At 40.7% G+C, this 57,671-nt stretch carries 55 protein-coding genes and 1 pseudogene (1 of these 56 running past the window's edge); 33 read left to right on the top strand and 23 right to left on the bottom strand.

Annotated features, from left to right (window positions below):
• A pseudogene (locus tag DDV96_RS16235) lies at positions 1-120 on the top strand (IS30 family transposase); the annotation flags it as partial.
• Between the two features lie 53 nt (positions 121-173).
• On the opposite strand, the gene DDV96_RS14035 reads toward DDV96_RS16235, so the two are convergent.
• The 6 genes from DDV96_RS14035 to DDV96_RS14060 all read right to left on the bottom strand — a co-directional run bounded on the left by DDV96_RS14035 (position 174) and on the right by DDV96_RS14060 (position 9,132).
• Positions 174-887, bottom strand: coding sequence for a LamG domain-containing protein (locus DDV96_RS14035; RefSeq protein WP_116695417.1), 714 nt, complete (start codon positions 885-887; stop codon positions 174-176).
• Positions 888-1,127: 240 nt separating this feature from the next.
• Complete coding sequence (locus DDV96_RS14040) at positions 1,128-1,745, bottom strand: superoxide dismutase family protein (protein ID WP_116695418.1); 618 nt, start codon at positions 1,743-1,745, stop codon at positions 1,128-1,130.
• Between the two features lie 326 nt (positions 1,746-2,071).
• On the bottom strand, positions 2,072-2,566 hold the full coding sequence (locus DDV96_RS14045; RefSeq protein WP_116695419.1) for a YdeI/OmpD-associated family protein: 495 nt from the start codon (positions 2,564-2,566) through the stop codon (positions 2,072-2,074).
• A 1-nt stretch (position 2,567) separates the two neighbouring features.
• Positions 2,568-3,782: a bifunctional alpha/beta hydrolase/OsmC family protein gene (locus tag DDV96_RS14050; RefSeq protein WP_116695420.1), complete on the bottom strand. Its 1,215-nt coding sequence runs from the start codon at positions 3,780-3,782 to the stop codon at positions 2,568-2,570.
• Between the two features lie 57 nt (positions 3,783-3,839).
• Positions 3,840-5,792 (bottom strand): S9 family peptidase, encoded by a 1,953-nt coding sequence (locus DDV96_RS14055; RefSeq protein WP_116695421.1) that lies wholly within the window; start codon positions 5,790-5,792, stop codon positions 3,840-3,842.
• A 106-nt stretch (positions 5,793-5,898) separates the two neighbouring features.
• Positions 5,899-9,132, bottom strand: coding sequence for a WD40/YVTN/BNR-like repeat-containing protein (locus DDV96_RS14060; RefSeq protein ID WP_116695422.1), 3,234 nt, complete (start codon positions 9,130-9,132; stop codon positions 5,899-5,901).
• A 119-nt stretch (positions 9,133-9,251) separates the two neighbouring features.
• On the opposite strand from DDV96_RS14060, the gene DDV96_RS14065 reads away from it, so the two are divergent.
• The 6 genes from DDV96_RS14065 (at position 9,252) to DDV96_RS14090 (ending at position 14,824) form a co-directional block, all read left to right on the top strand.
• Entirely contained in the window at positions 9,252-10,391 is a 1,140-nt protein-coding gene (locus DDV96_RS14065; protein ID WP_116695423.1) for a vWA domain-containing protein, read from the top strand.
• Positions 10,392-10,638: 247 nt separating this feature from the next.
• Positions 10,639-10,965, top strand: coding sequence for a four helix bundle protein (locus DDV96_RS14070; RefSeq protein WP_317045970.1), 327 nt, complete (start codon positions 10,639-10,641; stop codon positions 10,963-10,965).
• A 110-nt stretch (positions 10,966-11,075) separates the two neighbouring features.
• Positions 11,076-12,539, top strand: coding sequence for a sigma 54-interacting transcriptional regulator (locus tag DDV96_RS14075; protein WP_116695425.1), 1,464 nt, complete (start codon positions 11,076-11,078; stop codon positions 12,537-12,539).
• A gap of 221 nt (positions 12,540-12,760) precedes the next feature.
• Positions 12,761-13,243, top strand: coding sequence for an Hsp20/alpha crystallin family protein (locus DDV96_RS14080; protein WP_116695426.1), 483 nt, complete (start codon positions 12,761-12,763; stop codon positions 13,241-13,243).
• A gap of 255 nt (positions 13,244-13,498) precedes the next feature.
• Positions 13,499-14,233, top strand: coding sequence for a hypothetical protein (locus DDV96_RS14085; RefSeq protein WP_116695427.1), 735 nt, complete (start codon positions 13,499-13,501; stop codon positions 14,231-14,233).
• Between the two features lie 36 nt (positions 14,234-14,269).
• Positions 14,270-14,824, top strand: coding sequence for a hypothetical protein (locus DDV96_RS14090; protein ID WP_133240860.1), 555 nt, complete (start codon positions 14,270-14,272; stop codon positions 14,822-14,824).
• 21 nt (positions 14,825-14,845) lie between these two features.
• Here the strand turns inward: DDV96_RS14090 and DDV96_RS14095 are convergent, their stop codons facing one another.
• Positions 14,846-15,607, bottom strand: coding sequence for a sulfite exporter TauE/SafE family protein (locus tag DDV96_RS14095; RefSeq protein ID WP_116695429.1), 762 nt, complete (start codon positions 15,605-15,607; stop codon positions 14,846-14,848).
• Positions 15,608-15,703: 96 nt separating this feature from the next.
• On the bottom strand, positions 15,704-16,081 hold the full coding sequence (locus DDV96_RS14100; RefSeq protein ID WP_116695430.1) for a LysM peptidoglycan-binding domain-containing protein: 378 nt from the start codon (positions 16,079-16,081) through the stop codon (positions 15,704-15,706).
• 197 nt (positions 16,082-16,278) lie between these two features.
• Here DDV96_RS14100 and DDV96_RS14105 point away from each other — a divergent pair, with 197 nt between their 5' ends.
• Complete coding sequence (locus DDV96_RS14105; RefSeq protein WP_240607738.1) at positions 16,279-16,899, top strand: fasciclin domain-containing protein; 621 nt, start codon at positions 16,279-16,281, stop codon at positions 16,897-16,899.
• Positions 16,900-16,946: 47 nt separating this feature from the next.
• On the opposite strand, the gene DDV96_RS14110 is transcribed toward DDV96_RS14105, so the two are convergent.
• The 3 genes from DDV96_RS14110 to DDV96_RS14120 form a co-directional block, all read right to left on the bottom strand.
• Positions 16,947-17,615, bottom strand: a complete 669-nt coding sequence (locus DDV96_RS14110; protein WP_116695432.1) for an ATP-binding cassette domain-containing protein — start codon at positions 17,613-17,615, stop codon at positions 16,947-16,949.
• Complete coding sequence (locus tag DDV96_RS14115; protein WP_116695433.1) at positions 17,593-17,904, bottom strand: hypothetical protein; 312 nt, start codon at positions 17,902-17,904, stop codon at positions 17,593-17,595. Before DDV96_RS14115 ends, DDV96_RS14110 begins: the two co-directional genes overlap by 23 nt.
• A 313-nt stretch (positions 17,905-18,217) precedes the next feature.
• On the bottom strand, positions 18,218-19,108 hold the full coding sequence (locus tag DDV96_RS14120; protein ID WP_116695434.1) for a diacylglycerol/lipid kinase family protein: 891 nt from the start codon (positions 19,106-19,108) through the stop codon (positions 18,218-18,220).
• A 66-nt stretch (positions 19,109-19,174) separates the two neighbouring features.
• Here DDV96_RS14120 and DDV96_RS14125 point away from each other — a divergent pair, with 66 nt between their 5' ends.
• Both DDV96_RS14125 and DDV96_RS14130 read left to right on the top strand, forming a co-directional pair.
• Positions 19,175-20,143: an App1 family protein gene (locus DDV96_RS14125; RefSeq protein WP_116695435.1), complete on the top strand. Its 969-nt coding sequence runs from the start codon at positions 19,175-19,177 to the stop codon at positions 20,141-20,143.
• Between the two features lie 84 nt (positions 20,144-20,227).
• Entirely contained in the window at positions 20,228-21,160 is a 933-nt protein-coding gene (locus tag DDV96_RS14130) for a peptidylprolyl isomerase (RefSeq protein ID WP_116695436.1), read from the top strand.
• 136 nt (positions 21,161-21,296) lie between these two features.
• On the opposite strand, the gene DDV96_RS14135 is transcribed toward DDV96_RS14130, so the two are convergent.
• Entirely contained in the window at positions 21,297-21,854 is a 558-nt protein-coding gene (locus tag DDV96_RS14135; RefSeq protein ID WP_116695437.1) for a thioredoxin family protein, read from the bottom strand.
• 118 nt (positions 21,855-21,972) lie between these two features.
• Here DDV96_RS14135 and DDV96_RS14140 point away from each other — a divergent pair, with 118 nt between their 5' ends.
• Positions 21,973-22,284 carry a phosphoribosylpyrophosphate synthetase gene (locus DDV96_RS14140; RefSeq protein WP_116695481.1) on the top strand — a complete coding sequence of 104 codons (312 nt, stop codon included), beginning with the start codon at positions 21,973-21,975 and terminating at the stop codon, positions 22,282-22,284.
• Positions 22,274-22,612, top strand: a complete 339-nt coding sequence (locus tag DDV96_RS14145) for a tRNA-binding protein (RefSeq protein ID WP_116695438.1) — start codon at positions 22,274-22,276, stop codon at positions 22,610-22,612. Before DDV96_RS14140 ends, DDV96_RS14145 begins: the two co-directional genes overlap by 11 nt.
• 57 nt (positions 22,613-22,669) lie before the next feature.
• On the opposite strand, the gene DDV96_RS14150 is transcribed toward DDV96_RS14145, so the two are convergent.
• The gene (locus tag DDV96_RS14150; RefSeq protein ID WP_116695439.1) at positions 22,670-24,286 is read right to left on the bottom strand and encodes a SulP family inorganic anion transporter; all 1,617 of its coding nucleotides are present in this window, start codon (positions 24,284-24,286) and stop codon (positions 22,670-22,672) included.
• Between the two features lie 71 nt (positions 24,287-24,357).
• Positions 24,358-26,463 carry an ATP-dependent DNA helicase RecG gene (recG, locus tag DDV96_RS14155; RefSeq protein WP_116695440.1) on the bottom strand — a complete coding sequence of 702 codons (2,106 nt, stop codon included), beginning with the start codon at positions 26,461-26,463 and terminating at the stop codon, positions 24,358-24,360.
• A 94-nt stretch (positions 26,464-26,557) separates the two neighbouring features.
• Here recG and DDV96_RS14160 point away from each other — a divergent pair, with 94 nt between their 5' ends.
• The 6 genes from DDV96_RS14160 (at position 26,558) to DDV96_RS14185 (ending at position 32,580) form a co-directional block, all read left to right on the top strand.
• A complete protein-coding gene (locus tag DDV96_RS14160; protein WP_116695441.1) occupies positions 26,558-28,636 on the top strand; it encodes a M1 family metallopeptidase in 2,079 nt (692 codons plus the stop codon).
• A 34-nt stretch (positions 28,637-28,670) separates the two neighbouring features.
• Positions 28,671-29,582: a patatin-like phospholipase family protein gene (locus DDV96_RS14165; RefSeq protein ID WP_116695442.1), complete on the top strand. Its 912-nt coding sequence runs from the start codon at positions 28,671-28,673 to the stop codon at positions 29,580-29,582.
• 209 nt (positions 29,583-29,791) lie between these two features.
• Entirely contained in the window at positions 29,792-30,493 is a 702-nt protein-coding gene (locus DDV96_RS14170; RefSeq protein ID WP_116695443.1) for a hypothetical protein, read from the top strand.
• A gap of 12 nt (positions 30,494-30,505) precedes the next feature.
• Positions 30,506-31,153: a hypothetical protein gene (locus DDV96_RS14175; RefSeq protein WP_116695444.1), complete on the top strand. Its 648-nt coding sequence runs from the start codon at positions 30,506-30,508 to the stop codon at positions 31,151-31,153.
• Complete coding sequence (locus tag DDV96_RS14180; RefSeq protein ID WP_116695445.1) at positions 31,135-31,908, top strand: sensor histidine kinase; 774 nt, start codon at positions 31,135-31,137, stop codon at positions 31,906-31,908. The genes DDV96_RS14175 and DDV96_RS14180 overlap by 19 nt, the downstream gene beginning before the upstream one ends.
• Positions 31,909-31,944: 36 nt before the next feature.
• Positions 31,945-32,580 (top strand): response regulator transcription factor, encoded by a 636-nt coding sequence (locus tag DDV96_RS14185; RefSeq protein WP_116695446.1) that lies wholly within the window; start codon positions 31,945-31,947, stop codon positions 32,578-32,580.
• Between the two features lie 10 nt (positions 32,581-32,590).
• Here the strand turns inward: DDV96_RS14185 and DDV96_RS14190 are convergent, their stop codons facing one another.
• Together DDV96_RS14190 and DDV96_RS14195 are read right to left on the bottom strand one after the other, a co-directional pair.
• On the bottom strand, positions 32,591-33,112 hold the full coding sequence (locus DDV96_RS14190) for a DUF7935 family protein (protein WP_116695447.1): 522 nt from the start codon (positions 33,110-33,112) through the stop codon (positions 32,591-32,593).
• A gap of 30 nt (positions 33,113-33,142) precedes the next feature.
• On the bottom strand, positions 33,143-34,756 hold the full coding sequence (locus tag DDV96_RS14195) for an FMN-binding glutamate synthase family protein (RefSeq protein ID WP_116695482.1): 1,614 nt from the start codon (positions 34,754-34,756) through the stop codon (positions 33,143-33,145).
• Between the two features lie 197 nt (positions 34,757-34,953).
• Here DDV96_RS14195 and DDV96_RS14200 point away from each other — a divergent pair, with 197 nt between their 5' ends.
• Entirely contained in the window at positions 34,954-37,281 is a 2,328-nt protein-coding gene (locus DDV96_RS14200; RefSeq protein WP_116695483.1) for an ATP-dependent helicase, read from the top strand.
• Between the two features lie 69 nt (positions 37,282-37,350).
• On the opposite strand, the gene DDV96_RS14205 is transcribed toward DDV96_RS14200, so the two are convergent.
• Positions 37,351-38,232 carry an alpha/beta hydrolase gene (locus DDV96_RS14205; RefSeq protein WP_116695448.1) on the bottom strand — a complete coding sequence of 294 codons (882 nt, stop codon included), beginning with the start codon at positions 38,230-38,232 and terminating at the stop codon, positions 37,351-37,353.
• 154 nt (positions 38,233-38,386) lie between these two features.
• On the opposite strand from DDV96_RS14205, the gene DDV96_RS14210 reads away from it, so the two are divergent.
• Complete coding sequence (locus tag DDV96_RS14210) at positions 38,387-39,004, top strand: L-threonylcarbamoyladenylate synthase (protein WP_116695449.1); 618 nt, start codon at positions 38,387-38,389, stop codon at positions 39,002-39,004.
• On the opposite strand, the gene DDV96_RS14215 is transcribed toward DDV96_RS14210, so the two are convergent.
• The 5 genes from DDV96_RS14215 to DDV96_RS14235 all read right to left on the bottom strand — a co-directional run bounded on the left by DDV96_RS14215 (position 39,001) and on the right by DDV96_RS14235 (position 44,125).
• Positions 39,001-39,828, bottom strand: a complete 828-nt coding sequence (locus DDV96_RS14215; RefSeq protein ID WP_116695450.1) for a nuclear transport factor 2 family protein — start codon at positions 39,826-39,828, stop codon at positions 39,001-39,003. The genes DDV96_RS14210 and DDV96_RS14215 overlap by 4 nt on opposite strands.
• A 72-nt stretch (positions 39,829-39,900) precedes the next feature.
• Positions 39,901-40,761, bottom strand: coding sequence for an OmpA family protein (locus tag DDV96_RS14220; protein ID WP_116695451.1), 861 nt, complete (start codon positions 40,759-40,761; stop codon positions 39,901-39,903).
• An 81-nt stretch (positions 40,762-40,842) separates the two neighbouring features.
• Positions 40,843-41,838: a glycosyltransferase family 2 protein gene (locus DDV96_RS14225; protein WP_116695452.1), complete on the bottom strand. Its 996-nt coding sequence runs from the start codon at positions 41,836-41,838 to the stop codon at positions 40,843-40,845.
• Between the two features lie 93 nt (positions 41,839-41,931).
• The gene (locus tag DDV96_RS14230; RefSeq protein WP_116695453.1) at positions 41,932-42,306 is read right to left on the bottom strand and encodes a PUR family DNA/RNA-binding protein; all 375 of its coding nucleotides are present in this window, start codon (positions 42,304-42,306) and stop codon (positions 41,932-41,934) included.
• Positions 42,307-42,370: 64 nt separating this feature from the next.
• Complete coding sequence (locus DDV96_RS14235; RefSeq protein WP_116695454.1) at positions 42,371-44,125, bottom strand: ABC transporter ATP-binding protein; 1,755 nt, start codon at positions 44,123-44,125, stop codon at positions 42,371-42,373.
• 115 nt (positions 44,126-44,240) lie between these two features.
• On the opposite strand from DDV96_RS14235, the gene DDV96_RS14240 reads away from it, so the two are divergent.
• The 4 genes from DDV96_RS14240 to yajC all read left to right on the top strand — a co-directional run bounded on the left by DDV96_RS14240 (position 44,241) and on the right by yajC (position 47,239).
• Positions 44,241-45,344, top strand: a complete 1,104-nt coding sequence (locus tag DDV96_RS14240; protein ID WP_116695455.1) for a Glu/Leu/Phe/Val family dehydrogenase — start codon at positions 44,241-44,243, stop codon at positions 45,342-45,344.
• Between the two features lie 78 nt (positions 45,345-45,422).
• Complete coding sequence (gene nusB, locus DDV96_RS14245) at positions 45,423-46,367, top strand: transcription antitermination factor NusB (protein WP_116695456.1); 945 nt, start codon at positions 45,423-45,425, stop codon at positions 46,365-46,367.
• Between the two features lie 50 nt (positions 46,368-46,417).
• Complete coding sequence (locus DDV96_RS14250) at positions 46,418-46,900, top strand: DUF1573 domain-containing protein (protein WP_116695457.1); 483 nt, start codon at positions 46,418-46,420, stop codon at positions 46,898-46,900.
• Positions 46,901-46,927: 27 nt separating this feature from the next.
• On the top strand, positions 46,928-47,239 hold the full coding sequence (yajC, locus tag DDV96_RS14255) for a preprotein translocase subunit YajC (protein WP_116695458.1): 312 nt from the start codon (positions 46,928-46,930) through the stop codon (positions 47,237-47,239).
• A gap of 83 nt (positions 47,240-47,322) precedes the next feature.
• On the opposite strand, the gene pepT is transcribed toward yajC, so the two are convergent.
• A complete protein-coding gene (gene pepT / locus DDV96_RS14260; protein ID WP_116695459.1) occupies positions 47,323-48,564 on the bottom strand; it encodes a peptidase T in 1,242 nt (413 codons plus the stop codon).
• Positions 48,565-48,656: 92 nt separating this feature from the next.
• On the opposite strand from pepT, the gene DDV96_RS14265 reads away from it, so the two are divergent.
• The 9 genes from DDV96_RS14265 to DDV96_RS14305 form a co-directional block, all read left to right on the top strand.
• The gene (locus DDV96_RS14265) at positions 48,657-49,685 is read left to right on the top strand and encodes a quinone-dependent dihydroorotate dehydrogenase (RefSeq protein ID WP_116695460.1); all 1,029 of its coding nucleotides are present in this window, start codon (positions 48,657-48,659) and stop codon (positions 49,683-49,685) included.
• Positions 49,686-49,691: 6 nt separating this feature from the next.
• Positions 49,692-50,327, top strand: coding sequence for a LysE family translocator (locus DDV96_RS14270; protein WP_116695461.1), 636 nt, complete (start codon positions 49,692-49,694; stop codon positions 50,325-50,327).
• A 52-nt stretch (positions 50,328-50,379) separates the two neighbouring features.
• Positions 50,380-51,243, top strand: a complete 864-nt coding sequence (locus tag DDV96_RS14275) for a hydroxymethylglutaryl-CoA lyase (RefSeq protein ID WP_116695462.1) — start codon at positions 50,380-50,382, stop codon at positions 51,241-51,243.
• A 1-nt stretch (position 51,244) separates the two neighbouring features.
• Positions 51,245-52,786 (top strand): bifunctional metallophosphatase/5'-nucleotidase, encoded by a 1,542-nt coding sequence (locus DDV96_RS14280; protein WP_116695484.1) that lies wholly within the window; start codon positions 51,245-51,247, stop codon positions 52,784-52,786.
• Between the two features lie 87 nt (positions 52,787-52,873).
• Positions 52,874-53,347, top strand: a complete 474-nt coding sequence (locus tag DDV96_RS14285; protein WP_116695463.1) for a heme-binding domain-containing protein — start codon at positions 52,874-52,876, stop codon at positions 53,345-53,347.
• Between the two features lie 135 nt (positions 53,348-53,482).
• Entirely contained in the window at positions 53,483-54,697 is a 1,215-nt protein-coding gene (locus DDV96_RS14290; RefSeq protein ID WP_116695464.1) for a DUF4856 domain-containing protein, read from the top strand.
• A gap of 61 nt (positions 54,698-54,758) precedes the next feature.
• Complete coding sequence (locus DDV96_RS14295) at positions 54,759-55,880, top strand: imelysin family protein (protein WP_116695465.1); 1,122 nt, start codon at positions 54,759-54,761, stop codon at positions 55,878-55,880.
• Positions 55,881-55,883: 3 nt separating this feature from the next.
• The gene (locus DDV96_RS14300; protein WP_116695466.1) at positions 55,884-57,248 is read left to right on the top strand and encodes an HTTM domain-containing protein; all 1,365 of its coding nucleotides are present in this window, start codon (positions 55,884-55,886) and stop codon (positions 57,246-57,248) included.
• A protein-coding gene (locus tag DDV96_RS14305) for a TonB-dependent receptor (protein WP_116695467.1) crosses the window boundary here: on the top strand, positions 57,229-57,671 show its 5' portion. 2,014 nt of this gene lie beyond the right edge of the window; 443 of the gene's 2,457 nt are visible here — the first part of the coding sequence; its start codon is at positions 57,229-57,231; the stop codon falls past the right edge of the window. The genes DDV96_RS14300 and DDV96_RS14305 overlap by 20 nt, the downstream gene beginning before the upstream one ends.

Raw genomic sequence — 57,671 nt, forward strand, 5'->3', positions numbered from 1 at the left:
AGCGAATACAGGATAAGGGAAATTGAAAGACTGATAAATAACAGAAGAGTGAGAAAGTTTGGCTACATTAGCCCAATAGAAAAATTAAAATCAACTTGGCCAGTTGCACTTATAACTTGAACATGGCTAATATTGAATATGGATAAAATGAAATTTACTGATATTAAAGTATTTTAACCAGCAGTAAGTTCCTCGCAAGTATCATCTATAGACATTAATGCTTCAATTTCTTTCTTGGTCAAAACCCTGTTGTAAATACGGATATCGTCTAAAATACCATTGTAATATTCCGTAGCACCAGGTTGGTCATAACCAAAAAATAGTGAAAGGTCATTTTTTACTATTTCGGTTACCGGCTTCGTTTGAAGTTTTTCACCATTAATATATAGATTTACAGAGCCAAGATCATAGGTTAAGGTTATATGGTACCAAGTATTCAATTTAAAGTCATAGTTGCCTATAACATCAGAATTGAAAAATATATCGCCATTATCCTTATAGTATAACGAAAATTGTCTGGAATTTAACGCCTTCGACTCACCTGCTTTATTTATTAGTACGGCCCATTTGTCACCGTTAGAATAATACTCATGGGTGTTGAACCACATGGATATAGACAGTTTTTTATCAATGTTCTTAAGGCTTGGAGAATTCGCAATTTCCATATAATCACTTTCCCCATCAAATTTATAAGCGCTTTCTGGATTTCCAAACCTATCATTTACAAGTTCTGCACCATTTACAGTAGCATTATTATCATGGCCGCTTTTATCGTTTGCATTGTTGCAAAAAGAATAGAATGCAACGAGTCCCTCATCCAATTTGTCAGTTTTTTCAGAACAAGAAATACAAGCGAACAAAACAGTAAAAAGTAAAAATTTATTCATAAAATCCAATTTTAAAAGTATTTTTAACTATAAACTTGTGTTGTTTTAACACCATAGTATTAAGTCAAATGTATACTTTATAAAAATATTAGAAAAGTATATTCTTGAACATTTGTTTTAAATTGCTTTGAAAAAACACACAATAAATTTGTCATATTACTATTAAAAGTGTGCAAAATCATAAAAAAAGTCCCTTCAAACTTAAAGAAGGGACTTTTTAATAGGTGTTAATCTTATAGCTTATTGTTCAATAATCCCACCACAACTAACACGTGCTCCAGCTGCACCTGAGGGTTGGGACGTAAAATCATCGGCGCCTTCGTGGACGATAATGGCTTTTCCTAAGATGTTTTTATTGTCATCATCACAGCCTATGCACCATTCGTCGGTTTGCATAGAGATGGATCCGTCGCCGTTTTCATCGGCTTCAAAGTTACCGATGTCGCCTTTGTGGTACCCTGCTGCATCACCCCATTTTCCGTGTTGTTCAAAGGTAGGGTTCCAGTGCCCGCCAGCCGATTTTCCATCGGGAGCAGAACAATCTGCCTTTTCGTGAATGTGGATGGCGTGGGTTCCCGGCTTCAATCCGGTAAGTTTTGCTTCCATTTTAACAACGCCATCTTTTTCGATAAAACTTACTTTACCGGTTGCACTGCTTTCACTTTTGGATTCTAACTGAACAATGACGGTTTTTTCTTTCATCATATCCTCATTTTCATCCATCATCTTGTCGTTGTCCATATTGGAATCAGACTGTTCCATTTTGTCCATTTCTTTTTCATCCTTTTTTTTACCATCGTTACAGCTGGTAAAAGCCATTAGGGCAAGGGCTGAAAATACTATACTAACTTTTTTCATGGGTTAAAATTTTATGTTTTTGGTTTCAGTTAGAATAAAGGTAAGGGGAAAGACAGCCACGACCAACATTTTAAAATAATCTTAGCATTTGGCGAAAAGCAACTTTTCGTATTTTTATAATTTCATAGATAATTTTGCCTTTAATTAATCAGGTTCCTGTGGATGTATGATGCAATGAAATTAGGATTATTTTTAACGAAACATAAGACAGAAAACGATATGATAAAAGAGTGGTTCATAAGTATGCTAGTGCTATGGCTGCCTAATACCAGTTCATCAATCAATTTTAAAGTCCTACGTCGTTAAGTCTTAAGTCGTCAGCCTTTTTAATAATGCTTTTTCACCAATTCCCGTTGATCGATAATGCCCATTTTCAGGTTTTCTGAAACCATTAATGCCTTATCAATACGGGTTTGGGATGTTTTAAAACGTTTTACATAATAAATGAGAGAGCGTTTTTTGCCATCAGAAAAATTTTCGAAAATTTCTGAAGCTTCTGGGTCACTTTCAAAAACGGCTTCCATTTCTTTGGGCATTAACACACCGTATTTAGTAGTGTCTTCAAACAATTCCATTTGAAAATAATCGGAAGGGAAAACGCCTAATTCTTTTTGATATCTTTTTCCGAAGGTTATTACGTAACGTCCCAACCGTTTCCGCAGGGCGGCATGAAATTCAATTTCATTTTCTTCAAAAAATGCTTTTACCTTAACGCGAGTGTTTTTTCCTTTTAGAAAGGGCGTAACTATTTCTTCAGGAAGATAGACCGCATGGGTACCTTCCACCGTAACTTCAAACCGTTGTGAGCTGCGTATGGCCATATTATTCCTTTAAATAGGTTATAATTTGGGTTTCACTGTGCAAGGTTTTGTGGACGGGACATTTATCGGCTATCTGTAATAACCGTTTTATCTGTTTTTCATCCAACTCTCCTTCAAACTTAATCTCACGGGTAAACGTATCAATTTTGGCAGCGTCGTCTTCACAATTTTCGCAATCTACTGCGTGTTGTTTGTCGTAGCTGGTATGTACTTCTACATTTTGGACATCCCATTTTTTACGTTTGGCATACATTTGGATGGTCATTGCCGTGCACGCTGATAAGCCTGCAGTAACCAACTCGTAAGGCGAAGGCCCAAAATTATTACCGCCAAAGCTTTCGGGTTCATCGGCAAAGCTGTAGTGATCGCCAATTTTCATTCGGGTGGTAAATCCTTCGGCCTTGTCCAAGCTGGCAACTACATCGTGTTTTGAAGCGATTTTTTCTTCTGAAGGAATTTCAACATACCGTGAAACCCATCCGGCGATAACACTTCCCACATATTCAGAATCCGTTTTTTTGGTTAACAAATGATCGGCACCATCTAACGAAACAAAACTTTTGGGGTGATGGGCAGCTATGTAAAGTTCTTCGGCATTAATGATACCCACCAATTCATCTTGTGGCGAATGTAACACTAACAACGCTTTACGCATGTTTTTTGCTGTTTCGGGCAATGACTTGGTTTCAAGATCGTCTAAAAACTGCTTTTTAATGGTAAACGTACGGCCGCTTAGTTGTACTTCGGCCACACCTTCTTTTTCAATGGTTTTTAGATCGCTTTTCAATAAATGCTTCACATGCTTCGGATTGCTGGGTGCGGCAATGGTCGCCACAGCTTGTACAGAATCCAGTTCCGCCGCAGCAAAAATAACGGCTGCACCTCCTAACGAATGACCAACGAGTAGGGAAGGGGCTTTGTGATTTTCCGAAAGATAATTTGCCGCCGCAACTAAATCCTGTACGTTTCCTGAAAAATTGGTATCCTCAAAATCGCCTTCGCTCTCGCCCAAACCTGTAAAATCGAACCGTAATACGCCAAAACCTTCGGCAGTGAGCGCACGGCTTATGTTGCGTACTGCCGAGAGATTTTTGGTACAGGTAAAACAATGTGCAAAAAGTGCAAAATTATGTGGGTGACCATTGGCGGGCAATTCTAAACGGCCTGCCAATGTCTGCCCTTCTGTGTTTTGAAAACTGACTTTCTCAATATTCATGTTATTTTTTTTGCGTTGCTAATTATTGAATTGGAGGGTCTAAAATATTGGTAGCAGCTACTTGCTCGACTCCAATTCAACATTACCGGATTTATTGGTATCCATCCCCTGTTGACCTTCACCTTTAAGGTATTTATCCAGAAAATCTTTGATTTTTCCGAAGGATTCAATTTGGTTTTCTTTTTTAACAAAACCGTGGCCTTCGTCTTCAAAAAGCACATATTCCACTGGAACCCCGTTCTTTTTAACACCGGCAACAATCTCATCACTTTCCACTTGTAATACACGCGGGTCTTGGGCTCCTTGTAATACCATTAGTGGTTTTGTTACCTTATTGGTATGGAACAATGGCGAAATTTCACGTAACCGAACCGAATCGGCTGTGTTGGGATCACCCATTTCGTTATAAAGAGCTTCTTTAAACGATTCCCACCAGGGCGGAATGCTTTTTAACGTTCGCAACCAGTTGGTGACGCCAAAAATATTAACGCCTACGTCAAATTCTTCAGGCGCATAAGTCAAGGCGGCCATCGTCATATATCCGCCATACGAACCGCCAATAATTCCAATTTTTTCACCATCTATCACCTCTTGCTCGGCCAGCCAATCTTTTCCGGCAATACAATCTTTTAAATCCTTATCGCCGTGGTTTTGGTCGTCCATTTTGTAAAAGGATTTTCCGTATCCGCTGCTACCGCGGTTGTTTACGGCTAAAATGGCATAGCCATGGTTTACCAAATATTGAATGGTGGAGCTAAACCCTTGTCTTGATTGTCCGCCAGGACCTCCATGAACCCAAACCATCGCTGGGACTTTGTTTTCGGCGCTTGCTTGCTTAGGTTGATAATAGATCGCAGGAATTTCCAATCCGTCGAAGGATTTAAAACGAACCACTTCAGCTGAGACTAAATCGTCTGCGTTAATTTCATCGTTTAACACATCAGTAAGTTGGTTCAGCTTTTTGGTCTTTAAGTTGTATGAATACGAATTTGTTGGCGTATGCGATCCTCCAGCCCTAAGTAAAGCCATGGTTTCATCTCTTGAAAAACTAGCGCTGTTAATACTTTGTCCTTCAATTTCAGGGAAATCGACTACGTTGCCAGTTCCAACTTCTTTCACTTCCATTTCGGTTTTGGCATCTTCATTGGTAAACATGAGCTGGTATGTACCGTTATGAGTAAGATAAAAATCAGTAATGTCCCAATTGCGTTCGGCAACTTTTTCTGAAGTACCTTCAGCTATACTATACTTCATAAGCCTGCTGTATTCACCATCTGCGTCGGTGGTATAGTATAGTGACTTTCCATCTGGTGAAAAATCCTGAGGCGAATTTCCACTTAATGTATCATTTACTTTCGTTCTTTCACCTGTTTCGGTGTTCAGAATAAACAAATCGCTATCGTTGGTGTTGATGGCTTTTGTTAAAGCGATGTACTTTCGGTCGTCACTCATACCACCAAACTGCAAGCCGTCTTCATTTTTATAGATTACTTTAGGGGTAAAGGTTTCTATATCCATTTCATAATGATCCATATATTTGGAATCGCGCTCATTACTTCCGTAGAAAAAGCTTTTTCCGTCTTTTGCCCAACCACGGAACAATGCACGCACCTTTTCGGTGGGCGTTAAAGCTTTAATTCCGGTGCTGTCTTTCATATAAATCTTGAAAATTTCATCACCGTTTCCATCCATTCGAAATAAAATACGTTCGTCTTCAGGGAAGTACGAAATACCATATATCGAAGCACTGTCCGATTGGGTAATGGGTGTCATTTCGCCACCACTGGCCGGTACCGTGTACATATTGTAAATTCCAGATCGGTTGCTGGTCATTAATACCTTGGATTTGTCTGGCGAATATCCATTGGCATAGGCGTTCTCATTGTCCATAAATTGTTCAATGGAATACTGCTTGATTGCTGATGTTTGTGCAGTTTCTTCTTTTTTCTCCTCCTTACAGGAATAGAATAGAAGCAAACCCAAACTGATTACTAAGAGTTTTTTCATCATATTGGTTGTTTAATGGTGTTTTCGATACATCCTAAAAATAGTTTTAACATAAATTGATTTCATATAAATAGCGTGTCAATCATTTTTAGAACATTCAAACACCGGTTTATTCTACTTTAAATACTTCTGTTTTTTTAAAAGGCGACAGGTCAATGTTTTCCATATTAGATTTATATTCTGGCCATTCGGTTGCAAAGAAACTGTTGGTGGCTTTTAGCGCTTCAGCTAATGCACTTTTGGCGTGTTGCATTAACCGTTGTTCTGTAGCTGTCATTCCGTTAGGGCGACTGCCACTATACCATCTTGCTTGACCAATGCGTTGCATGACATTAGGCTCTGTACTGCGCACAATACCTTGCCGGTCGTCCTTTTTGCCCAAATACAGTGCGATAACGGAATCTATTTTCTTCATAATCGCTTTACTGGTTTTAATTTCGTCTTTATATTTTTTTTCTTCTGAAGCGTTTTCTTTCAATTTTTTTCTGAAATCTTCTGCCGTGTTTTTACTTTCAACCAATTGCTTTACGGCATCGGCTGCGGTTTGTGTCATTTTTTCCAATTCTTTTGAAGCAGTGTAAGATTCATTGATTGCTTTTTCTGAAACAGTAAGCCTCGGATCACTTTTTACCGTTATGGAGCTGGTTGATATCTCATCGTTAAAAGAAAGCTCTGCTCTGTAGGTTCCAGGCTTTACTGAAGTTCCGCTAGGTTCATTCTTCCGTTTTCTTATGGAACGGGAAGGACGGTCAACCCCTGCTTCATTCATGCGCCATCGCCACGTGTAGATACCTGTACTGTCTGGTTTTTTGCGTTTTAGGGTCCTGATCAATCGGGAACCATCGTAAATTCTTAAATATAAGCTGTCTTTATGTTTGCCGTCCATTTTTTCTTCGGAAGCTATTTCGTCTGTTTCCTCTTTTTCTTCAAAATCCTCTTCACTTTCATCTTTCTCGGTTGTTTCACTATCATCCTTTTTAAAAAAATAGCTAAAACGTGCTCCAGACTTCCTATTATCCCCATTAAACAACGCATCTGCTCCAAAACGGCTACCAGTAGGTTGTTGATAGGACGCTTCATAAGCAGTTGGGGCTTCGAAAAGCTTAATGTTTTGATTTAATACTGAATTATTCCGGGCTATTTCCCGCAACGGACGAATATCATCCAATACCCAAGCCGCCCTTCCGAAGGTCCCGATCACCAAATCATTTTCTCTCGGCTGAATCACTAAATCTTTCACCGAAACCGTAGGAAAACCGTGAGTCCATTTTTGCCAACTCTCACCAGCATCTATTGAAACATAAAGTCCGTCATCGGTGCCTAAAAACAATAAATTCTTTTCTTTAGGGTCTTCTACAATACTTAAAGTGTAACTTATTACATCATCTTCGTCAACGATTCGGTTCCACGTTTTTCCGTAGTTAGTTGTTCTATATGCGTAAGGCGTGTAATTAAAACGTCTATAATCGTTAGCAACCAACAGCGCTTCCCCTTTATTTTTATTGGAAGCTTTTATCTGTACAATCCAGCTACCTTCAGGTAATCCAGGGATGTTACTTGAAACGTCTGTCCAATTTTGCCCACCGTTTTGAGTGTACTGTACGCGTCCATCATCGGTTCCTGCCCACAGCATATTCTGCTCAACCGGGGAAGGCTCGATCACTAAAATAGTGGTATAATTTTCGGCTCCCGTGGCATCTATTGTAAGCCCGCCACTTTCACTTTGTTTTTGTTTTTCGGGGTCGTTGGTAGTAAGGTCTGGCGAAATTACCTTCCAAGTGAGTCCTTTGTCGGTGCTTTTGTGCACAAACTGACTTCCGAAGTAAAGTGTGTTTGAATCAAAAGGATCGATGTTTATAGCACTGTTCCAGTTAAAGCGCAAATGCATATCAGGATCGGGATGGGTTGGTTTTACGGTATAGTTGTTTCCTGTAATATGATCATAGCGGCTTACAAACCCTTGTTGGCTCATCGTCCAGCCGTACTGACTATCATCGGGATCGGGAACCACATCAAATCCATCGCCAAAACTGATTTCCTGCCAATAACTATTTCGTATTCCTTGGTCTTTCCAAACATAGGCAGGGCCGCGCCAGCTGCCGTTGTCTTGCATACCGCCATACACATTATACGGAAACTCATTATCCACGGCTATATGATAAAACTGGGCCACGGGGAGGTTTCCTATAAAACGCCACGTTTTTCCGCCGTCGTGGGTAATATTGAGGCCGCCGTCGTTACCATCCATCATAAAACTGCCGTCTTTTGGATGAATCCACCACGCATGATGATCGGGGTGAACGCCATTATCCACACCATAAGCGCCCATTAACTGCTCAAAACTTTTGCCGCCGTCTTGCGATACATTCACATACGTAAAGACAGAAAACACCCGATTCTCGTTTTCAGGGTCCACGTATATTTCAGCATAATAAAAAGGGCGGTTTCCTATTTCGCTCATATCGTTGTTGATCATTTTCCAGGTAAACCCTCCGTCTTCACTTTTGTATAGGGCATTCTTTTTAGACTCTACCAAGGCGTAAACAATGTTGGGTTTGTTAGGAGCGATGGCAATTCCAATGCGTCCTAAATCGCCCTTTGGCAAGCCGTCTTTATCAGTTCGTTCCTCCCAAGTTTCGCCGCCATCGTAAGTTACATACAAACCAGAACCTTCGCCACCTGAAGTGAAAAACCACGGTTCGCGTTTATGTTCCCACATGGCAACAATCAATTTATTTGGGTTGGTGGGGTCCATCACCATATCGGCCACGCCGGTTTTGTTGTTTACAAAAAGGATTTTATTCCACGTTTTTCCACCATCGGTGGTTTTAAAAACACCGCGTTCTGGGTGTTCGCCCCAAGGGGATCCAATTGCTCCTACGTAAATAGTATTTGGGTCGGTTGGGTCTATGATAATACGATGAATATGGCGTGTTTTTTCGAGTCCCATCAATTGCCAGGTTTTCCCACCGTTGAGCGATCTGTATATTCCGTAGCCTCCGTTTAGGCTGTTTCTTGGGTTTCCTTCGCCGGTTCCTACCCAAATAACCGACGGATTGGATTGCTGAATGGCCACCGCCCCAATAGAAGCCGTGGGTTGGTCGTCAAAAATAGGGTTCCATGAAATACCGCCGCTGTTGCTTTTCCATAAGCCGCCGCTGGCCGTGCCCACATACATCACATCGGGGTTGTCGGTCACCACATCAATAGCGGTTACGCGGCCAGACATGCCACCGGGGCCAATGTTCCGAGGTTTCATGTCTTTCAGAATATCCATAGAAAGTTGTTGGGAAAATAATGAGAGTGAAAGCAGTAAAAAGATAAATAGGAATAGTTTTTTCATCGATTGGTTTTTTCAGAAATAAAAATTAGCTTATAAAGTTAAGAAAATGTGAAAGAGCAAGTCTTAAAAGGCTGTTAATACACCTCTTTTTTTTGTCTTAAAATCGCTACCTTTAGGGTATGAAGAAGAAAAATAGACCTACGGGATTTGTTTTTACCAAACATGACCCTAAGGAACAATCTCCCTTTGAACGACTTTTCGAAATTTTTCAGGAATTAATTACGCACACTTCAGGTGATTTTGATGAAGCCATAGACTGGTTGCGGCAGTTGGATAAAGAGTATAACCTTACTACAGCAGAATATACCATGGACGATTTTATTGAAGACCTGAAGAAAAAAGGCTACATCCGTGAAGAATTCCGACCAGATGGAAAAGGTGGCGGTAAAGGGGAAGGCAAAAATTCCATTACCGAAAAACTGGAACGCTCCCTTCGGAAACGGGCCTTGGAACAAATTTTCGGTAAATTGAAAAAAAGTACTGGCGGTAACCACAAAACCAAATATATAGGACAAGGTGACGAACAAGCCGGAGAGTTTCGAAATTATCAATTTGGCGATCCGTTAGAGCGGATTTCGATGACCGAAAGTTTAAAGAATGCCCAAATTAATCACGGTATTGAAGGTTTAAATCTTTCAGAAAACGATTTGGTGGTCGAAGAGTCGATGCACAAATCGCAAATGAGCACGGTGCTGATGATCGATATCAGTCACAGTATGATACTGTATGGGGAAGATAGAATTACGCCTGCCAAAAAAGTAGCGATGGCACTTTCTGAATTGATTACCACCCGCTACCCAAAAGACACCTTGGATATTCTAGTCTTCGGAAACGATGCGTGGCCCATAAAAATCAAGGATTTACCGTATTTAAACGTAGGGCCATTTCATACCAATACCGTTGCCGGATTACAATTGGCGATGGATATGTTGCGCAGAAAGCGAAACACCAACAAACAGATTTTTATGATCACCGATGGAAAGCCGAGCTGTATGCAACTTCCTAATGGTGAATATTATAAAAACAGTGTTGGGCTCGACCCAAACATTGTAAAGAAATGTTATATGATGGCGCGTCAGGCACGTAAACTGCACATTCCCATTACGACATTTATGATTGCGCAAGATCCTTATTTAATGCAGTTTGTAGATCACTTTACGGCCGCCAACCAAGGAAAAGCATTTTACACTGGTTTAAAAGGATTGGGCGAAATGATCTTTACCGATTATGAAACGAATAGGAAACGGAAACTGAGGTAATATTAGAAGAAAGAGGAAAGACCATTCGCTTTGCTCATTGAAAGAAGAAAGACCATTCACTTTGCTCATTGAAAGAAGAAAGACCATTCGCTTTGCTCATTGAAGGAAGAAAGATTAAGCTTAATACAAGTTAGATCACAAAGTCTTTCCTCTTTAATCCTGCCATATAAGCACAGTCTTTTGTCTTTCTTCTATAATGAAACAGTAAATAAATTTTATTATGTATAAAAAACACAATTTTAGAAATTTGAAAATCTGGCAAAAAGCATTGAATATCGCTTTTGAAATTTCAGATAAAACAGAAAATTTTCCTAGCAAGGAGCAGTACTCGCTGACATCACAAATAAATAGGTGTTCAATTTCAATGCCAAGTAATATAGCAGAAGGCTCTGCAAGAACTGAAAAGTCATTCATTCATTTTATTGATATTGCAATGGGTTCTTCTTACGAATTGAATACACAACTATTAATTGCGCACCATAAAAAATATATTTCTGGAGAGGAGTTAAATATACTGGAAACTCAAATTGAAGAATGGCAGCGAATGACTGCAGGATTTCAGAAAACATTGTAAGAAGAAGAAAACCAAAAAGAAAGATGGCTTTTTGTAAGAAATTGTCTTTCCTCTTTCAGTAAGCCTTTGCGAACGGTCTTTCTTCTTTCATCTATAAAAAATAGTATAATATGAAAACAGAAAACATAAAAACATTCGGCGACCTAAAAAAAGCCGGGTACGCGTACAAACCGATTAAAGAAGAATTACGGCGCAACTTGCTTCAGAAACTATTAAAAAAAGAAACCGTTTTTGAAGGAATTCACGGTTACGATTATACCGTTATACCAGAATTAGAACGCGCTATTCTTTCCAAACACAACATCAACTTGCTTGGATTGCGCGGGCAGGCCAAAACCCGTCTCGCACGGCAAATGGTTTCGTTATTAGATGAATATGTGCCAGTTGTGGCCGGCAGCGAAATCAATGACGATCCGTTTCATCCTATTTCCCGATTTGCAAAAGAACTAATGGAAGAAAAAGGTGATAAAACCCCCATTGAATGGTTGCATCGGGACGAGCGGTTTTCAGAAAAACTGGCAACACCCGATGTTACGGTGGCCGATATTATTGGCGATGTGGATCCCATTAAAGCTGCCAATCTAAAACTGACCTATGCCGATGACCGGGTGATTCATTTTGGAATGATTCCACGTGCCAACCGGAGCATTTTCGTCATCAATGAACTGCCCGATTTACAGCCCCGCATTCAAGTGGCGCTGTTCAATATTTTGCAGGAAGGCGATGTGCAAATCCGGGGTTTTAAATTGCGGATGCCGTTGGACGTTCAGTTTGTGTTTACTGCAAATCCGGAAGATTACACCAACCGCGGTAGCATTGTAACGCCGTTGAAAGACAGGATCGGGTCACAAATCTTGACACATTACCCCGATGATATTGAAACGGCACGGAACATTACTGAGCAAGAAACAGCGGAAGCTTCTGCAACCAAAGAAAAAATTTACGTGCCCGACTTGGCAAAGAACCTAGTGGAACAAATTAGTTTTGAGGCCCGCAACAGTGCGTTTATCGATATAAAAAGTGGCGTGAGTGCCCGCTTGAGCATTACCGCGTACGAAAACTTGCTAAGCACTGCCGAACGGCGCGCCCTGCAAAATGGAGAAGACAAAACCGCGGTGAGGTTGAGCGATTTTATGGGCATTATCCCAGCCATTACCGGAAAAGTGGAATTGGTGTATGAAGGCGAGCAAGAAGGCGCCAGCGAAGTGGCCGAGCAATTGATAAACAGCGCGGTAAAAAGCCAATTTGAAAACTATTTTCCTAAAATTGAAAAACTTCAGAAAGAGAGTGACGTCGATCCGTATGCCAATGTAGTTGCTTGGTTTTTTGAAGAAAGCGGCTTTGAGTTATTGGATACACTATCTGACACTGAATACAAACGACAACTAAATAAAATAGAACCGTTGGAACAATTGCTGAAGAAATATACCCCAGATATTTCAGCTAAGGACAAACCATTTTTTAAGGAGTTTGTGCTTTGGGCGCTTTCAGAATACAAAAAGCTGAGCAAGCACAACTTGGGTGATGGCCTGGAATTTAAGGATGTGTACGGGGGTTATATTAGTGGATTGTAAAGGCACTTTCTAATTGAAGTCCGGAAATGTCAAAATGACTTTTCAGAGGCTTTTTTTATTGAAAAAATGACAGTTTTAAGTTGTATTAACTGCCATAAAAGCTTTGGTTTTGTTAAAAATAATTTAATTATGCAAGGAGCGTTGTTATTATTTGTTCGTGGCAAACAATTTGCAATACTAAAAGCAAATAAAACAATGTTGAACTTAAAATTTTTTTGATTATGACAACGCTGATGAAATCACCGAAAAAAAGAAGTTTGGCAAATACAAATGCAGGACTTTCAGGGACTTTTCCAACCTGGTCTTCTTGGATGGACGAATTATTGAACAACGACCTTCCCAGTGTGTTCCAGTCCAATTTTAACACAGGCATGAGCCTTCCGAAGGTTAATATTTCGGAAACCGATGACGCCTACGAAGTTGAACTGGCTGCTCCGGGAATGAAAAAAGACGATTTCAATATAGAGATCGATAACCAAGTATTGACCATTTCTTCTGAAATGGAAAACGAAGAAGAAACCAAAGAAAATAATTATACCCGTAGGGAATTTGGCTATTCCTCTTTTAAACGGAGCTTTACCCTGCCCGAATCTGTTGACGATGGCAAGATAAAGGCCAAATACAATGAAGGTATATTGAACATTGAACTCCCCAAACGGGAAGAAGCTAAGAAAAAGCCTGCGAGATCGATTAAGATTTCTTAGGTAAAAAATAAAACTTGAAAAAGGCCGCAACTTGCGGTCTTTTTTTATGGCCAGTTTTTAAAATATCACCGTGTTTTGGATTAAAAAGCACCTCTTTTCAACGTTATTCGAGCAGTTCATACTTCATTAATTATAAATATGTGACATAATTGCAAGCAATTGGAACATAGCTGCAACTTAGTTATAGAGGTTACTTTTACATTAGCAATAGTAACAAGGTGTCTTTTTGTAAGAGATTTACAGCAAATCATCCCAATGCGTATAGACGCCGCAATTTATATAGTTATGAAACGTCTATTATTGCTATTACCATTGTTTATCACATTGTTTTATAGCCCAATTGTTTCAGCACAAATAAATTTGTTAGAGGCCATTCAAGAAAATGCGGAACAAGGTGAATACGGTGAGGAATATACAGCAGAAAACCAAGAGAACCCACAAGAACTCACTGAAGAACAAAAGGAGTTTATGGATAAGTTAAAAGAGATGTTGGAAGGAGAAAGGGAAAACCTCGATGAGTTTAACGATTGGTCCTCACAAATGAAATGTACCTACATGATGTTGGCGTATGTATATAATCTTGAAAAACTAAATGAAGAGACAGAGGCTACTGCTGATTGTAAGTTAAAATATGACTTATACGGTATGCAACTCTTGGCAATTGCCAGTTCAACTACAATACTATACTGCCCTGAGGGAATGGCTAACGCTACAGAGCAAGAAATGGACGATGTAAGTATGGAGCTGTGGGTCCTTTTTATGACCGATTATGATGTTATTGAACCAAATACTTCCCCTATAATTAAAAACATAAAAAAATGGGTTTCACAATTGTTTTATGGACCTTTTTCTGAATTTAATGATGTGAATGGAGGCAATACAGTTAAAGGCTTTATTTATTATTTAACAGCACATTTCCATCCTGAATTTGTAATGGGCAAAACCCTTGAAATAGGTCAAAAAATGGAAGCCCTTGGTTGTGGAGGGTAACCTTAGTTAAAATAATAACCCTTAAACAATATGATTATGAAAAACTTCTTAATGTTAACGATGATTATAATCCTTACCTCCTGTGGCTTGGGCGACAAGGAAAAGCAAGAGGCCAAGCAAGAAGATAGAATAGAACAGAGTGATGAAAAAACTACCTTACCCATAGCTAAAGAATCTTGGCGCGGGTGGAAGCCCCCAAAACAGGTAAATGGATATACGCTTACCTATTATGAAACCGACCCTTTTAGCAGTAAAAACCTATATTCTGCAAGCCTTCGCTATGAAAAAGGGGGAGTAAAAGTGCCTATTACAATTGTGGATGGCAGTACCGGAAAAGGAACTGCTGAAATACGCCAACACCGTGAATTTGCCGAGAAAGAACTGAACCATGAAAGTTCTTTTGGATATGAAAAAACTGTTGACTATAACGGTACCAACGCTCGGGAAGAATATTTGAATGCTACCAAGCAGTATTTAATCAGGTTTCTTTACAAGAATCGGTACGGGGTATCGGTAAAAAGTAAAGCTCCAAGTTCTGAAGAGCTTTGGGAGCTAATTGAAGGACTTCAATCAAATGAGCTAGAAAAGTGATTGTAGGGTATTTTGAAATGGCTATATTATTTCAGAAATAGCTTTTACAATTAAAACCAATCCGCTAATTACCATAATAGCAATTACCCATTTTCTAAAAGCGAGCTTGCTCATACGTTGCAATAACCATTTGCCAATGAGATTGCCTACAATGGCTCCCAAGCCCATGGCGATACCGTACACCCAAAGTTCATCGGTTAGCAATCCAAAAAATGTATAACTGCCTATTTGGGCTATTCCCAAGAAAAAGGATTGTGCGGATTTGGTTCCTACAAGCGACTCTTTGTCAATTCCTGCATTGAGCAAAAAAGGGTTCAATATTGGGCCCATGCCGCCGGTTAGGGTTCCAATTACGGAAATAAAGAAGCCCAATGGAACAAAATACCAGAGTTTTACTTCAAAGGAGCGTTCTTTTTTTCCGAAACGATATTGAAAAAAAGTACTTACCAAGAACAATCCGACGATAATCTGTACCCAATAAATCTTTACTTCAGCAAAAAGCCAAGCAGCGAGAACCGCCCCGATCATGGCAGATGGGACATAATACCAAAACACCTTCCACACAATGTGTTTCCAAAAAATTATGATACGGCTAGGCCGGCTTATAAAGGTACCCAAGTTGATAACGGGAGCGGTTTGCGAAGTGCCGATCAAAAAATTGAGGATAGGGATTTGCATCAACGCGCCACCACCGCCACTAATAGTTGAAAGGGTAAAGGCGGTTGCCCCTAAAAAAAAGAGCCCAATGAGCAAATAAGGGGAAAGGGAACTAATTATATCCATACCTTAAAAGTACGGAAATTGGTTTCCTTTCCAGTATTCAGCAAAAAAAGCTGCCCATTTAAATAGGCAGCCGGTTTTAAATTAATATAGGAGTGTTTACTTGTTGGGTATTTCGAGCTCTTGTCCTGGGTGAATGACATCTGGGTTGTCCAAAATGTTACGGTTGGCTTCAAAAATCTTGTTGTATTGCATTGGGTCGCCATAGTATTTTTTTGAAATTTTACTGAGCGATTCCCCTTTTTCAACGGTGTGGTAAGCATACGCATTTTTATCTGCCACCTTAATGTCGGCTTCAATATCTTGCGGGTTTTCACCGCCGGACTTTTTAATTTCGTCCCAAAGCAGGTCTTTTTGGTATTGGGTGTTTGCAGTGCCCCAAATTTTCAGTTTGCCATTCTCTTCTTTTACGTCGCCATTTTGGATTTTAAGTTTTTCGCCTAAATCCAGTACATTTTGATATTTCGCTTTAACCATTTTGTTTAATTTTCATTTCTATGATTTAAATATACAACTTTTAGAAATTCAGCAGGACTTTTTAATAGAAAAATTGCCTCTATAAGCTAATTGAGATAGCAATTCCTATAATATTTAACTTAAAATTAAGGGGCTTTAATACAACCTTATGATACTCAGCATTATCTTTGTTTCAAGCAAACAAAAATCAACATATTATGAGATTCAAAACAATTATGATGTCAATGGCCGTAGCAACAATGTTGTTCACTGCCTGTAACGACGGAAAGAAAAAAGAGGACGAGGCAAAAGCTGAAGCCGAAAAAATGGAAATGGAAGCCCAAAAAAAGGCTGACGAAGAGGCTATGATGGCCAAGAAGGAGTTTGAGGAAAACACCATTGCCGCAAAAGCGATGGACGACCAAAACCTATCTACTTTGGTCGATGCCCTAAAGCAGGCCGGACTGGCACAAACCTTTATGGAAGAAGGCGAATACACCGTATTTGCACCTACTAACGACGCTTTTGAGGCGGTTCCACAAGCAACTCGCGACGATTTAATGAAGGACGAAAACAAAACGCAGCTTGAAAACCTCTTGAAATACCACGTGGTTTCCGGTGAGTGGAAGGCGGATGCCCTTAAAAAAGCCATTAACGACAACGATAATAAATACCGTGTGACTACTTTGCAGGGCGAGAACATTATCTTGTCAATTAAAGATGGCAACGTTATGGTAGAAGATGCCAAAGGGAATATGGCAACGGTAACGGGCACCGATGTAGATGCCTCTAACGGCGTTGTGTACACCATAGACAAGGTGTTGATGCCAAAAGGTTAATCCTTTAAATCAAACGCAATTAAAAGCTCCGTTAATCGGGGCTTTTTTTATGTGTTTTTGGAAAGGTACCCCCTTGTCCTTAAGTCGTCAATGGAATCTACAATTTGGTTTTTTCCAGCTTTTAGAATGAGGTTTTTAGTGGAAATATCCAGCACATCGGTATAATAATGATCGGTGATGATGAGGCCTTTTGTTTCTGAAATTTTCAGTAAAAAATCCTTTAATGCTTTTGTTTGAAGTGGCTCTATCATGGAGAAAGGTTCGTCTAACATCAGGAACGGATGTGATAAATGGCTTATTAAAATCGCTTCAAAAAACTTGCGTTCGCCTTGCGAAAGATGGCCTACTTTTTTATGAGTAAGGGTTGCAACAAACCGATTGTAAAAAACGGCGTCCTGTTCTTTTTCTTCTTGAAAATACATCGGGATTATATCGCGAACTTTAGTGTTTTTTGGCAAAAAGGGATGTTGTGGCAAATAGGCGATAAGTTGGTTTTTAATGACTTCGGAAGGAGAGATTTTCTCATTGTTTACTTCAAGATGTAAGCTGTTTGCTGAAAGCGTCCCGAAAAGGATTTTCAGCAAGGTGGATTTCCCGCTTCCGTTCCTTCCGAATATTCCCAAAATATCCCCAGTTTTCAATGAAAAGGAAACATCTTTTAATACTGGATTTTTTCCGAAGCTTTTTCGCGCATTATGTACTTGTAAAACCGCCAAAGAAAAAATAAAAAAAGGTTAATAATATAGTGTATAGCGGTACGCCAACCAGCAAATTTAAAACGAAGCTCGCCATGAACAGCTTCCATTTGGTTAGGCCCAGATTGTAATAAAAATAGTATTCCTTTTTTTTGAACACGTGAAAGCCCAAAAACCCGAAAAACAGTGCCATCGTACAAAAAATCACGAATCCCCAAAACAGGTTTGTGGCGAAACTGCCCACGATGGCAAACCCCGCAATAAATGGAAAGAGGTCTTTGTAATATTGCCAGTAAGGACGTAGGTTCATTAAAAAAATCTTTATAACCAAATGATGCGTAATGCTGTATAAGGCATTTTGAGAATGAGCTTATATTGAAAATTACCGCCTAATTCATCTTCACCAGTTGTGGTTTTGATAGTACTTATAGCACACAAAAAGGCACCTTTTTAAGGCTTTTTCAACTGAAGGGAACGTATCCCAACTGGGGAGAAAGTTGATGCAACCTTAAGCCAGTGCCGTAACATATTTTTTTGTGGGGAATTCTAGGAAAATTTTTAAAAGATAAAGATATAAAGATTTTTCGAATATTACACCTTTTGCTTTCCCTTGAAGAAATGGTCTACCCCAAAAAAGTTTTTGGCACGGCCACTGTTAATTTTTCCTTGCAGAGTGTTACCGTTGCTTTTTTGGTGTACTCCAAAAATTCGCCATCAACCTGCAAGGGGACCGGCTCTACAGAACTGATCGTGGCTGCGGTGGTGCTGAACGCTTCGGCAAAACCCGATTCTATGTCTGCCTGGTCGTAGATGGTGTTGATTATTTCAGGAATATTCAGCTCCTTGAAAACCAAAAGCTCGAATTTTCCATCATTGATCTTTCCTTTTGGGTTTACGGTGGCACCGGTGCCAAACTTATTGGCGTTGGCAATGGCCAGCATAATACCGGTTTTTTCAAAGGTTTCATTGTTGATTTCAATCTGGAATGTAAACGGATATTCACTGTTCAACAAGGTGGGGATGCTTTGTAGTACATATCCTAACTTTCCCCGAATGTTAGAAGCTTCGTAGTTTTTTACCAGTTCGGCATTGATGCCCATATCGGCCATGTGGAAGCATATATGGTCGTTCACCAACAGCTTATCGGCTTTGATGGTGTGGTTGCCCAGCGCGATCTTTAACTGCTTGGCCCTGTTGTTGGGAATGTTGAAATTCACTGCCAACCCATTGGCCGATCCTGCTGGGATAATCCCTACCGAAACCTGCAAACCTTCCACCGCTTCGGCTACCATTTTTATGGTCCCGTCGCCACCAACCACCAAAACACGCTCAATATTGTTTTCGTCTATAAGCTGTTTTATACTGGAAATATCGTCTTTCCCTGTGGTTTCGTATATGGTCAAGGCATATTGGTCCGTATTGCAATGGTCTATTATTTCCGTGATGATGTTTTCTTTTGAAATATTGCCCGATATGGGATTTACAACGGTTAATATATCCTTAATTCCCTTCATTTATTTTAAATTGTTTCTAAATTTAAGTATTTTGAAAAGATATAAAAGTTAAGGAATTTACAATACGTGAAACTAGATTTACAATTATACCGGGGGTATCTCAACGAACAAGAACTTGTGGTTTCGGGCCACGTATTTAAGTCGTGGGCGCCCGATAAATATAGTATAGCGCGCAAAGGCGTAAAACACGCGTTCTCCATTTTGCACATGTTCACGATTTCGCCTTTGGAAAATGTGGAGATCACCTTGCACTTTTATGATACCACCGTAACGACCAAAACCTTGGAAGACGGCTTTTTCCGGTTTACCATCCCTTTTTCAAAACCCTTGAAAAGTGGTTGGCATCGATACAAAGTTACGTGTGCCGTAGGCGATATTGGGATTGTGGAAACAGATGAAATATTAAAACCTTATAAAAGTAAGTTCGGTATTATTTCAGATATTGACGACACCTTCCTCATCTCGCACAGTAGCAATATTTTTAAAAAACTGTATGTCATGTTGTCCAAAAACGTGAACAAACGCAAGGTGTACGACGATGTGGTGGCTCATTACCAGGCCTTGAGCATTGCCGGGCAAGACAGTGATGAGGCGTCCAACTCTTTTTTTTATGTTTCCAGCAGCGAATGGAATTTATACGCTTTTATCGAAGAATTTGCCAGATTGCACAACTTGCCCAAAGCGGTCATCAAACTGAAAAGCATCAAGACCAAACTGACCGACTTTTTAAAATCGGGGCGGGGCGACCACGATCATAAATTTCAGAAAATAAAGGACATCATCTCTTTTTACCCCAACCTTACCTATGTGTTGTTGGGCGACGATTCGCAGCAAGATCCGTATTTATATGAACGCATCTGTAAAATTTTTCCTGAAAACATCCGTGCTATTTACATTCGGCAAACTTCAAAAAAACAAAAAGAAAACGTACAGGAAGTACTGAAAAATATGGAAACCCTATCGGTAAAAACGCTGTATTTTAAAGATAGTGACCGGGCGATTGACCATTCAAAAAAAATTGGGATCATATCGTAATCTTTTTAAAAAATTTTATTACTTCGGAAAAAGGAAATAAAACACAGAATTCGCTACTTTTGCACTTCATTTAAAAACAAACTCATGCAAGACGGAATTTACGCTAAAATCACCACCGAAAAAGGCGAAATCTTAGGAAAACTAACCTATAAAAAAACTCCGGGAACCGTAGGGAACTTTGTGGCCTTGGCTGAAGGAAGCTTAGAAAACGAAGCAAAACCACAAGGAAAACCCTATTACGACGGATTAAAATTTCATAGGGTAATCCCAGATTTTATGGTTCAAGGTGGTGATCCCTCGGGCACAGGTGCCGGCGGACCCGGTTACAAGTTTGATGATGAGTTCCACCCCGATTTAATACACGACAAGCCAGGTATTTTCTCAATGGCCAATGCGGGTCCAGCCACCAACGGAAGCCAGTTTTTCATCACGCACGTAGCAACCCCTTGGCTGGATAATAAACACACTGTTTTTGGCCATGTTATTGAAGGTCAGGATGTGGTGGATAGCATTGCACAGGGCGATACAATGCAACAGGTTGAAATTATAAGAGTGGGAGAGGAAGCTGAAGGATGGAATGCCGTTGAAGCCTTTAGACAGTTTACCGGAGCGAAAGCAGAACGGGAAGCAAAAGCTAGACAAGAACAAGAAACGTTGGTTGAAGAAATTTCAGCTGGTTTTGATAAAACCGAAAGCGGACTTCGCTATAAAATCATTCAAAAAGGCGATGGCACCAAAGCCGAAAAAGGAAAAACCGTAGCCGTACATTACAAAGGTATGTTCGCCGATGGCGGCGAGTTTGACAACTCTTACAAACGTGGCAATCCTATTGAATTTCCGGTAGGGATGGGCAATGTTATCGCAGGCTGGGATGAAGGCATTCAGTTGCTTCAAGAGGGTGATAAGGCCCGGTTTGTAATTCCTTCACACTTAGCGTATGGAGAACAAGGCGCTGGAGGCGTTATCCCACCCAATGCCACCTTGGTTTTTGATGTGGAGTTGATGAAGGTGAAATAGAAACACCATAAAAAAGCATAAAAAGAGGGTGTATAAAAAGAAAAAATAGATTGGTTTGTCCGGTCGAGCGGAGTCGAGGCCTTATTGAAGGTAAGTAGTTTGGAGTTCTCGACTGCGCTCGAACAGACTGCCAATTTTAGTTTTTCCACTTAATATTACAGCCCATACTCGGTTTTTGGTCTTTGCGTTGTGGGTTATTGTTCAGTACATTGTCCAATGCTTCGCGTAAATCACGGCCGTTTACCGGGATGCCGTTTCCGGGACGGGAATTGTCCAGTTGGCCACGGTAAATGAGTTTCAGTTCATCGTCAAATAAATAAAAGTCTGGAGTGCAGGCGGCATCATACGCTTTTGCCACTTCTTGTGTTTCGTCATATAAATACGGGAAGGGGTAGTTGTGTTTTCGGGCGGTTTTCCACATTTCTTTTGGAGAATCCTGTGGGTATGCTTCCACGTCATTACTGCTGATGGCCACAAACCCAAAACCCGTCACGCGATAGTCGTTGCAAAGCCTAACGAGTTCTTCGTTTACGTGCTTTACAAAGGGGCAGTGGTTGCAAATAAACATGACCACCGTGCCTTTTTCACCTTGAATTTGCTGTAAGGAAACGGGTTTCATGGTAACGGTGTCCAATAACGTGAAATCAGGTGCTTTTGTGCCCAGCGGCATCATATTGGAAGGGGTAAGGGACATAGGTTTTGCTTTACTTTTTAATTAGTTTTATAATTTCAATAAAGTTACAATTATTAAACATTTTATAAAGTTTTGCCTGTTTCTTTTAATGCCTGTAACTTTAGGCAAAAGCAAAAACATGGAAAATTCATACAACTCCCTTTCTGTTGCGGTTGAAGACTTGCAGAAGAAAGGTTATACAGAAGATTTTAATTTGGTTGAAGAGGGCATCGAGTCCAAGTCCCTTAAAAAAGAATGGAAAGCCGGAGAGCTCGATGTGGTTAAATTTTATCGTTTTGAAGGGATGAGCAACCCTGCTGATAACTCGATTTTGTACGTTATTGAAACCCAAGACGGCAATAAAGGGCTGTTAGTCGATAACTACAGTGCTAAAAGCGATTACCTTTCTCCTGAAATGGTAAAAAAATTGAACATTACCCATGAAAAATAAGCTGTCGTGGAGCGACTTTGAAAAAGTCGATATGCGGGTTGGAACGGTAATTTCGGTAGAAGATTTTCCGGAAGCTCATAACCCTTCCTATAAATTAAAAATAGATTTTGGAGAAGAAATAGGTGTTTTAAAAACTTCTGCACAAATCACAGCACTATACAATAAAGAAGCGATTCGAGGCAAACAAGTAGTTGCCGTTATTAACTTTCCGAAGAAACAAATCGCCAATTTTATGAGCGAGTGCTTGATAATAGGAGCGGTTGACGGAAAAGAGGTAACCCTTTTAGAGCCTGGGAAACAGGTGGAAAATGGGTTGCGTATATTGTAATTTTTTTTTTTTGAAATTTGAAATTTTCTGTTTCGAGATAAAACCTCGAGATAGTTTTTAAACCTCACTGTCCATCACATCGGTAACCACATAATACCGGGGGTCGTCAATATTGTCTTCAATAATGGTTTCAAATTCTGGATTTCTCTTTATTAACAGTGCTTTACAATCTTTGCTTAAATGGGTGAACTTTATTTTTTTACCATGTGCCACATATTTATTGGCAAGGTTTCGTAAGGCTTCCACGCCACTGTGATCGGTCACTTTAGATTCTATAAAGTCGATTTCAACTTTATCTGGATCATTTTTCACATCAAACTTAGCGTTAAAGGCAGTTGTGGAGCCAAAAAATAGGGGTCCCCATATTTCGTATACCTTGGTGCCATCTTCTTTAAACCGTTTTCGGGCCCTAATGCGGGTGGCGTTTTTCCAGGCAAACACCAACGCACTCATAATAACACCGGCTATAACGGCAATGGCGAGGTCTTGCCAAACGGTAATGGCCGAAACCGCTACCAAAACAATGGCATCGCTCAATGGGATTTTATTCAGAATACGGAAACTGCTCCACGCAAACGTACCGATGACTACCATAAACATAACGCCTACCAAGGCTGCAATGGGAATTTGCTCGATCAACGGCGCGCCAAACAAGACAAAACAGAGCAGAGCAATGGCCGCTACGGTTCCAGATAAACGCCCTCTACCACCAGAATTGATATTGATAATAGACTGCCCGATCATTGCACAACCGCCCATGCCTCCAAACAGGCCGTTTACAATGTTGGCGCCGCCTTGTGCCACACATTCGCGATTTCCGCTTCCGCGGGTTTCGGTCATTTCGTCCACAAGGTTAAGGGTCATTAAAGATTCTATCAGGCCTATTGCTGCCAAAATAAATGCAGTGGAAATAACGAGGCCCCAATGGCCATTTATTGTTTCAAAAAGACTGAATATCTGTATTTGGAAAGTAGGCAATCCTCCTTCAAGTCCGGTGCCGCCACCATCGCGGATAAAAGAACCCACGGTGCTGGCGTCTATATTTCCAAAAATAGTAACACAAGCTACGACAACAATAGCCGTAAGTGCTGCAGGGATTTTCTTGGTAAGTTTTGGAAGCCCAAACATAATGGCCATCGTTAAAAACACGAGGCCTAACATAACAAAAAGGTCAGTTCCGGTCATCCAAGTAGGAACACCAGATGAACTTTCTTTAAAAAAGCCTAATTGTGATAAAAAGATAACAATTGCTAAGCCATTCACAAACCCCATCATCACTGGATGCGGAATCAAACGTACAAATTTTCCTAAACGGAATACCCCGGCCATTATTTGTATACCACCCATAATTAATAGAGTGATAAAAAGCCATTGAAGTCCTAAATTATCAATGGGCGCAGCTAAAGCATCACCTACTTCGTTCCCTTTTTGTATTAAATGAACCATAACAATTGCCGTGGCTCCCGTAGCTCCGGAAATCATTCCTGGACGACCACCAAAAAGCGCAGTGACGATTCCCATCATAAATGCTCCATACAATCCAATTAAAGGGTCTATCCCTGCAACAAAGGCAAAGGCAACAGCTTCAGGGACCAATGCTAAAGCAACAGTTAGTCCTGAAAGAATATCGTTTTTAGGGTTTTGGGTAAAATTTTTTATGGTTTTCTGTAGCATTGTTCTTCTTTTAAAAAGTTGGCAAAGATACAGGAATAATACAGAGTTAAAAATTTAAAGACACGCTTGCATCAAGAAATATAATTCCAGATATTTTTAAACTTGACCAATTGCGAATAGGTTTGCGCAATGGGCTTGTTTTCTTCGGAAGCTAACGCAGGATCATCTTTTAGCGTTTGCATAGCATAACTTCGTGCTATTTTTAAAATGGCCGAATCTTTTACAATGTCGGCAATACGAAGGTTCAGCACACCGCTTTGTTGCGTGCCCATAATATCGCCGGGACCGCGCAATTTTAAATCCACCTCGCTTATTTCAAATCCGTCATTAGTCTGTGTCATCGTCTGTAAGCGGGTTTTGGCACCGCTACTTAATTTATGACTGGTCATTAAAATGCAATAACTTTGTTCGGCGCCACGGCCTACACGACCTCGCAATTGATGCAGTTGTGAAAGCCCGAACCGTTCGGCACTTTCAATGACCATAACCGAAGCATTGGGAACATTTACCCCTACTTCAATAACCGTGGTAGCCACCATTATTTGTGTTTCACCGCGAACAAAACGTTCCATTTCAAAATCTTTGTCGGCGGGTTTCATTTGACCATGAACGATGGAAACTTGGTAGGATGGCTGCGGAAATTCACGGACAATACTTTCATACCCATCCATTAAATCTTTATAGTCTAATGCCTCACTTTCTTGTATCAATGGATAGACGATATACACCTGTCTGCCTTTTGAAATTTCATCTTTCAAAAATCGGAAAACCTTCAGTCTATTCGAGTCAAAACGATGGACGGTTTTTATGCTTTTCCTGCCCGGTGGAAGTTCATCGATTATGCTAATATCGAGATCGCCATAAACGCTCATGGCAAGGGTACGTGGAATAGGGGTGGCGGTCATAACAAGTACATGCGGCGGCAACTCATTTTTGTGCCATAATTTACTGCGTTGTGCCACTCCAAAACGATGTTGTTCATCGATTATGGCGAGTCCTAAATTATTAAATTGCACCTTGTCTTCCAGCAATGCATGGGTGCCAATTAGGATGTTTATTTCGCCATTTTTCAGTTTTTCGTGAATTTCCTTTCGCTTTGAAGTTTTGGTAGAGCCTGTTAACAACGCTATACTGGTATTCAGGTTATTACATAATTCCAATAATCCGTTGTAGTGCTGGGCTGACAGAATTTCAGTAGGCGCCATTAAACAGGCTTGAAAACCGTTGTCAATAGCCATTAACATTGACATAAGCGCAACAATGGTCTTTCCGCTGCCTACATCTCCTTGTAGAAGTCGGTTCATTTGTGCATTGCTGCCTAAATCATTTCTTATTTCTTTGATGACCCGCTTTTGTGCGCCAGTCAATTCAAACGGTAAATGGTGGTTGTAAAACGTGTTGAAATTCTCCCCTATTTTTTCAAATGGATAGCCTTTAATTTTGTGTTTATGTTGTAAATTTTTTCGAAGTAATTGCAGTTGAATATAAAATAATTCTTCAAATTTCAACCGATATTGAGACCGTGCTAAAAGTTCTTGGCTTTGTGGAAAATGGATGTTTAAAAGGGCGGTGCTTTTCGATACTAATTTTAACGAATCGAGGATGGATTTGGAGAGTGTTTCGGAAAAATTCCCTTTTAGCTCTGTGAACAATTGTTGCAATAACCCGATGATGACTTTATTGGTAATCCCGCTTTTGGATAGTTTTTCGGTAGACGGATAAATGGGTTGCATGGCAGATCGGACCCCTTCTTTATGTTTTGAAACTAATTCCATTTCTGGGTGCGGCATGGAAAACGTGCCGTTGTACCAATTTGTTTTTCCGAAAACCACATACGGCACATTGATTTTTACATTTTCCCGAATCCATTTATGGCCACGAAACCAAACCAGTTCCATCTTTGATGTTCCATCGGTAAATGTGGCTACCAAACGTTTTCCCCGTTTTTGTTCTACGGTTTTTAAATGAATTATTTTCCCTATTACTTGCACTTCAGCGCTATTGCGTTGCAGTTGGGCGATTTTGTAATAGCGGGTTCGGTCTAAATAACGGTTGGGGAAGAGGTTTAAAAGGTCTTGAAAGGTATGGATGTCCAGCTCTTTTTTAAGCAAATCGGCCCGGTTAGGCCCGACGCCCTTTAGGTAATCGATTGGAGTTTGAAGAAAGCCGCCGTTCATATCACGAAAATACAATATTCCTGTTAAGAGATATAAGAGTAAAAGATTTTTTAAAGTTATTTGGTTATTTTGTGAGCCTATTGAAATGTTACATATGAATAAATTTTGCACTCTTTTTATTGTCTTTATTGGTTTCTTCGGAAATGCACAGCAAACTGAACTTGTTGATTTTTTATCCGTTAAAGCTGAAATTATCCCGAATGCTTCTGAAGAAAGCGTAAAAGGAACGGTTTCGTATCAATTTAAAATACTTCAGAAAACAGATTCGGTGTATCTCGATGCGATCGATATGAAGGTTTTTGATGTGGTTTCAAAAAAAATAGCTATTTCTTCTTCAGACCTGTATGCCGACAAGGCAGGAAAAAAGATATGGCTCACCGGAAATTTCAGAAAAGATAAAACCTACGATGTTACGTTCTCGTACAGCGCAACCCCAAAACAGACCTTGTATTTCTTCGGAAACCAAATATGGACTCAAGGCCAAGGAAAATACACGTCGCATTGGTTGCCGAGTATTGATGATATGAACGATAAGCTGGAGTTTGACCTTACCGTTGCAGCGCCAAACAATGAAACGGTAGTCGCCAATGGGGAATTGATTGAAAAACAACCCAAGGACAGTTTAACGTATTGGCAATTCGATATGCAACAACCAATGGCAAGTTACCTGGCGGCTTTTGCGGTGGGCGATTTCAATAAAAAATCCATCACGTCACAATCGGGCGTTCCCATTGAGCTGTACTACAAACCGGAAGATAGCAACAAAGTAGAACCAACGTATCGCTATATGAAACAGATTTTCGATTTTTTTGAACAGGAAATCGGCGTGCCATATCCGTGGCAGAATTACAAGCAGGTGCCGGTTCGCGATTTTCTGTATGCTGGGATGGAAAATACCACTGCTACCATTTTTTCAGAAGCTTTTGTGGTCGATTCCATTGGGTTTAACGATAGAAATTACGTGAACGTCAACGCCCACGAACTGGCGCACCAATGGTTTGGCAATTTGGTGACCGAAACCAATAGCACCCACCATTGGTTGCAAGAAGGTTTTGCCACGTATTTTGCCCAGTTGGCAGAACGGGAAGTGTTTGGCGATGATTACTATTATTGGAAATTGTACAATTCGGCTGAGCAATTAAAGGAATTAAGCGATTCCGGTAAAGGAGAAAAATTGTTGAATCCAAAAGCCAGCTCGTTGACTTTTTATGAAAAAGGAGCTTGGGCGTTGACAATGTTGCGCCAAGAAATAGGGGATATCGCCTTTAAAACCGCGATTAAAAATTATTTAGAAGAATATCAGTTCAAAAATGTATCAACCGATGATTTTTTAGCGGAAATAAAAAAGGGTACTCAAGCTGATATTTCAGGATGGGAAGCAGATTGGTTGCACCAAAGTGCTTTTAAGGCAGAGCAGGCGTTGGATTATTTGTCGCAGTCAACCTTTATGAGATCGTATTTTGAAATTTCAGCCTTGCGAAATGTCCCTTTTGTGGAAAAGAAAAACCAACTGTCTTTTGCATTGACGGCACTAAACGATTTTATTGGTCAGGAAGCCGTTTATCAGCTGGTTGGCGAGCCAATTTCTCAGACGCTTCCGCTATATAAAAAAGCGCTCAACAGCGATAATCTATATGTAAGGCAAGCTGTGGCCAATACGCTGTCGACCATTCCGAAAGAATTGCAAAGTGAATATGAAACGCTTTTAAACGACGCATCCTACTTAACCCAAGAGGCCGCACTGTATAACCTTTGGGTCAATTTTCCGCAGAAACAAACTGTTTATCTGGATGTGATGAAAGGCACGGTTGGGTTTCAAGACAAAAACATCCGCCAACTGTGGCTCTTTTTAACCTTGGTTACCGAGGGGACCCCTCCTGAAAAGATCAAAGAATTTGCCGCCGAATTGATTGCGTACACTTCCAGCACCTATAGTTTTGAAATCAGGAAAAAAGCCTTTGAGTATGTAAACCAACTGCAATTTCACTTTAAAACAGTGTTTAAAAACCTGTTGAACGCTTCGGTACACCCCAATTGGCGTTTTAGGAAGTTTGCCCGAGAAATGATTGACGGCTTATTGATAAACCCCGAATACCGGCAACAATTTGAGTTGCTTTTGCCAACGCTGCCAAAAAAAGAAAACGAATTTTTAAGCAAGAAGCTTTCAGAATAAAAAGCAATTGTTACATTTATGAAAAGAGAAGTTTATGCGGGCATTGGTCATTTCAGGTGGAGGAAGTAAGGGCGCATTTGCCGGCGGGGTCGCACAATATTTACTGGAAGAGCAGGGCAATCAGTATGATATTTTTGTAGGCACCTCGACCGGCAGCTTGCTTATTTCACATTTGGCACTTTCAAAAATCGAGAAAATTAAAGAGGTCTATACTTCGGTGAAGCAGAGTGATATTTTCAGCAACCGGCCTTTTCGGGTAAAAAAAGGGAAGTTTGGCAGTATGGAAATCGGGATTGACCATTTTAGCGTGGCGTTGAATCTGCTTCGTGGCAGCAAGACTTTCGGGGAAAGTCAAAATCTGCGCAAACTCATAAAAAAAACACTTACCGAGGCAGAGTTCAATCAACTGAAAGATTCTGGAAAAGAAGTAGTGGTTACGGTTTCCAACCTTTCGTTGAACCAAGTGGAATACAAGTCTATCCACGATTTCAACTATCACGACTTTTGCGATTGGGTGTGGGTTTCCTGCAATTACATTCCGTTTATGAGCTTGGTGCAAAAAGAAGGTTGCGAATATGCCGATGGTGGGTTTGGCAGTATGATCCCAATAGAAGAAGCCATAAACCGAGGTGCCAAAACGGTAGATGTAATCATATTGGAAACCGAGGTTACCTATTACAACCGTTTGCCTTCCAAAAACCCGTTTTCGCTGTTGACCAATATGCATTCCTTTATGCTGGATCGGGTGGAGAAGCAGAACATTCGCATTGGCAAGTTTGTAGCCGGCAACCACGACGCCATTATCAACTTATATTACACTCCTACGGTACTGACTACCAACTCATTGATTTTCAACAAGAAAAAAATGACCGAATGGTGGGAGAGTGGCATTACCTACGCCCAGATGAAAAACAAGGAGCTTAACGAAATAAAGGAAGCCGAATAACCCTACATATCAGCAGTTTTCTACGATGATGATACAGGGGTTTTTCCCTAAATCGAATGGGGGTTTTGCCCCTTTTTTCAAAATTAGTCAACACTTATGTTATTGACATACAATCTTTTGTGTTAAATTTACGTAACCGGGCTTTGTTTTGAGCTTTTTAATTTCAATAAATTCAGTTTAACTTTATATTCATCAAAATCAACCAAATTATGGGAACACTGCACAAAAACTTCAGGAGATTTCTTTTACTTTCCGTTATAATTAGCGGTTTAATGGCTTGCGAAGGCATTCCAGATAAAACCGACGACGATGGTACCGATTACGATGGGCCACCAAAACAAATTATCTCGGTACAGGACGCAAAAACAATGTACGATAGTTATACCGAAAGACGCGCGACCATCATCAAAGAGTTTGAAGAAGTGGAAGACACCACCCAAAAATTCTACCCTACACGCTATGGGCAATACGATTATGAAACCATGAAACATTATATGGACTTTATAGAAACAGAAGCAAAACTGGCCAAAGTTGACATAAAAGGGCTTCGGTTCTATTTTTCAAATTATCCGGCGGATGGAAGTGTGGGCAATGAAAAATACGCACGGCACAACTCTTTCTTTTTATTGCCCACTGCCGATTTTAACGGAAAAGAACTTGGGTTTTTCATTCGTGTGGATGGCGATGGCAACCGTACAGCCGTACCGGTTGAAGATGTGGTAAAAAGGGACAACGGCAAGCAGCGCAAAAAAGGCAATGGCACCAAGCAACAGGGAACACCCGGCTTTGGCAGCAATATGTTGTTGCTCAACCCGGTCTTTCAAGGCGGCGGTGGTGAGGACATTAGTTTGGTGTTGAACGATGCTACTATGATACCTCCGCCACACGAAGAAGATGATTTCAGCAATTAATTAACAAATAAAGTGGACGAGCTTTTTAACAGCGTATTTCATTATATAGTACTGTCATTTTACGGGATTGCCACAGTTACGGCAATCCTTTTTTATGGCAAGTACAAGCATACGGTCTTAAAGTATTTTGTGTGGATTTTGATTTATAACCTTATAAATGAAATCTCGGCCAAGTATGTGTATTACTGGTTGGATAGAAATGTAATCATGTACAATGTTTACAATACTGTTTTCTTTTCGTATTTTTTCTACGTGTTCTGGAACTTTGTCAAGGGCAAAACCTATAAAAAATGGATTGTTTATAGCGTTATATTGTTTTTAATAGCTACGGTTATCAATGTCTTTACTGTTAATGCCTATTATGATAGTTTAATGATCAGTTATATAACGGGGGCCTGTTTGATTATTTTTTGTATAATTTTATATTATATTGAAATATTGTCAGATACAAGGGTGTTGCACATACGGGAGGATCTTCTTTTTTGGATCAGTATCGGGTTGTTGCTGTTTTATGTTGGCTACATCCCTATAAAGCTTTCCCGGGAGTTTTTTGCCGGTAACGATGATTTGTTTATAACGCTTTACAACGTACAACGTATTTTGATTATTATTATGTACAGTTGTTTTACAATGGGTTTTATATGGACCAAAAAGAAATAGCGGGATTGGTTTCGGTGTTGATACTACTGCTTTTGGTAGGGGTCATCATCACGCTGTTTATTGTTTTTGTACGTCGGAAAAATAAATTGGTTGAAGAGCAGGAACGGACCAAAAAAGCCTTTGAAAAGGAACTTTCAGAAACCCAGATTGAGATACGCGAAGAAACCCTACGAAATATAAGTTGGGAGCTCCACGACAACATTGGCCAATTAATGACACTCGCCAAAATACAGGTACAATTGGCAAAAGACCGTCCCGAAACCTTAGAAGAAGTTGCCCAGACCATAGGAAAAGGCATACACGAACTGCGGACGTTATCAAAATTGATAAATCCCGAAGCGCTCAAAAGCCTCAATCTAATAGAGGCGCTCAATATGGAGATAGAACGTTTTAACCGGTTGGAATTCTTAAAGTCCAATTTTCTGGTAACCGGCAAACAATATGATATTGGCAACGAAAAAGAAATTATCATTTTCAGGATTTTACAGGAATTTTTTTCAAACACCATAAAACATTCCAAGGCTTCGCATCTAAATGTAGAAATAAATTACAAGGCAGATAAACTTTTTATTTTGGCCCAAGACAACGGTATTGGCTTTGCGAGTGATGCCGATTACTCTGGCATTGGTATGAAAAACATGAAAAACCGGGCCAAGGTAATTGGTGCAGATTTAAAAATCACTTCAGAAAAAGATAAAGGCACAGCCCTAAAATTAACGTATGAACCCAATCCAGAGAAACTTGATGATATTTAACATTCTCGATAACAGATATTTATGTAAATTAGATGTATGAAACATAAAGTTGCCGTTGTAGATGACCATACCTTGCTTTTAGAGGCCATAGGTGGCTTGGTAAGTGATTTTGAAAATTTTGAAGTGGTGTGCCTGTGCAAAAACGGACAAGAGTTTTTAAACAAGCTGAAAATACCCAGCAACATCCCCGATGTAGTGCTTATGGATATAAACATGCCGCTATTGGACGGCATAGAAACCACTGCCATTTTAAAGGAGCAATTCCCCAAGGTTAAAGTAGTGGCCCTTTCAGTAGAAGAAAACGAAAAGACCATTTTGAAAATGTTACGGGCCGGTGCAAAAGGGTATCTAATGAAGGATACCAAAAAAGAAATTTTGGAAGAAGCACTCAACCAAGTTATAGAGAAAGGCTACTACCATACCAATACCATCTCAAAATTACTGATTGGTTCGTTGACCAAAGATGAAACAGAAGTAGAACTTAAAGAACGGGAAGTAGCGTTTATAAAACACGCCTGCACCGAAATGACCTACAAAGAAATAGCCGAAAAAATGTTTTTAAGCCCCAAGACCATTGAGGGCTACCGCGATTCCATTTACGAAAAGCTTCATCTCAAAAATCGAATCGGGCTGGTGCTGTATGCCATCAGGAATGGATTGTTTGAACCTTAACCCAAATTTACTAAAACAGTTCTCCAACCTCCTTTTTAATGTACGCAAGGGCTTTTTGAGATGGGGTGACCTCTTCCATAAAATTACGTAACATCCACTCCCTAAAGGCATCGGCTGTTTTGTCGCTTTCGTGCATGGCACCTTGGCGAATGGCATGTATGGTTGCGTTTTTTGCAGTCTGTATCAAGTTCCAGCACTCTAACGAAACATAGATTTGTTGGGTAATGTTGTGGTCAAATTCCTGTTCAATGTTCTTGATTAGCAATTTTTCGTACTCTTCCACACTATTGGAATAAGGTTTAACCCGTATCAACAGCTTGTTGGGGTCTATGCGTTCCAATAAAAGGGTCAATCGTTCGTACGCCTGCATCCGGGTAGGCAGCACAGTTTTCTGGGCTTCTTTTTGTATTAAAAACCGGCGTCGGCTTTCTTCGTTTGCCGTATGGCCTTTAAAAAAATAATAGGCTACAATGCCCACTACAATGGCAGGTAATAAGTAGGCAACATAGCCTATAAGCTGTTCTGGTTCCATGTACGTGTTTTTTGGGGGTAAAAATAAAAATTAATATCGAACCTTGTTTTCTCTCTTCAGTTCTTTTACATGTCTTTTTTCTTCCTTTCTACGATAATGGCCGCCTAAGTGCGGGCTGTCCTGCAGTTCTTGCATACCATTAAACGGCACCACTGTTTTAACATACGTGAAAGTTTGAGCAAGGCTTTTTATTAAATTTTTATCGCCTACGGTAAGTTCAACATCATCGGTTTTAAACTGGCAAGGGTGTTCGTAACCACAAGCGTGTGTCATTTCTAAAAATTCTTTCCTGAAATTTTTAAAATAAAAGTGCGTCCGTACCGATTTGTCCTCAATGTTAATCCCCCTTTGCAGCCATTTGTTTTGAGTAGCAACGCCACTGGGGCATTTGTTGGTATGGCATTGCTGGGCTTGGATACACCCAATAGAAAGCATGGCCTCCCGGGCCACGTTTATGCAGTCTACTCCCATGGAAAACGCCATAACCGCTCTAGCCGGAAAGCCTAATTTGCCGCTGCCAACAAAAACAATCCTGTTGCAAATTTGATGTCTTTTAAATACTTGGTACACTTGAGCAAACCCGTAAATCCAGGGCAAGGCCACGTGGTCTGCAAAACTTGGCGGTGCGGCACCAGTACCACCTTCGCCCCCATCTATGGTTATAAAGTCTGGCCCCCTATCGGTTCGTGCCATAATATCGGCCAGTTCTTCCCAGTTCTCCATTTTCCCTACAGCAGATTTTATACCTACTGGCAGGCCTGTGGCTTCGGCAATGTCTTCCACAAAATCAACCAATTCTTTAATACCGTTAAAGGCACTGTGCGATGGAGGGGACAACACATCTTTCCCCATAGGCACATGGCGTATTTCTGATATTTCGGCCGTGATCTTGGCTCCAGGCAACACACCGCCTTTGCCAGGTTTCGCACCTTGCGAGAGCTTTATTTCTATAGCGCGCACTTGGGGATTGTCATTGACCAGTTTGACCATTTTTTCCATGGAAAAGTTACCATCATCATCGCGTACCCCAAAATAACCAGTACCAAAATGAAAAACAACATCGCTACCTGTTTTGTGGTAAGGCGATAGTCCTCCTTCGCCAGTGTTGTGATAGGCGCTTGCAAAGGCGCAACCCCTGTTCAACGATTCTATTGCCCTTGCAGATAGCGAACCAAAGCTCATGGCCGAAACATTGATTACCGAAGCGGGCCGATAAGGTCTTTTCCTTCTCCCTTCGCCCATAACCTTAGCACACGGCAAAAAGTATGGGTCGCTAATGTTGGGATGCCCTTTTGGTAATTTGTATGGGAGCATGGCATTGTTCACAAAAATGTAATTGGGCTCATATATATCCCTGTCGGTACCAAAACCTTCATAATTGTTTTCGTTTTTTGCCGAGGCATAAATCCAGCCTCGTTCAATGCGGTTAAAGGGAAGTTCCTCGCGATTGTTTGCCACGATGTACTGCCTTAATTCTGGCCCAATGCTTTCCAGTAAATACCTAAAATGCCCCACGATTGGAAAGTTGTGCAGGATGGTATGCCTTTTGCTGAAAAATATGTCTTTTACGGCAACTAATACAAGTACAATAAGCACCCAGGCCCACCAAGGAATCGATTTTATAAACTCTACTGCTGAATCCATGTAAAAATGTTTAATGATAAAGGAGCTGCGCCAGAAAAAAAGCCTGTCTCCAGGCATTTTGGCAAAACTTAAAGATAGGGGTTTTCAAATAAATTACAATAGCTTATTTTGTTTATAAATTATAGGAAAAGCGCCTAAGGGTTTAATTGAATTTCAGTATTTTTCAGCTTCGGAAAATTTCAGAAAACAAACAGATTTTGCAAGAATACCTTCAACAGTTAAATGATGCACAGCGTGCTCCCGTTTTACAGAAAGACGGGGCTATGATCGTTATTGCCGGTGCCGGTTCAGGGAAAACCCGGGTGTTGACCTACCGCATTGCCTATTTGATGTCGCAAGGGGTGGACCCCTTCAATATCCTGGCCCTCACCTTTACCAATAAAGCCGCTAGGGAAATGAAAGGGCGTATTTCCCAGATTGTGGGCAGCAGTGAAGCGAAAAACCTTTGGATGGGCACGTTTCATAGTGTTTTTGCAAAAATTCTTCGGTTTGAGGGGCACCGCTTGGGCTACCCTTCAAATTTCACCATATACGATACCCAAGATTCGCATAGCGTTATCCGGGCCGTTATCAAGGAAATGCAGCTCGACAAAGATGTGTATAAATACAAACAGGTGTATTCGCGTATTTCTTCGTATAAAAACAGTTTGATAACTGTAAAGGCCTATTTTAACAATCCCGAATTAATGGAAGCCGATGCCATGGCCAAAATGCCGCGTTTGGGCGATATTTACAACAATTATGTAGAGCGGTGCTTTAAGGCCGGTGCGATGGATTTTGACGATCTCTTGCTGAAAACCAACGAACTGCTTACCCGTTTCCCCGAAGTGCTGGCACACTACCAAAACCGGTTTAGGTACATTCTGGTAGATGAGTACCAAGACACCAACCACAGCCAATATTTAATCGTAAAAGCTTTGAGCGATAGGTTTCAAAATATATGTGTGGTGGGGGACGACGCCCAGAGTATTTATGCTTTTAGGGGCGCGAACATCAACAACATCCTAAACTTCCAAAAAGATTATGATGATGTTACCGTGTATAGGTTGGAGCAAAATTACCGTTCGACCAAAAACATCGTAAACGCCGCCAATAGCATTATTGAAAAAAACAAAACACGCCTTGAAAAAATTGTTTGGACCGCTAATGACGAAGGCAACAAAATAAAGGTAAACCGTACCATGACCGATGGTGACGAAGGCCGTTTTGTGGCCAGTTCCATTTTTGAAACGGCCATGAACAACCAATTGAACTATAGCGATTTTGCCGTGCTTTACCGTACCAATGCCCAGTCACGGGCCGTTGAAGATGCCCTGCGCAAACGGGATATTCCATACCGTATTTATGGAGGGTTAAGTTTTTACCAACGTAAAGAAATAAAAGATGTCATCGCTTATCTACGGTTAATTTTAAACCCCAAAGATGAAGAAGCCCTAAAACGGGTGATCAATTACCCGGCACGGGGAATAGGGCAGACCACCATGGAACGGCTTACCGTTGCTGCCAATCATTACAATCGGGCCATTTTTGAAGTGATGCAAAACCTGGACAAGATCAATTTAAAAATCAATAAAGGCACACAGGGCAAACTGGAAGATTTTGTGACCATGATCAAGAGTTTTCAAATTTTGAACAAAAACCAGAACGCCTTTCAGGTGGCAGAGCATGTGGCCAAAAAAACAGGCTTGCTCCAAGAGCTTAAAAAAGACGGAACACCAGAAGGTATTGCCCGAATTGAAAATATTGAAGAATTGCTCAACGGGATGCGCGATTTTGTTGAAGAACAAAAAGAACTGGCCGATACCACAGGTTCCTTGGCCGAATTTTTAGAAGACGTAGCCTTGGCGACCGATTTGGACAACGAGAAAGGCGACGATAACAAAGTGGCACTGATGACCGTACATTTGGCAAAGGGCTTGGAATTTCCCTATGTGTATATCGTTGGTATGGAAGAAGACCTCTTTCCCAGCGGCATGAACATGAACAGCCGTGCCGAACTGGAAGAAGAACGCCGTTTGTTTTATGTAGCCTTGACCAGGGCTGAAAAACAAGCCTATTTAACCTACACCCAGTCCCGTTATCGTTGGGGAAAATTGATCGATGCCGAACCCAGCCGGTTTATTGAAGAAATTGAAGAAAGTTTTTTGGAATACCTGACCCCAAAAACTGAAAATCGCTTCAAACCCCTTATTGATGCGGATATTTTTGATGAAGTGGACAAAAGCAAACTGCGGTTGAAAAAACCAAAAGCAGGAACGCCACCAAAAAAAAACGGTCCCACGGAAGCCCAATTGCGAAAACTGCGGAGGTTAAAACCGGTTTCCAGCGACACCAATAAAAATTTTGACCCAAAAGCTGCAAACCTGGATGTTGGCACAAAAGTAGAACATGTGCGCTTCGGAAAAGGGAAAATACTTTCTATTGAAGGAAAAGGCGCCGATACCAAAGCCGAAATCCAGTTTGACAACGGTGGCCTCAAAAAGCTACTGCTGCGTTTTGCCAAACTGGAAGTGCTTTCTTCCTAATGAACACGTGATTAGAAACGATGGTGTTTTTTCTCAAATATGAGTCTGTCAATCAAAATTATAAGGTGCTTACTCCGCCACGGGAAGGTGGTCGTTTATAAAAGAAGTGAGTTGCAGTTGCAAGTCTAAGTTTGAGGCTTCATCCCAGTTGCCATGGCCGCCGGTATAAACGATAAAGCTGTGCGTAATGCCGTTGCTGGAGAGGTTTTCCTGCAAGGTTTCTCCATTGGTTAATGGCACCAAAGGATCTTCATTTCCATAAAAAAGTAGGGTTGGACTGCTGCTTTCGGTTACTTGCAAAGCAGGGCTAATAAGTTGGGCAATGTTGCTGTTTTCGGGATATGCGGTTTCATCGACCAAAGCGTTGAGCAAGAATTGGAAATTAGCATTTTCAGTATAAAAAGGATCGGTAAAATCGGTCGGTCCCACAATGTCGCACACCATTTTTACTTGGTCTTCGGTATCATATACATAATCGTATTGCAATGCAATGTGGGCGCCGGCACTGACGCCAATAAGGCCAAATTCCGGTGCTATCTGGAGAGATTCGCTTTCTCTGGTCAATTTATTGATGGCTCGCCCCAAATCTAAAAACTGATTGGGAAATGCAGGCACGGTGGGCACTTGGGCCAACACGTAATTTAGGTTTACAATAGCGTGGTTGGGGTGTTTTTCTTTCAACAGCGGAACATAAACCTCCATACTGGACTTGTCGCCCTGTATCCAGCCGCCGCCGTGTATGAGGATGATGACCTTTGTTTTTTCTGAAGAACGTCCTCCGGGAAGGTACAGATCGTAAGTTTGTTGTGGGTTTTCACCGTAAGAAACATCCAGTTGCGTTACTTCGGCCAAGGGCTGTTCAATCACAATAGGTGGTTTGTTGTCTTCACTACAGGCAATAAAGAACAAGCTTAGGGTAAGAATTACAATGGAGGGAAAACTTTTGTTCATGGAAAGGTGATTATTTTGTGGTGATACAACGTTTAATTGTTTCAGAGATTGCCCAGAATGTTTTTTATTCTTTTTTCCGAAGGGATTTTTCAGAATATTTTGAAAATATGAAAGAATACAACTATCTTTAAAAACACCCTAAAAAAATGTTGTTATGGCACAGTACATTAAACTTTACGAAGAAAACCCCAGTCCAAAGGAAATTAAAAAAGTTGTGAAAATAATCAAGGACGGCGGCTTGGTGATCTATCCCAGCGATACGGTTTACGCCTTGGGTTGCGATATTACCAATAACCGGGCACTGGAACGTGTGGCACAGCTGAAAGGGGTAAAGCTGGAAAAAGCAAATTTTTCATTTGTTTGTGAAGATTTGAGCAACCTTTCAGATTACGTAAGGCAAATCAATACTTCTACTTTCAAGATTTTAAAGCGCGCTTTGCCGGGGCCTTATACCTTTATTTTGCCCGGAAACAACAATTTGCCCACCGTTTTCAAAAAGAAAAAGGAAGTGGGCATCCGGGTGCCTGACAACAATATAACCCGGGCCATAGTTCGGGAATTGGGCAATCCCATTGTTTCTACATCCATTAAAGATGATGATGAAGTGATCGAGTACACCACAGACCCTGAGCTTATTTTTGAAAAATGGGAAAAACTGGTCGATGTGGTGGTCGATGGCGGTTATGGCGATAACGTGCCTTCCACAGTCATCGATTTAACAGGGGACGAGCCGCTATTGATACGCGAAGGCAAGGGGAGCCTGAAAATTTAGCGGTCTTTCAATAAGTGTTTTAACCCCATAAAGATGCTTTGCTCTGCGGCGTTGTACTCGCCATCTAATAAGAACAGTTCTTTAATGCGTTTAAAAAGGCGATCTATTTCTTTTTTAGAGTAGTTGTACTTTTCTATGGTATATTCAATTTTTTGAATGCATTCATAATCGGTGTCCTCTTCAAACTCTTTGCGTATTTTTTCATAATCGGCTTCGCTAACCTTCGATTTTATGTAATCCACTTCTTCTTGGGTTTTAATAAAATCTGCGTGGGCACAGTATAACAGGATATATGCTTTTAATTCTTCTCGGGTCCAGTTGGTTGTAATTGGTTCCATTTTTTTATGTTTTAGTGTTTTTTCTTCAAATTCTGTAAGTCGTATATTGGTCTGTTTGTTGAGTTTTTTCTTGAAAAAAGCGGTCCATCCCAACAAAAACCCCTTGACGCCCATTGCTTGTTTAGACCATTTGTACAGGTTGAAACGGTCTAAGTGATTGATGATCTTACCATCCTTGAATTCAAATTTTGCATTGATGACGTTATGGACCTTCCTCTTTTTTTTCCCGAACGTATAATACGCTTCCCAGCGGGCGGTTCCTCTTTCGGGCTCGTATGCTATATTGGTTGTTTTTATCTTAAAATCCTTTCCTTGCTGCGAACTGCAAAGCATACGCCACATATTTTTTGCTTTTTCGCCTCGCAATATCCCAAAAGCGGGATCTTCAAAAGTTACATCGTCGTGGTAGGTCTCCACCATGCGTTCGGCATCTAAATGCTCGAAAGCCCGATAAAACTTTTCAATGATATTTTCTTCGCCTTTCATTACTATCACTAATGTAGCTAAAAAAACCCGGCTGTTTGCCGGGTTTTGAATTATTTTAAGATTTTAAAAACCTTAGTTTATTTTAGGGTCTTTCAATCCGTCTTCGATCATGTTGTAAAATTGATCGATTTTTGGCAATACGACAATGCGCGTTCTACGGTTTTTGGCTTTTCCTGCTGCAGTATCATTGCCTGCCACGGGAACGTACTCGCTGCGCCCACCGGCCGTCATACGTGCAGGGGCTACGCCAAAGTCGTCTTGAAGCGTTCTAACTACAGCTGTTGCTCGAAGCACACTTAAATCCCAGTTGTCTTTAATACAACCTGTATTAATTGGGTCGGTATCGGTGTGGCCTTCCACCAAGAATTCGAAATCTGGTTTGTTTTTAACCACGGTAGCTACCTTGCCTAAAACCTCTCGGGCTTTTCTTGTAATTTGATAACTTCCGCTACGGAATAATAGTTTATCTGAAATGTTCACGTAAACAACACCTTTTTCTACGCTTATTTCAATATCCTCGTCATCCAAATTTCCAAGGGCACCTTTTAAACTTTGTACCAATGCCAAATTCACCGAATCACGGCGGGTAACGGCATCTTGCAATTTGCGGATGGTCAAGTCTTTTTCTTTAAGGCTTTCTAACGATTTTTCTAAGTTTTCAGCACCTTTTTTGGTAAGGTCTGTAAAATCTCCAATCTGCCGTATCAAATCTTTATTGGTGGCATTTAATGAAGCAACTTGACTTTTCAACGATTGGTTTGAAGCTTCCAATCCTGATTTTTCTGAAAGGCAATCGTTTAGCTTAACGGTTGCAGTGTTCAATAGGTCTTGTGTTTTTTCTTGCTTGTCCTTTAAATCAGCGTATTTTTTTTTGGAAACGCATGATGTGAACAAAAGTCCAGAGCAAACAGCCAGAATCAATATTTTTTTCATAATTAGTTTATTTAATTTAATATCCAAAATTATCAAATAGAACAGGAGGTGGCTAACGATTAACAATACTTTAAGTAAAATTTACCAGAGGTCGTTAAATCGGTGTTTGTTTTGAATGAAATACGCCCAAACAATCGATTTTTTGGTGTAATACTTAAATTTTGAAGCCTGTAACCTTCTCTTTTTCAGAAATATATAAAAAAGGCTATAAAAACTAAAATGCGCTCTCAAAATGGCGCTAATATGTTTGAATTTCCCTTGCGTTAAAAACTGGATTGCCGCCACCCCGTCCAGCAACATGCGTGTTAAAATCAAGAAATAAGCGCGTCCGCCTTTTACGTTTTTTAGAAGCAGGAGTAGGGTGTTTCTGAAATTGAAGAATGTTTTTTTGGGGTTTGCCGTTGCCAAGGTCGCCCCGCCCACGTGATACACTTTTGAAGCTCCAATGTATTTTACTGTTCCGCCTATGGTCTGTAATCGCCAACATAGGTCGATTTCTTCTTGATGCGCAAAAAAGTCTTCATCAAATCCGCCTACATTTTCAAAAGCGGTTTTTTTTAAGAATAAACAGGCCCCACTGGCCCAAAAAATAGGAACCGTGTCATTATACTGGCCGGTATCTTTTTCAAGGGTATTAAAAATACGTCCACGGCAAAAAGGATATCCCAACGCATCGATATAGCCGCCGGCCGCACCTGCATACTCAAACAGGTTTCTATTATTGTAGTCGCGTATTTTGGGCTGGGCAGCTACCAAGTTGGGGTCGTCTTTAAAAGCTTGAAGCACGGGAGATAGCCAGTTGTGGGTTACTTCCACGTCGCTGTTGAGCAAAACAAATAGGTCTTCTTGCAGGTTTTTGAGGGCTTCATTGTAACCTTTGGCATAGCCGGCATTGGTTTTGTTTTGTATGATCTTTACCTGCGGAAATTGTTGCTTTACAAAAGCAACCGAATCATCAGTGGAGGCATTATCGGCTACATAAACCGTTGCTTCTTTGGAAAATGCAATTACCGATGGCAAAAAGGTTTCCAGCAATTGTTTTCCGTTCCAGTTTAGTATAACTACGGCTGTTTTCACGGTTGCAAAATAATGAAAATTAGGTTGAAAAAAATAAAACCGTCCCTTTTTGCAGGGACGGTTTTCAACTTTTTTAGGTAATCTTGGTCTTGTTTATATGTCGTCGAAATTTACATCGGTAAAGTCTGATGTTGCAGCATCTGTGTCACTAACGGCATTGTTTTCTTCTTTTTTATAATTTTTTTGGTGCCGTTCGCTAATCACTTCTTCGCCTTTTTCATCAATGATAAAATCGGTCATTGCTTCAAGGTTGTCCCTAAAATCTTGAAAATCCTCTTTGTACAAATAGATTTTGTGTTTCTTATAATGGTAGGATCCATCATCGTTTGTAAACTTTTTGCTTTCAGTGATCGTAAGGTAGTAATCTCCAGCCTTGGTAGCTCTTACGTCAAAAAAATAGGTGCGTCTTCCCGCACGCATCACTTTAGATTGTATTTCTTCTTGCTCCATCGTATGCTGTTCGCTCATTGGTTTTAGGATTTGTTAAGTTTTTCCAAAAATCCAAAAAAAATAGAAATATGGCAAGTAATCACTACATTTCTTTTTCCGAAAGTTGTTTGGCATACAACTCTTTATAATAGCCTTCTTCTTTTATAAGCTGATTATGAGTGCCTTGCTGGATTATTTTACCGTCATCCAGCACAATGGTCTTGTCTGCATTTTTGGCCGAAGATATACGGTGGCTCACAATGATGGTGGTTTTATCTTGGGAAATTTCGTGCAAGTTGTTCAGGATTTCCTCTTCGGTTTCGGTATCGACTGCCGAAAGGCAATCATCGAACAATAATATCTGCGGGTCTTTAATAATGGCCCTGGCTATGGATACCCGTTGTTTTTGGCCACCGCTCAACGTAATGCCGCGCTCTCCCAAAACAGTATCGTAGCCCTTGCTGAACGCTATAATGTTTTTATGCACGGCAGCCCGTTTGGCAGCTTGCTTCACTTCGGCATCGCTGGCTTCTTCTTTCCCGAACCGAATGTTGTTTTTAATGCTCTCACTAAATAAAAAGGCATCTTGGGGCACATAACCTATGCTGCTTCGCAGGCTGTCCAGGTTTAACTGCGCAATTGGGGTATTGTCTATTTTTAAGGTACCTTCTTGTACATCGTACAACCGGCCAATGAGTTCTAATATGGTTGATTTCCCCGATCCGGTATGGCCAATAATAGAAAGGGTTTCCCCAGGGTTAACCGTGAAAGAAATGTTCTTCAAGGCGGTAATATTGGTGTCAGGATAGGTGAAAGAGAGGTTTTCAAAAGTTATTTTGCCCTTAATGCTTGTTTTTTCTTCTGTCTTGTTTTTAATTTCCGGTTCTTCGCTTAAAAATTCGTTTATCCTTTTTTGCGAAGCCTCTGCCCGTTGTACCATAGAGCTTACAAAGCCTACTACAGCCACTGGCCACGTAAGCATGTTTACGTAGATTAAAAATTCTACAATGGTTCCGGCGTCGATTTTCCCGTCTATAAATTGCTGTCCGCCAATGTAAATGACCAGAATATTGCTGGCTCCGATCAATAAAATCATCAATGGAAAAAAAAGTGCCTGTACCTTAGCCAGGTCTATGTTTTTTTCACGGCTGCCTTCGGCCAAATCTGCAAAAGCTTCGTTGGTGCGCGGTTCAATTCCGTAGGCTTTTATCACGGCTACCCCGCTAAAACTCTCTTGGGTATATGAGGTGAGCTGAGAGAGGTATTGCTGTACGGCGGTACTTTTTTTGTTTATTTCAACACTCAATTTATAAATAAGGACCGATAGTATGGGCAAGGGCGCAATAGCATAGGCCGTAAGGACGGGGGCAGTATAAAACATGTAGCTTATAGCAACCACAAAAAGCGTAATGGTCCTGGTGCTGTACATTACCGCAGGCCCTACGTATAAGCGTACTTTAGAGACATCTTCGCTAATGCGGTTCATTAAATCGCCAGTGCGGTTCTGTTTGTAAAAACTCAATGACAGCCGCTGGTATTGCTGAAATATCTTGTTCTTAAGGTCAAACTCCACTCGGCGCGAAACCACGATGATGGTCTGTCGCATTAAAAATGTGAAAAAAGCCGAAAGCAAGGTAGCACCGACAATCAACAATATATTTTGTAACAGTTCGCTTTTTACATAGGCTAAATCTGCGATGTCACCATTGATGTACCCTCGAACAACATCTACGGAGTCTCCAATTTTTTTTGGGACCACAATGGTAAATACAGTGGCGGCAATGGTAATTAAAAGTCCCGCCAAAAGACGGCCACGGTATTTTATGAAATATTGATTGAGATATTGTAATTCTTTCATGTAGCGGTGCGAAATTTATTAACAAATTCTTCTTTTAGCGTCAAATGCTTTGTTCGATTATCAATAATACTGTACTTTTGCCCTACCTTTTTAGGGGATATTTAAAAACAAATTTATGGAGACTGAAGTAGTTAATACAAATGAATTATATAAGGTTGATCCCGTCTTTGGGCAACAATCTTTTGATAATCATGAGCAAATCGTTTTTTGCAACGACAAAGATACAGGTTTAAAAGCAATTATAGGGATACACAATACGGTTTTAGGCCCTGCATTAGGCGGCACCCGTATGTGGCAATACACCAGCGAATGGGAAGCTTTAAACGACGTGCTTCGGCTATCAAGGGGCATGACTTTTAAATCGGCCATTACCGGTCTTAACCTGGGTGGCGGTAAAGCAGTGATTATTGGAGATGCCAAAACTCAAAAAACGCCAGAGTTAATGAAACGCTTTGGAGAGTTTGTCCATTCCTTGAGCGGTAAGTACATCACTGCCGAAGATATAGGTATGAATACTGAAGATATGGACTTGGTGCGTTCGGTAACCCCGTATGTTACTGGGATATCAGAAACCTTGGGCGGCGCCGGAAACCCATCGCCCATCACGGCTTATGGCGTGTTTATGGGGATGAAAGCAGCTGCAAAATATGCCTTTGGAACCGATGTTCTGGAAGACCGCGTAGTGTATGTGCAAGGAATTGGCCACGTTGGGGAGGTCTTGGTAGAACATTTGACCAACGAAGGTGCCAAAGTGCACATTGCCGATATTAACCAAGAACGATTAGAAGAAGTGCGCGACAAATATGGTGCAACCATTTACGAAGGAGGCAACATATATGCCGAAGAAATGGATATATACGCACCTTGTGCCTTAGGGGCAACGATTAACGATCAAACCATCAGCCAGTTGAAGGCAAAAGTAGTCGCTGGAGCAGCCAACAACCAATTGGCCGAAGAACAAAAACACGGTCTGGAACTCCGTAAAAAAGGTATTGTTTATGCACCGGACTTCCTCATTAACGCTGGGGGGATTATAAATGTTTATGCCGAATTGGAAAACTACGGCCGCCAAGAAATCATGAGCAAGACCGAAAACATTTACAACACCACGCTCGAGATATTGAAAAACGCCGAGAAAAACGATGTTACCACACATCAAGCTGCTTTCAATATGGCCAATAGAAGGATAGAAGAGCGAAAAGAAAAAAACAAACAATAACAGTAATAAAACAGTATATTTGCAGCGCACAAGATAACTTGTGCGTTGTTTATTTATAACTGTTCTTTATTTTAAAATATGCTCACAAGAAGACATATTAGGGTCAAGGTTTTACAATCGGTTTACGCTTTTTATCAAAGCGAGCACCAAGATTTGGACAAACAGGAAAAGTTCTTGTTGTACAGTATGGATCAAATGCAGGACCTGTACTTATTGTTGCTCCAATTAATGGTTGAGGTAAAAGACCACGCTGAAAAATTCCTTCAGAAATCACAACAAAAACATTTGGCGACCGCCGAGGAAAAAAACCCCAACCGTACCTTTGTTGACAATAAGGTAATCAACCTCATAGAAGCAAACCCAACCCTTGCCGAAACACTTAAAAACAAAAAACTGAACTATTGGAAAGATGACAACGAATACGTTGCCATTATCTTCAATTCCTTGAAACAACAGGATTTTTATACCGAATATGTTTCAAAAAATGAAGCTTCACTTAAAGAAGACCAAGCCTTTATCGTTAAGTTTTACAAAGAAGTAATTGCCCCCAATGAAAAGCTTTATGAATATTTGGAAGATAAGCGCTTAACGTGGTTGGACGATTTCCCATTGGTGAATACGGCAATGGTAAAGATGCTCTCTAAAATTTCAGAAAAAAACGCTTCTGAAATATTGGTACCTTCCTTGTATAAAAAAGAAGACGATAGGGAGTTTGCACTTAAATTACTTCGGAAAGTTATTCTCAACAATGAAAAATTGGATAACGAAATAGACGGAAAAACGCCAAATTGGGACAAGGACCGCATCGCCGATATCGATATGATCATCCTTAAAATAGGGATTGCCGAGTTTTTGTATTTCCCCACCATTCCGGAGCGGGCAACCATCAATGAATGTTTGGAAATATCAAAAGAATACTCCACGCCTAAAAGCAGTAATTTCATCAACGGTATTTTAGACAAACTGGTTAAAGAATATAGCAAAGAAGGCAAATTGAATAAATTGGGCCGCGGCCTTCGTTAAAAATAAAAAATTAAGTATTTTAGCGGCGCTTAAACATAAATAATCACTCTATGAAAAAATCTATTTTAATTTTAGCTGTACTATCGGCTTTCGCCTTTACATCGTGTAAAGAAAAAGCTTCAGATAAGGTAAATGAAGAAAACGTGGCTGCTGCGGCAGATCGTGATGCCAACGCATCGAAATTTCCGGTAATGAAGTTTGAAAAAACCGAATATGATTTCGGAACCATCGACAAAGGAACCCACGTAGAACACGAATTTAAATTCACCAATACCGGTGACGCTCCTTTGGTAATCGTTAACGCTACCAGTAGCTGTGGCTGTACGGTGCCTGAATATTCAAAAGAGGCCATCGCACCCGGTGAACAAGGACAACTTTTAGTTAAGTATGATGGTAGCGGAACCAATCAGGTAAATAAGACAGTAACCATTGTCGCCAATACCGAAAAAGGTAAAGAGACCTTAAAAATTAAAGCCTTCGTCACGCCTAGTAATGGTGCCAAAAAAGGCCAGAATATGCTTAAAACAAGCTAAATCAAACTAAAAGAATAAACTATTTTTATGGATCAAATTCAAGGCTTTCTCCCTATTATCTTATTATTTGCCGTGATGTACCTTTTTTTGATACGTCCGCAAATGAAAAAGCAAAAGCAAGAAAAGAAGTTTGCTCAAGAGATTAAAAAAGGGGACCGTATAGTAACCAAAAGCGGTCTGCACGGTAAAATATTAGATTTAAACGATGATGGCACCTGTATTATCGAAACAAGTGCCGGAAAAATGAAGTTTGAACGTTCTGCCCTTTCTATGGAAATGAGCGAAAAACTAAACGCTCCCAAAACCCCTGCTAAGTCAGGTAAAAAGGATAAGAAATAGTTTTATTTTAACTGAAACAAAAACCCGCAATTTTAAAAGTTGCGGGTTTTTTTGTAGCTTGTCATTCGTGAACCGTACGTTTGTTACTCGTTCTTTTCTGCTGCCAATTGAGCAATGTTCACAATGACCTCGATGGCTTTCTGCATATTTTCTACCGGTACATATTCATAACGACCGTGGAAATTATGGCCACCTGCAAAAATGTTGGGGCAGGGCAAGCCCATAAAACTTAGTTGCGAACCATCGGTGCCACCTCTTATCGGTTTAATAATAGGCTTAATGTTCGCTTTTTTCATGGCTTCTTCAGCAAGGTCAACAATATGCATAACGGGTTCAATTTTCTCCCGCATGTTGAAGTATTGATCTTTAATCTCAATGGAAACCAATTCTTTTCCGTGTTGAGCATTGATGTCGTCTGCCAATTTCGCCATCATATTTTTTCGGGCTTCAAATTGGTCTTTGTCGTGATCGCGGATTATATACTGTAATTTTGTGCCGTCCACTTCGCCGTTTACACTTTGCAAGTGGAAAAAACCTTCACGACCTTCAGTGTGTTCTGGGGTTTCCATTCTAGGCAGTGAGTTAATATAATCGGTCGCAATGTACATGCTGTTGATCATTTTCCCTTTTGCTGTTCCTGGATGTACAATTTTACCCTTTACAGTTACTACGGCTCCGGCAGCATTGAAGTTTTCGTATTCCAGTTCGCCAATCTGGCTGCCGTCCATTGTGTAAGCCCACTCTGCACCAAATTTTTCAACATCAAATTTATGGGCACCACGGCCAATTTCTTCATCGGGGGTAAAACCTATGCGTATTTTTCCATGTTTTATTTCGGGGTGATTCACCAAATATTCCATGGCCGAAACGATCTCGGCAACCCCAGCTTTATCGTCGGCTCCCAATAGGGTAGTCCCGTCTGTAGTAATGAGCGTTTGCCCTTTGTACAAAAGAAGATCGTCAAATTCATCTGGAGAGAGCACGATATCTTTTTCGGCATTTAAAACGATGTCCTTTCCATCGTAGTTTTCTACAATTTGCGGTTTTACGTTGGCACCGGTAAAATCTGGCGAGGTGTCAAAATGCGATACAAACCCAATAACGGGTACATCATGGTCCACATTGGAAGGCAGGGTTGCCATTATGTAGGCGTTTTCGTCTATGGTAACGTCTTCCAGGCCAATTTGTTTCAGTTCTTCAACCAACGCATTGGCGAGGTTCCATTGTTTTTCGGTGCTTGGTGTGCTGTCGCTTTCTGGGTCACTTTCGGTATCTACGGTAACGTAGCTGAAAAAGCGATCAATAAGGTGTTGTTTGTCTATCATGATTTTTCTTTTTTACTGCTTTACAAATTAAAGCATAATCAAAATAATCGTTACGTTCTTTCTTGCTATTTTTGCCGCATATTCCATTAAATATGTATAAATCCATCATTCGTCCGCTTCTTTTTCAATCCGATCCCGAAAAAGTGCACCACTTTACTTTTAAGATGATCCGGTTGTTGCACAAAATAGGTCTTGGAGGGTTTTTCCGAAGCATGTATCAAGTAAAGGACCCTAGGCTGGAACGGGAGGTTTTTGGGCTTAAATTTCCAAATCCCGTAGGATTGGCCGCCGGATTCGATAAAGATGCTAAATTATACCAAGAACTGTCCAATTTAGGTTTCGGGTTTATAGAGATAGGCACCGTTACCCCAAAACCACAGCCCGGAAACCCTAAAAAACGGTTGTTCCGTTTAAAAGAAGACAATGCCATCATCAACCGGATGGGCTTTAACAATGGTGGCGTGGAAGAGGCGGTAAAACGCTTAAAAATCAATAAAAATGTGCTTATTGGCGGCAACATTGGCAAAAACAAAACCACCCCCAACGAACAGGCCGTCGAGGATTATGTAATTTGTTTTGAAGCCCTGTTTGACCACGTGGATTATTTTGTGGTGAACGTAAGCTCGCCAAATACCCCCAATTTAAGGGCATTGCAAGATAAAGAACCGTTGACAAAACTCCTAAAAACGCTTATTTTAAAAAGAGAAGAGTTCTTTAGGCTAAGCGGAGTCGAAGTCAAACCCATTCTTTTAAAAATAGCTCCAGATTTAACCGAAGGGCAACTGCTGGATATAATCGACATTGTTTCAGAAACGGGAATTGATGGAATCATTGCGACCAATACCACTATTTCGCGGGAAGGGCTGGTTTCAGGTAACAAGACCGAAACGGGCGGCTTAAGCGGGAAACCTTTGAGAAAACGTGCTACCGAGGTCATTCGGTTCCTTTCGGAAAAAAGCAATGGGGCATTTCCAATAATTGGGGTAGGGGGGATACACACTGCCGAAGATGCCTTGGAAAAACTGGAGGCCGGTGCCAGTTTGGTTCAACTCTATACCGGTTTTATTTACGAAGGCCCCAGGTTGGTAAAAAATATCAACAACACAATTTTAAAACAGTAAGCTGTTATGGCCGAAAACCTACTGTCCTTTGCGCTGGCAACGATGGCTTTGGCTTTTTCGCCCGGGCCGGACAATATTTACGTGCTTACGCAATCGATGGTGAATGGCGTAAAAAGTGGTTTGGCAACCACAGCCGGTTTAATCACGGGCTGTATTGTGCACACCACTTTTTTGGCTTTTGGTGTTTCGGCGGTTATCACGGCTTCCCCGGTTTTGTTTTATGGCATTAAAATATTTGGGGCTTTGTATTTGTTTTACTTGGCGTATTTGGTTTTTAGAAGCGATGCCACCATTGCCGTACCCGTTACAAAAAAAGTGAAAACCAATAGAAAACCTACCAAAACCCTTGGGCAGTTATTTAAACAAGGCGTGCTGATGAATTTGGCAAATCCTAAAGTGATGATTTTTTTTCTGGCTTTTTTTCCTGCTTTTCTGTGGAATGAAACAGAAAATACGGTGCTTCAATTTTATATTTTAGGAATTGTTTTTATGGTGGTTTCATTTCTGGTTTTTGGATCGATAGCTTTTTTGGCAGGAAGTATTTCTTCTTATATATTGAAACACAAAGCAGTTGGTGTTGTTTTAAAGTGGTTGCAAATAGTGGTTTTTATAGGAATAGCTATTTTTATATTGCTTCCGTAGGCCAAATTAAAAAAGGTACTGTTTACCATTAAAATCCTGTATATTTGAGATAATGCAAAAAATAAAATTAATAGAATGCCCCCGCGATGCGATGCAAGGGATCAAAGATTGGATACCCACCAAAAACAAGGTGCAATACATACAATCGTTGTTGCGCTGCGGTTTTGATACCATAGACTTTGGCAGTTTTGTATCGCCCAAAGCCATTCCGCAGATGAAAGATACCGCCCAAGTGCTTTCGCAATTAGACCTTTCAAAAACCGAAAGCAAATTGCTCGCTATCGTGGCCAATGTACGGGGCGCTGAAGATGCGGTGAAACACCCGGAAATCGACTATTTGGGCTATCCTTTTTCCATTTCGGAAAACTTTCAAATGCGCAATACCCATAAAACAATTGCCCAATCCCTTGATATTTTGAAAGAAATCCTTAATTTGGCTACTGCAAACGATAAACAGGTAGTTGCTTATTTATCTATGGGTTTCGGTAATCCTTATGGAGACCCTTGGAATGTAGAGATTGTAGCAGATTGGACCGAAAAATTATCGGCCCTCGGTGTTAAAATCTTGTCATTGAGTGATACGGTAGGCTCCTCAACACCGGATATCATAAACTATTTGTTTTCAAATTTAATTCCCCATTATCCCCACATTGAGTTTGGCGCTCATTTACATACAACCCCTGCGTCATGGCACGAAAAAATAGATGCTGCCTATAAAGCCGGTTGTTATAGATTTGACGGTGCCATACAGGGTTTTGGAGGTTGCCCCATGGCCAAAGACGATTTAACGGGAAATATGCCGACTGAGAAAATGCTGAGTTATTTCACTGCTGAAAAAGCCGATTGCAACGTAAACCCAATGGCATTTGAAAGTGCCCATAATGAAGCGACTAAAATATTCAGTAAATATCATTAAAATGAAAAGACGATTACGCTTACTTCCGGTTTTTGCAGTGTTTTTATTTTACGGCTGCACCCTCATGGAGCCTATTCCCGAAGAACCTTTTTACGGGAAGGGCATTGTCACCATTAAGTTTTTGCAAGTAAATGATGTTTATGAAATAGCGCCCTTGCAAGGAGGTAAGTATGGCGGAATGGCCCGTGTGGCCTATGTTCGTGATTCCATTAAAGAACGCAACCCCAATACCTTTCTCTTTATGGCGGGAGACTTTTTAAACCCATCGTTGTTAGGGAATTTAAAAAAGGATGGCGAGCGCATTAAAGGAAAGCAAATGATCGAGGTGATGAACACCATGGACTTCGATTTGGTAACCTTTGGCAACCACGAGTTTGACCTTAGTGAAGAAGAGTTGCAAAAACGGTTGAACGAGTCCAGGTTCCCTTGGGTTTCATCGAATGTTAGGCATGTAACCCCAGATGGCACCAAACGTCCTTTTGAGACTAAGTTGGAAATGGGCTACGAACCCATTTCAGACTATAAAACGCTTTTTGTAAAAGACTCCTTGGGCAATGAAGTACGCTTTGGGTTCATTGGGTTGACGCTGGATTCAAACCCAAAAGATTATGTGCATTACGGTAATGTTTACAAAGAAGCCAAACGCGCTTATGAGTTGGTGTATCCTAAGGTCGATTTTGTTATCGGCCTAACCCATCTAACGATAGATCAAGACCACCAGTTGGCAAAAGAACTGCCAGAAATCCCTTTGATAATGGGGGGGCACGAGCATGTGAGCAATTTAGAACGTGAGGGTAATACCGTCATTGCCAAAGCCGATGCCAATGCTATTTCCATGTACATCCATACCTTGGTCTATAATTTACGTACTCAAGTGCTGTATATCAATTCCAAAATTATGTACTTGGATGAAAAGGTACCTTTCCAATCCAATGTGGACCGGGTAGTGAAAAAATGGAACGAAGTGATGGAAACAGAACTCTCCAAGGTGGTGCCCAACACCAAACAGGTAATCTACACCCCCAAAACCCCTCTGGACGGTACCGACAGTGCCAACAGAAGCATACAGACCAATTTGGGCGACAAAGTAACCCAAGCCATGGCCTTTGCCTACAACAATAACGTGGATGCAGCCTTAGTAAACGGCGGTTCGTTTCGTGTGGACGATATGCTCTCTGGCAATTTGACGAGCGTTGATATCTTTAGGGTCTTGCCCTTTGGCGGCAGTGTGCTAAAAGTAGATATAAAAGGCGATTTGCTTAAGAAAGTGCTGGATTATGGCGCTTCACAGCAAGGGAATGGAGCGTATTTGCAACGCCATAACATTTCAGTCAATGCTAAAGGCGAATGGTTAATCGGCAATCGACCAATTTATAGCAATAGAACGTACACCATTGCCTTGAGTGATTTTCTTTTAAAAGGCCTGGACATTCCTTTCCTTACCGAAAATACCCCTGGCATCGTGCGGGTGTATGAACCAAAGGAAGAAGAGTTGGGCTTTGACATTAGAAAAACCGTAATTGCTTACTTGAAAACCATTTAAAGATATCGTACTGATTTTTGTGGGGTCTTATGTAGAATTGCTCTAAATAAATTATTAATTTTGCATTTCTAATTTTTTTGAACCCTTATGAAAATAGTAAAGTACATCCTTGTTGTTTTATTGGTCGCTTTGGTGGTCATTCAATTTATACGGCCTGAAACAAACGATTCAGGTTATGAAAGCATTACCTTTTTTGAACAAGAAACAAAACCTTCAGCTGAAGTTGCTTCTATACTGAAAAAAAATTGTTACGATTGCCACAGCAATCATACCCAGTACCCTTGGTACGCTCAAATGGCCCCATTTTCGTTTTGGTTGGACGATCACATAGAGCACGGAAAAGGTCACTTTAACGCTGCGGCTTGGGAATCCTATTCCTTAAAGAAAAAAGACCACAAAATGGAAGAGTTGGTCGAAATGGTTGAAGCCGGTGAAATGCCTTTGGACTCTTACACTTGGATTCACGGTGATTTAACCGAAGCAGAACAACAGATGCTCTTAGAATGGGCTGGGTTGGTTAGGCTACAGTATCAAACGCAAATGGAGGTCTCATCTAAATAACTGACCGTTAGTTACAAACAAATTTTTTTTGATTTTTATTTTAATTAAATCTAAATAAGCTTGTCGTTACGTTTCATGCTTTTTATATTTGCCATCAAATTCAAACCTATTTATAACAAGTCTAAATAAAATTCAATGAAAAAATTAATATATCCTGCGGTTGCTTTAAGCCTGTTTTTTGCTTCTTGCTCCTCAGATGACGACGCGGTAATCGATGACCAAAATATTGATATCCCTTCAAATTATGTATTTGAAAGAGGAGGAGAGTCAACCGTGCAATATAAAGGGCAAACCACCCGACTGCAAATGACGGCAGAATTAGTCAAATCTTTTATGGACTTTGATACGGCTACCGAAGAATCATTATTGAATATGTTTGCCCACGAGAAAGGCGCTAACGATTTTGAAAACAGCGACCTGAACGCTTCGGGCAAAAACATCAAGAGCAAGACAGCGGCTTCGGCTACGTATTTCTCGACCAATGCAGTGGAGAGTGCTGCTATAAAGGCAGATTTCGAAAGCTTTATATCGCAACAAGTTAACGTGGTGTTTCCAAACGAAAACACCGTTGCCGAACCCGGTGTTGCAGGACAGGTTGCCGATGGTTCCAAAGTAAGGTATGTGGACGGAAAAGGACTGGAAAACAACCAAGCTTTTGCCAAAGGGATGATGGGCGCTTTGCTAGCAGACCAAATGCTGAACAATTACCTTTCAACCGCCGTGTTGGACGAAGCTACAAACCGTGAAGACAACGACAATAACGTGCTCGATGGCGATAACAATTACACCACTATGGAGCACAAATGGGATGAAGCTTATGGATATCTGTATGGAGATCCATCCATTCCAACTGCAAACCCTAACAGCGTTTTAGGTGATAGTGATGACCGATTGTTATTCGGATATTTAGGTGTAGTTAACAGCGATGATGACTTTGCTGGTTTGGCACAAACTATTTTCGATGCCTTTAAAACAGGTCGTGCTGCAATCGTGGCTGGAGATTACCAATTGCGGGATGAGCAGATTGACATTATAAAAGAAGGCGTGTCCACCATCATTGCCGTACGTGCAATACACTATTTGCAAGCAGGCAAAAATGCAATTGCCGAAGGAAATGTAAAAGGTTCTTTTCACGCGCTTTCTGAAGGATATGGCTTTTTGTACAGCCTTCGTTTCACGCAAAACCCTGCAACGGGAGCCCCATATGTGTCGCCTGCAGAAATAAACGAGTTTAAAACACAGCTTATGGCCAGAAACGGATTTTGGGATGTAACCCCTGAAACACTGGATAACATTTCAGAAGCCATTGCCTCGGCATTTAACTTTACCGTGGCAGAAGCCGCAAACTAAAACCACACACAAACCAGCCGGCCCGTATAGGTCGGTTGGCTTGTTTACAACACAAAACAACATGATTATTAAAAAAGGACTTCTTTTTTTGTTAATGACAATGGTAGCCTTTTCGTGTTCGGAAGACGAATCTACCGCCCCAGACGAAGATACCGATGCGTTTGATAGAAAAGCCATGCTCATTAACTGGGCCGATAACATCATAATCCCGGCATACACCGCTTTTGACGATAAAGCCGAAATGTTGCTTGTCGAAACCCAGTCGTTTACTGCTGACCCAACCGTTTCTAACTTAGAAAATTTAAGAAGTGTTTGGATGGCTGCCTATCTCGAATTTCAAAACGTATCTATGTTTGAAATAGGAAAAGCTGAAATGTTGAATTACCGCAACCGCATCAATGTGTATCCTACCAATGCTTCGGAAATAGAAAGTTTGATAGCAAGTGGAAACTACGACTTTTCCTTACCGTCCACAGTTGACGCCCAAGGTTTTCCGGCCATGGATTATTTATTGAACGGCCTAGCGTCCAGTAATGATGAAACCGTCGCGTTTTATACCACCAACACCAATGCCCAAAACTATAAGGATTATTTAAATGCGTTGGCCGAAACCATCTCCACATTAACCAAAACAGTATTGAACGATTGGAAGGGCGATTACCGCGACACATTTGTGAACAATACGAGCTCCTCTGCTTCTGGAGCGGTTGATAAACTGGCAAACGATTATGTTTTTTATTACGAAAAAGCACTTAGGGCCGGAAAAGTAGGTATTCCGGCAGGTGTTTTCTCCAACGATCCCCTTCCTGAAAAAGTAGAGGCTTTTTATAAAAAGAATATTTCAAAACAATTGGCCTTAAAAGCGTTGCAAGCAACCCAAAACTTTTTTGAAGGAAAAAAATTCAACGGTTCTGCCAAAGGGGAAAGCTTTAAAAGCTATTTGGAATATTTGAACACCATTAAAAACGGGGAAAATCTGGGCAATTTAATTTCGGCGCAATTTGAAACCGCTAAAACCAGTTTAAAGGGATTGAACGATAACTTTGTGCTTCAAATAGAAACAGACAACCCTAAAATGCTTGCCGCGTACAACGAACTGCAACGAAATGTCATTTTACTGAAAGTAGATATGTTGCAAGCCATGGACATTAATGTCGATTATGTTGACTCCGATGGCGATTAAGCTATGTCCGCTGCTGTAAAAACATATTTTACAAAACAAACACAGGCCGCACCTCTTGCGGTCTTTCGTGTTTTTTTTGGTGTTATGATGCTAATTAGCATCATTCGTTTTTGGGCAAATGGGTGGATTGAAAAATTATACCTTACACCCAAGTTCCATTTTTCCTATTATGGTTTTGAATGGGTGCAGCCCTTGGGCAGCTATACTTACGCATTGTTTGCTATTTGTGGGCTTGCTGCGCTGTTGGTGGCAATAGGCTACAAATACCGGATGGCCATCATCGTGTTTTTCCTGAGCTTTACCTACATCGAGTTAATGGACAAAACCACCTACTTGAACCATTATTATTTTATCAGTTGTGTAAGCTTTGTGCTTATCTTCTTGCCCGCCAACGTCTATTTCTCTTTCGATGCCAAACAAAACCCTGAAAGAGCTTCGTATTATGTGCCAAATTGGACCATAGACGCGATCAAATTACTGCTTGCCATGGTCTATTTCTATGCCGGGTTGGCAAAATTGAACAGCGATTGGCTGCTACGGGCCATGCCGTTGAAAATTTGGTTACCCGCTAAATACGACCTGCCTTTTTTGGGCAACCTTATGCAGCAAGAATGGGTACACTACGCCTTTAGTTGGAGCGGCGCCATATACGATTTAACCATTCCGTTTTTATTGCTTTACAAGCGCACGCGCTGGTTTGCCTTTATTTTGGTGGTGGTTTTCCATGTACTAACGCGCGTGCTGTTCCCCATCGGGATGTTCCCTTATATTATGATCGTGAGCGCCTTGATATTTTTTGATGCCTCGTTGCACCACAAAATACTTCGGTTTATCTCAAAACTTTTTAAGATTGACAAAGTTAAAATGGACAGCAAGATCAAAACTGTTTTTTTTCAGAAAAAGAAAAAGAGCGCCAAAATCGTTATTGCAGCTTTTTTAGTGCTGCAGTTGCTATTTCCGTGGCGGTATTTGTTGTATCCGGGCGAACTGTTCTGGACCGAAGAGGGCTTTCGGTTTTCTTGGCGGGTCATGCTCATGGAAAAAGCCGGATATGCCCAATTTAAAGTGGTCGATGGCAAAACCGGAAAGCAATTTTATGTGGACAACAGTGATTTTTTGAACCCATTTCAGGAAAAACAAATGAGCTTTCAGCCCGATTTTATTTTGGAATATGCACATTTTTTAGGAAACCATTTCGCCTCCCAAGGGCATCAAAACTTGAAAGTGTACGTGGAAAGCTATGTAGCACTTAACGGAAGGTTAAGCCAACCGTTTATCGACCCCAGCGTGGATTTGTTGCAAGAAAAAGAATCATTTAAACACAAAACATGGATTTTAGATTTTAAAGATGAAATTAAAGGATTATAACAAGATTAAACAAATGCTTATCAATGCGGTGTTTTGCGTGGTCGCCACGACCGGTTTGGCACAGCATACCGTAAGCGGGACCGTACGTTCTTCGGTGGACCAATCGGTAATACCCAATGCCGAAATCTATATTTCCAATACGGGAGATGAAGCTAAAACCAATGCAAACGGAACGTTTCAGTTTAATAACGTGCCCGATGGCACCTATTATTTCGTAGTGTTTACCTACGAATATCAACTAAATGAACAAACCGTAGAAGTATCGGGAGATACAACGCTTGAAATTGAGTTGGATCCCCTGGGCGAAACGCTTTCTGAAGTGGTTATCAAAAAACGAAAAGAACGCATTTTTGCCTTAAAACAATTACGGCCGGTCGAAGGAACCGCCATTTACGCCGGAAAAAAAAGCGAAGTGATTCAGGT

The sequence above is a fragment of the Marixanthomonas spongiae genome (assembly GCF_003095375.1).
Lineage (GTDB): Bacteria > Bacteroidota > Bacteroidia > Flavobacteriales > Flavobacteriaceae > Marixanthomonas > Marixanthomonas spongiae.

What these genes read in the sequence shown, in the direction of transcription:
- DDV96_RS14180 (WP_116695445.1), top strand. Translation starts at nt 31,135, where the DNA reads ATGGACCAAAAAGAAATAGCGGGATTGGTTTCGGTGTTGATACTACTG.
- DDV96_RS14090 (WP_133240860.1), top strand. Translation starts at nt 14,270, where the DNA reads ATGAAAAACTTCTTAATGTTAACGATGATTATAATCCTTACCTCCTGT.
- DDV96_RS14230 (WP_116695453.1), bottom strand. Translation starts at nt 42,306, where the DNA reads ATGAGCGAACAGCATACGATGGAGCAAGAAGAAATACAATCTAAAGTG.
- DDV96_RS14265 (WP_116695460.1), top strand. Translation starts at nt 48,657, where the DNA reads ATGTATAAATCCATCATTCGTCCGCTTCTTTTTCAATCCGATCCCGAA.
- DDV96_RS14280 (WP_116695484.1), top strand. Translation starts at nt 51,245, where the DNA reads ATGAAAAGACGATTACGCTTACTTCCGGTTTTTGCAGTGTTTTTATTT.
- DDV96_RS14285 (WP_116695463.1), top strand. Translation starts at nt 52,874, where the DNA reads ATGAAAATAGTAAAGTACATCCTTGTTGTTTTATTGGTCGCTTTGGTG.
- DDV96_RS14275 (WP_116695462.1), top strand. Translation starts at nt 50,380, where the DNA reads ATGCAAAAAATAAAATTAATAGAATGCCCCCGCGATGCGATGCAAGGG.
- DDV96_RS14140 (WP_116695481.1), top strand. Translation starts at nt 21,973, where the DNA reads ATGGAAAATTCATACAACTCCCTTTCTGTTGCGGTTGAAGACTTGCAG.
- DDV96_RS14060 (WP_116695422.1), bottom strand. Translation starts at nt 9,132, where the DNA reads ATGAAAAAACTATTCCTATTTATCTTTTTACTGCTTTCACTCTCATTA.
- DDV96_RS14290 (WP_116695464.1), top strand. Translation starts at nt 53,483, where the DNA reads ATGAAAAAATTAATATATCCTGCGGTTGCTTTAAGCCTGTTTTTTGCT.
- DDV96_RS14080 (WP_116695426.1), top strand. Translation starts at nt 12,761, where the DNA reads ATGACAACGCTGATGAAATCACCGAAAAAAAGAAGTTTGGCAAATACA.
- DDV96_RS14190 (WP_116695447.1), bottom strand. Translation starts at nt 33,112, where the DNA reads ATGGAACCAGAACAGCTTATAGGCTATGTTGCCTACTTATTACCTGCC.
- DDV96_RS14300 (WP_116695466.1), top strand. Translation starts at nt 55,884, where the DNA reads ATGTCCGCTGCTGTAAAAACATATTTTACAAAACAAACACAGGCCGCA.
- DDV96_RS14195 (WP_116695482.1), bottom strand. Translation starts at nt 34,756, where the DNA reads ATGGATTCAGCAGTAGAGTTTATAAAATCGATTCCTTGGTGGGCCTGG.
- recG (WP_116695440.1), bottom strand. Translation starts at nt 26,463, where the DNA reads ATGAACGGCGGCTTTCTTCAAACTCCAATCGATTACCTAAAGGGCGTC.
- DDV96_RS14220 (WP_116695451.1), bottom strand. Translation starts at nt 40,761, where the DNA reads ATGAAAAAAATATTGATTCTGGCTGTTTGCTCTGGACTTTTGTTCACA.
- yajC (WP_116695458.1), top strand. Translation starts at nt 46,928, where the DNA reads ATGGATCAAATTCAAGGCTTTCTCCCTATTATCTTATTATTTGCCGTG.
- DDV96_RS14035 (WP_116695417.1), bottom strand. Translation starts at nt 887, where the DNA reads ATGAATAAATTTTTACTTTTTACTGTTTTGTTCGCTTGTATTTCTTGT.
- DDV96_RS14250 (WP_116695457.1), top strand. Translation starts at nt 46,418, where the DNA reads ATGAAAAAATCTATTTTAATTTTAGCTGTACTATCGGCTTTCGCCTTT.
- DDV96_RS14115 (WP_116695433.1), bottom strand. Translation starts at nt 17,904, where the DNA reads ATGAACCTACGTCCTTACTGGCAATATTACAAAGACCTCTTTCCATTT.
- DDV96_RS14145 (WP_116695438.1), top strand. Translation starts at nt 22,274, where the DNA reads ATGAAAAATAAGCTGTCGTGGAGCGACTTTGAAAAAGTCGATATGCGG.
- DDV96_RS14170 (WP_116695443.1), top strand. Translation starts at nt 29,792, where the DNA reads ATGGGAACACTGCACAAAAACTTCAGGAGATTTCTTTTACTTTCCGTT.
- DDV96_RS14185 (WP_116695446.1), top strand. Translation starts at nt 31,945, where the DNA reads ATGAAACATAAAGTTGCCGTTGTAGATGACCATACCTTGCTTTTAGAG.
- DDV96_RS14270 (WP_116695461.1), top strand. Translation starts at nt 49,692, where the DNA reads ATGGCCGAAAACCTACTGTCCTTTGCGCTGGCAACGATGGCTTTGGCT.
- DDV96_RS14235 (WP_116695454.1), bottom strand. Translation starts at nt 44,125, where the DNA reads ATGAAAGAATTACAATATCTCAATCAATATTTCATAAAATACCGTGGC.
- DDV96_RS14165 (WP_116695442.1), top strand. Translation starts at nt 28,671, where the DNA reads ATGCGGGCATTGGTCATTTCAGGTGGAGGAAGTAAGGGCGCATTTGCC.
- DDV96_RS14065 (WP_116695423.1), top strand. Translation starts at nt 9,252, where the DNA reads ATGAAGAAGAAAAATAGACCTACGGGATTTGTTTTTACCAAACATGAC.
- DDV96_RS14150 (WP_116695439.1), bottom strand. Translation starts at nt 24,286, where the DNA reads ATGCTACAGAAAACCATAAAAAATTTTACCCAAAACCCTAAAAACGAT.
- DDV96_RS14130 (WP_116695436.1), top strand. Translation starts at nt 20,228, where the DNA reads ATGCAAGACGGAATTTACGCTAAAATCACCACCGAAAAAGGCGAAATC.
- DDV96_RS14215 (WP_116695450.1), bottom strand. Translation starts at nt 39,828, where the DNA reads ATGAAAGGCGAAGAAAATATCATTGAAAAGTTTTATCGGGCTTTCGAG.
- DDV96_RS14240 (WP_116695455.1), top strand. Translation starts at nt 44,241, where the DNA reads ATGGAGACTGAAGTAGTTAATACAAATGAATTATATAAGGTTGATCCC.
- DDV96_RS14055 (WP_116695421.1), bottom strand. Translation starts at nt 5,792, where the DNA reads ATGATGAAAAAACTCTTAGTAATCAGTTTGGGTTTGCTTCTATTCTAT.
- pepT (WP_116695459.1), bottom strand. Translation starts at nt 48,564, where the DNA reads ATGATAGACAAACAACACCTTATTGATCGCTTTTTCAGCTACGTTACC.
- DDV96_RS14040 (WP_116695418.1), bottom strand. Translation starts at nt 1,745, where the DNA reads ATGAAAAAAGTTAGTATAGTATTTTCAGCCCTTGCCCTAATGGCTTTT.
- DDV96_RS14085 (WP_116695427.1), top strand. Translation starts at nt 13,499, where the DNA reads ATGCGTATAGACGCCGCAATTTATATAGTTATGAAACGTCTATTATTG.
- DDV96_RS14210 (WP_116695449.1), top strand. Translation starts at nt 38,387, where the DNA reads ATGGCACAGTACATTAAACTTTACGAAGAAAACCCCAGTCCAAAGGAA.
- DDV96_RS14050 (WP_116695420.1), bottom strand. Translation starts at nt 3,782, where the DNA reads ATGAATATTGAGAAAGTCAGTTTTCAAAACACAGAAGGGCAGACATTG.
- DDV96_RS14095 (WP_116695429.1), bottom strand. Translation starts at nt 15,607, where the DNA reads ATGGATATAATTAGTTCCCTTTCCCCTTATTTGCTCATTGGGCTCTTT.
- DDV96_RS14205 (WP_116695448.1), bottom strand. Translation starts at nt 38,232, where the DNA reads ATGAACAAAAGTTTTCCCTCCATTGTAATTCTTACCCTAAGCTTGTTC.
- nusB (WP_116695456.1), top strand. Translation starts at nt 45,423, where the DNA reads ATGCTCACAAGAAGACATATTAGGGTCAAGGTTTTACAATCGGTTTAC.
- DDV96_RS14120 (WP_116695434.1), bottom strand. Translation starts at nt 19,108, where the DNA reads ATGAAGGGAATTAAGGATATATTAACCGTTGTAAATCCCATATCGGGC.
- DDV96_RS14075 (WP_116695425.1), top strand. Translation starts at nt 11,076, where the DNA reads ATGAAAACAGAAAACATAAAAACATTCGGCGACCTAAAAAAAGCCGGG.
- DDV96_RS14100 (WP_116695430.1), bottom strand. Translation starts at nt 16,081, where the DNA reads ATGGTTAAAGCGAAATATCAAAATGTACTGGATTTAGGCGAAAAACTT.
- DDV96_RS14045 (WP_116695419.1), bottom strand. Translation starts at nt 2,566, where the DNA reads ATGGCCATACGCAGCTCACAACGGTTTGAAGTTACGGTGGAAGGTACC.
- DDV96_RS14135 (WP_116695437.1), bottom strand. Translation starts at nt 21,854, where the DNA reads ATGTCCCTTACCCCTTCCAATATGATGCCGCTGGGCACAAAAGCACCT.
- DDV96_RS14160 (WP_116695441.1), top strand. Translation starts at nt 26,558, where the DNA reads ATGAATAAATTTTGCACTCTTTTTATTGTCTTTATTGGTTTCTTCGGA.
- DDV96_RS14105 (WP_240607738.1), top strand. Translation starts at nt 16,279, where the DNA reads ATGAGATTCAAAACAATTATGATGTCAATGGCCGTAGCAACAATGTTG.
- DDV96_RS14295 (WP_116695465.1), top strand. Translation starts at nt 54,759, where the DNA reads ATGATTATTAAAAAAGGACTTCTTTTTTTGTTAATGACAATGGTAGCC.